The following is a 56,959-nucleotide window of genomic DNA, read 5'->3' on the forward strand; positions in this document are numbered from 1 at the left end:
CGGACTGGCTAGTCCAGGAAAGCGGCACGCTGCGGCTAGGCGGCCCGCGTGTGCCGGTGAAGAACACGCATGGAACGGGCTGCACGCTGTCGTCAGCGATTGCAGCCCTGATGCCGCAACGCGACGATCTGGCGAGCGCGGTCGCGGGGGCCAAGGAGTATTTGACCGGCGCATTGCAGGCGAGCGATCGGCTCGACGTCGGCAACGGCGTCGGACCCGTGCATCATTTCTATCGATGGTGGTAACGCGGCAGCGCTACTGCCTTGCGTAGGCCTGAGCCTGCTCAGGCCACTCGTCGGGTACGACGAAGCCACGCGAGCGTTCAACCAGGTTGCCCGCCGCGTCTTCTGCCAATGCGGCGATCATGGTTGGGCCGGTTGGCTGGGCGCTTCGTGCGGTGAGCGCTAGCGGATCGATCAATGCCCTGCTGGCGGTCTGCTCCGCGTCTTGACCATAACGCCGGGGCGCCAGCCATTCGAGCCGCGGCAAGACGCGCCAATGCTGCGCATGCGCCGCCGCGAAGTCCGGCCACTCACTCCGTGTCACCCACCAGCCGCGGCCATGCACGGGGTCGAGTTCGACCGCATCTGCCGGCGTCTCGCCATGCCGATAAAACAACCATCCTTTGACGAACAATTGCGGCGTCCACGGTCCCGGATAACCCGTCGATGCAAAATCTTCGCGCGCGCTCAAGGGCAATTGATGATTGAGCAGATGGGCGAGCTTCAGGTCGAAGCGGTCCTTGAGGTTCGGGCCGACATAGTTCGATAACTGGGGTGACGTGAGCGGTGATGCGGACGATGGTAGCGGCGCGGTCGAGCAGCCCCCTGACTGCGATGCGGTTCGCGCGTTGACATCGCCGGCATGCAGATAGCATTTCACCGCAAGTTCCCAGTGAAGCCGCGCACCCTCTTGCGCGTGTAGCAGGAAATCGCATTCACCCTGCGTGACCCCCGCGCGCCGCAGCGGCACGCCCGCCGCGATCAGCCGAGCCGTCGGGCCGTGTCGCAGGAACCAGCCGAGCAAGCGTTCGGCGTAGCGGCCGAGCCGTGTGATGCGCGTGACGGCGAGATCGTCATGCAGCGGGGCGGGCGCTGCATCGAGCGCGCACAGCCAGTCGACGATGTCGTGTAGCTGCCGCGAGGTCGCGAATGGAGTGGCGAGTTCGCCCACCGGCGGTTGCGGACGCAACAAATCGGCGCTCAACAGCAGCCAGGCGAGATCGCGAACCGCGCAGTCGCGCAGCCTGTCGAGCAATGTGGAAAGTGCGGCGTGCGCGCTTCCGGCATCGGCCGGGACGGAATCTCCGCTCCCAACAGCCGCCCCGATAGAGTGAGCGCCGGCGACGTTCTTGCGCACCGCCGGCTCATCCGCGCTCACTGTTCTGCCGCGTTCGACGCTGCGCCACCGGCCGCACGCCACGTATCGCGCGCGAGACACAAATCGGCCCACGCTTTGGCCTTGTCCGGCAGGCTACGCAGCAGATAGGCCGGGTGATAGGTGACGATCACCGGCACACCCTCGTACTCGTGGACGCGGCCGCGCAACGACGAAATGCTCGCGTCGGTCTTGAGCAGGCTTTGCGCGGCGAAGCGACCGAGCGCTACGATCAGCTTCGGCTTTACAAGCCCCACCTGGCGTTGCAGATAGGGTTCGCAACGCGCGACTTCATCAGGTTCCGGATTGCGGTTGCCGGGCGGCCGGCACTTGATGACGTTCGCGATATATACGTCCGCGTCGCGCGCCAGCGTGAGTGAGCGCAGCATGTTGTCCAGCAGCTTGCCGGCCTGGCCGACGAACGGCTCGCCCACGCGGTCTTCGTTCTCGCCGGGCGCTTCGCCGATCAGCATCCAGTCGGCGTTCCGATCGCCCACGCCGAAAACCGTCCTGGTGCGCTTCTCGCACAGCCGGCAGCGCTCGCAGGTTGAGACCCGCTCGCTCAAAGCGTCCCAATCGAGCGTGTGGATCGCGGGAGGTTGGGGCGTGTCGCCGAGCGCGTGCATCGGCGCGCCAGCGTCGCCCGGCGGATGAAGAGGGAGATCGTCGAACCAGGCGAAGTCGTCGGCGGGCGGAGCGTCGAACGAGGAGGACTCTGGCAAGTGCGGCTCGGCGCTTGCCGGATTGCGGCTTTCGGCGGCACGTGGCGCGCGCTGCTGCGTCGGCTCCGCGCCATTTGCCGATTGATCTGCGCGGCGGGCGGACTGTTCAGCACGCGCAGCCGGCTCTGCCTGCTGCGAATCATCGCGCGGCGCTCCCGGCTGGGACCGCTGTTTATCGAGACCTGGCGCATCGTTCCCGATCCGCGTTTGCGTCGGCACGACGTCGTCGGCTTGTCGCGACGGCTCTGCGGTGCGCATAGCCGGCGCGGGCGACGTCTGCGGCGTCAATCCGACCGAAGAAGGCTCGCGCGCATCGAGCCGCGTGAGGTCGCTTGCACGGTGCGGGCGCGGCGCGTCGGCGCCCTGCTCCGCGCCGGATTCGTCAGCCGCTTCCTGGGTCGCGGCCATCCCGCGACGTACCCAGCGCGGCACGAGCCCGAACTCTTCCAGTACTGATTCATGCAGCGCCATCCGCGCCCTCCCTGACAAACGATAGACGCATCACGATGGCGTCCTCCCGGCCGCGATGCCGCGCCGGATAATAGTTTTTGCGCCGGCCGATCGACGCGAAGCCGAAACGCTCATAGAGCCGGATGGCGCGATGATTCGACGGCCTCACCTCCAGCAGCAGACCATCCAGTTTTTCGGCGCGGGTAATGCGCACGGCTTCCCGCAGAAGCGCGAGTCCTGCACCCGCCCCTTGAGCGGCGGGCGTCACGCACAGATTCAGCAGATGCATTTCGTCGACGACCGGCATCAGCACGCAATAGCCGATCAGCGTACCCGTAACATGCCGCAGACAAACGCCGAAATAGCCGTTGCGCAGGGAGTCGCCGAAATTGACGCGGCTCCAGGGGAATTCATAGGCGAGCTTTTCAATGGCGGCCACTTCGTCGAGGTCGCCCTCGGTCATGGGCGACATGTAGCGGTCCGCCAGCAGCACGCCGCTCATTGCCGTCCCTCGCGAGGCTCGGCGCGATGAGCGAGCGCCGCGGCCTGCTCCGCCTTGGCGGCCTTTTCCGCGATGCGCTCGGCCGTGGTTTGCGCGACCTTGTTGCGGATGTACTCGGGCGCGGCCTGATCGGCCGGGACCGTGCGGCCCGCGTGGAACGCGCGCAATGCGGCGTACGCGAGCGGCAGCGCATGCGGCAATGCTTCCTGGTCGACGGTTCGGGCGGCTGCGAGCGCCGGCAGCCGCGCGCCGAAGGCCGCGGCGGCGTTGCCCGCGAGCGTGAACGGTTCGTCGGGTAACACGAGCCGCTCGGGCGTATCGAGCGATGCGCGTTGAACGGTGCGCCATTCGCCGTCAACGTCGTCCCACGCGTAGTCGGCCCAATAGATTTCGTCCATGCGGGCGTCGAGCGCCGCCAGCACGCGCGTAGCGGCCGGATCGCGGCGCCGCGCACTCTCCGCGCAGACCAGCAGCGTGCTGACCGGCACGACCGGCAGATCGAGGCCGAACGAGAGCCCCTGCGCAGCGCCCGTCGCGGTGCGAAGACCGGTGAACGAGCCGGGACCTGAACCGAACGCAATCGCGTTGCAGTCGGCCAGTGTCAGACCGGCTTCGTCGAAAAGTTCGCGGATTGCGGGCAGCAGGCGGGTGCTGGACACGGCGCCCGTCTGCTCGTGACGGACCCACACGCGCGACTCGGCGCGCGCGTGGCCCGCTGCACCGGCGTCGTCGGCGGCGGCGGACAGAAGCGCTACCGAGCAGAATTCGGTGGAAGTATCGAGGGCAAGAAGCACTGTTTGAGTCATGGACCGTATTGTAATCGGCACCGCGCGCGCGGATGCGGTTTGGTCTCGGCTGCAACGCGCGTCGTCGCCACGAGGTCCACGCTAGCGTAGGCACTGATACAAAACGGGCGCCCACTCCCTGCTCGTAGGCGGCTTGCGTTTGGAATAAGCCCTCGGCCACGTCGTGGCATGCAATTGCTATGATCGTCGGCCACCTAACCACCCCGCCGGAGAGCACGACGATGACGGACCTCGACACGCAATTCACCCAAGCCCAGGAAGACGTCAAACAACTGCCGGAGCGTCCGGGCAACCTCACACTGTTGCGCCTTTACGCCCTCTACAAGCAAGCCAGCGAAGGCGACGTTCAGGGCGACAAGCCGGGCTTCACAGACATCGTCGGCAAATACAAGTACGACGCGTGGGCAGCGCTCAAGGGCACTGCGCAGGACGCCGCCAAGCAGCAGTACGTGGAACTGGTCGAATCGCTGAAGAGCGGCGCGTCCGCATAATGAGCCAGTGACGCCTAGCCGCTCGCAGCGGAGCGTCGCGCGATCTCAAGCGCGAAAGTGGCGCCTGGAAATGTCTTAACAGTGGCGCAGTGCAACAAATACCTATACAATGTCGCCTGCGCTTCACTGCTTTGCCCGGTTTTTCATTTATCGGCCTTTGCGGCGCAGCGCCTCGTAGCGTTTAGCTCCAATCCAGTTTAGAACCTGTCCCCTCCTGCCTAGCCCCCTACGGGCGATCATGTCCCAGGCTGGCGGCAAGCCAATGTTGGCCTGTCGCATCCGATACAGCTTCTAACGAAAAACTCGCCTTTATTGTTGCGAGTTGCCCCCGTTTTTCGATTTGCTCGCTGCTTCTTTGCTCGCTGAATCCGACGACTTGGGTATGCCGATTGGCGCCGACGTTTTAATTCCCTGTGTTTCAAGGATTCTCATGACTTCGAGCAATACCCCCAGCAGCCCGTTGAACGCCATCGCCGACCAAGCCCTCGGTCTCGCCGACGCACCCGTGCAAGCCGCAGCCGTTGCTGCCGCGCCGGCCGTCGCCGCTGAAGCCGCCGCGCCCGCCGGTCCGACGTTCGCGTCGCTCGGCCTGTCCGCGGATGTCGTCTCCGCGCTGACCGCCGCTGGCTACCAGAACCCGACGCCGGTTCAGCAACGTGCGGTTCCGGCTGGCATCGCCGGCCGCGACCTGCTGGTTTCGAGCCCGACCGGTTCGGGCAAGACCGCCGCCTTCATGCTGCCGGCCATCGAACGTTTCTCGCAGTTGCAGAAGGCGCAAGCCAGCCAGCCGCGCGAACCGCGTCCGGCCGACGGCGCACGCACGCGCCGCCCGCAACCGGTTGCCCGTCCGACCATGCTGGTTCTGACGCCGACCCGCGAACTCGCGATGCAGGTCACCACCGCCGCTGCTACATACGGCAAGCATCTGAAGCGTCTGCGCACCGTCAGCATTCTGGGCGGCGTCGCTTATGGCCAGCAGTTGATGCTGCTTGCAAAGAACCCGGAAGTCCTGGTTGCCACGCCGGGCCGTCTGATCGATCACCTGGAACGCGGCCGTATCGACCTGTCGCAATTGCAGATTCTCGTGCTCGACGAAGCTGACCGCATGCTCGACATGGGCTTCATCGAAGACATCGAGACGATCGTCGCGGCTACGCCGGCCACGCGTCAGACCATGCTTTTCTCGGCCACGCTCGACGGCAAGATCGGTTCGCTGACGGGCCGCCTGTTGAAGGATCCGGAGCGTATCGAGATCGTCCAGCGCCTCGAACAGCGCACCAACATCGCGCAAACCGTTCATTACGTCGACGACCGCGATCACAAGGACCGTCTGCTCGACCATCTGCTGCGCGACGCGGGCCTCGACCAGGCTATCGTCTTCACGGCGACCAAGATGGACGCGGACCAACTGGCCGGCCGTCTTGCTGACGCTGGTTTCGAATCGGCGGCACTGCACGGCGATCTGCCGCAAGGCGCGCGTAATCGCACGATTAAGGCACTGCGCGAGCGTCGCGTTCGCGTGCTGGTGGCAACGGACGTCGCCGCCCGCGGTATCGACATTCCGGGCATCACGCACGTGTTCAACTACGACCTGCCGAAGTTCGCTGAAGACTACGTGCACCGTATCGGCCGCACTGGCCGTGCCGGCCGCTCGGGTATCGCAGTGAGCCTCGTGCATCACGCCGAACAGGGCGCACTGAAACGCATCGAGCGCTTCGTCCGCACTCCGCTGCCGGTCAACGTCGTCACTGGCTTCGAGCCGCGCAAGTCGGCTCCGTCGGGTAACGGCCGTCCCGGCTTTGGCGGCCGTGGCCGTCCGGGCGGCGGCAATGGCGGCGGACGCCGCTTTGGCAGCGGCTCGGGCAAGCCGGCCGGTAATGGCAGCAGCTCGCGCAGCGGCACCGGCGGCGGTTGGGCCGGCAAGTCGGCTGGCGGCGGTTCACGTGACGGCGGCTTCGGCGGCGGTTCGCGTGAAGGCTTCGGCGGCTCGCGTGACGGCGGCTACGGCGCACGCCGCAGCGACGGCCCGCGTACCGCGCGTCGCGGCAGCTAAAGCGCGCTAGCGCTCACGACCAGCAAGCGGTTGGCTGCTTCAATGCGGCAGCCGCGCCTGACTGGCAGTGGCTCGATCTAATGAGTTGTACAGACCCCGCAGCCTTGCGCTGTCATCGGGTCAACAGAAAACCGGTGCTCATGCACCGGTTTTTTTTCGCCCGTGCTTTCATCTCTTCCCATATTTCACGATGTGCAAAAATTTTTTGCGTCGTAAAAAATCGTGCTGCAAAGCACAACACGGCAATTGCAAGATGGGAAAAATTGTTTCTTAATGCGGAATAGAATATGTATGTCTTTGATTTTTAAGCGCAAAAAATATCGGAAAATCGCTCGCGGGCCGCTGTTGTGTCTCCATGGATTTGCCTAGACTCTTATATAAGAGTTCGGGAAACGGAACGCCTCCAAGGCGGGCCGCTTCGACGAAAACAGATCTGATCATCCAATCTCAGGCAACCAAGGAGAACATCATGACGACGCGCGAAGAACAAGCCCGCCAACTTCAACAGCAATGGGAAACCGATCCGCGCTGGAAAGGCGTCAAGCGCAGCTACACCGCCGAGGACGTGATCCGTCTGCGCGGCTCGGTGCAGGTCGAGCACACGCTCGCCAAGCGCGGCGCGGAAAAGCTCTGGCATAGCGTGAATACGGAGCCGTTCGTCAATTCCCTCGGCGCGCTGACCGGCAACCAGGCAATGCAACAAGTCAAGGCGGGTCTGAAAGCCATCTACCTGTCGGGCTGGCAGGTCGCGGGCGATGCCAACGTGGCCGGCGAAATGTACCCGGATCAGTCGCTTTACCCGGCGAACTCCGTGCCGCTCGTCGTCAAGCGCATCAACAACACGCTGACGCGTGCCGATCAGATCCAGTGGTCGGAAGGCAAGAACCCGGGCGACGAAGGCTACATCGACTACTTTGCGCCGATCGTCGCGGACGCCGAAGCCGGCTTCGGCGGCGTGCTGAACGCATTTGAACTGATGAAGGCGATGATCGAAGCCGGCGCGGCAGGTGTGCACTTCGAAGATCAGCTTGCGTCGGTCAAGAAGTGCGGTCACATGGGCGGCAAGGTGCTGGTGCCGACGCGCGAAAACGTCGCCAAGCTGACGGCTGCGCGTCTCGCCGCGGACGTGTCGGGCGTGCCGACCGTGCTGCTCGCTCGCACTGACGCGGAAGCAGCGGACCTGATTACGTCCGACGTCGACGAGAACGACAAGCCGTTTTTGACCGGCGAGCGCACTGTGGAAGGTTTCTACCGCACGAAGCCGGGCCTCGAACAGGCGATTTCGCGCGGCCTCGCTTACGCTCCCTACGCGGACATGATCTGGTGCGAGACGGGCAAGCCGGATCTCGAGTTCGCGAAGAAATTCGCCGACGCCATCCACAAGGAGTACCCGGATCAACTCCTGTCGTACAACTGCTCGCCTTCGTTCAACTGGAAGAAGAACCTGGACGACGCGACCATCGCCAAGTTCCAGCGCGAACTGGGCGCGATGGGCTACAAGTTCCAGTTCATCACGCTGGCTGGCTTCCACGCGCTGAACTACTCGATGTTCAACCTCGCGCACGGCTATGCCCGCAATCAGATGACGGCGTTCGTCGAGATGCAGCAGGCTGAATTCGCGGCAGCGGAGAAGGGCTTCACCGCCGTCAAGCATCAGCGCGAAGTGGGCACCGGCTACTTCGACGCGGTCACGCAAACCGTCGAGCGCGAAGCATCGACGACCGCGTTGCACGGCTCGACAGAAGACGAACAGTTCTTCGACAAGAAAGTCGCGTAACGGCCTCGCGGCCCGATCGCGAAACGTACGGCAGACAGACGGCGGAGCAACCGCGAAGCGGATTTGCCGGGGATTTGCCGTCGACAGGGAGGAGTCTCGCCATCGCCGCATCGGCCTATCAACGCTGGGCGATGGCGGGTTCTCGCAGGGCGGGGGCTAGACAGAAAGCCAGCATAACGAATTGTGCGGCAAATGGAACGACGCGCCGGCTGACTGCCGGCGCATTTTCCGCTGCGGGCTGCGGGCTGCGGGCTGCGGGCTACGGGCTACTAAACTAATCCGGTAACGTCCCCGAAGTTCAGCGGTACACCAGCACCGGGATTTTGGTATGCGTGAGCACCCGCTGCGTTTCACTGCCGATCAGCAGGCTGCCCAGACCGCGACGCCCGTGTGAGGCCATGAAGATAACGTCGCATGCGCCCCGCTCCGCCGCTTCGATGATGCCGAGATACGGCGCCGGATGCACGCTGGTGCGCCTGTCGACGACTACCCCGACACGGCTCGCGGCAAGTTCCACTTCGCGCAGATGTTGCTGCGCTTCGCGTTCGCTGCGTTCGAGAAACTCGGACGGCGGTTCGACGGCGATGTCGGAGAACGGCGCATACGGATATTGCGGCAGACATGCATAGGCCGTGATGCGCGCGCCGACCGCTTGCGCAAGGTCGATTGCGCCGGCCATTGCCTTGCGCGAGAGATCTGAACCATCGGTCGGAACGAGAATGTGCTTGAACATGTGCCCTCCGTATCCGTGTCCCGCTGCCCTCTCGCCTTCGTTCGGCGCGGCATTGCCACACTTTTTCAGGCTCGTGAACGGCCCATGCGTCAGCGCCGGCCGATGCTTTGCGTGCTGGCCTCAAAAGAATTGTAGGTCGTGGATACCTGCCACAAACCGTTATTGAGGGTCTGTCCGAGTATGGAAAACCCGTTGCGCGGCGTCAGCCCCAGTACTCCGGAAGGCCATACGTATGCTTGAGAAAATCCAGGAAAAGCCGCACTCGCAACGGCAAATGGCGGCGCTGAGGAAACACCGCATGAATGCCGATGGGCGGCGCGGCGAACTCGTCGAGCACGCTCACGAGGCGCCCCGCCGCGATGTCCGCGCCGACTTCCCACCACGATCGCCATGCGAGGCCGTGACCTTCGAGACACCACTCGTGCAGCACGGCGCCGTCCGAGCATTCCATCGTGCCGGACACCTTGATCGATACGACCTTATCGGCCTGCTGGAACATCCAGCCACGCTGCTGGTTGGCGCTTGCACCGAGCGCGAGACAGTTGTGCTGAGCAAGATCCGCAAGGCTATGCGGCGCGCCGCGCCGGCTCAGATACGAAGGCGATGCCACGCACACACGCCGGTTTTCGCCGAGTTTGAGCGACACGAGCGAAGAATCGGGCAATTCGCCGAGTCGCACCGCGCAATCGAAACCTTCGTTGACCAGATCGACGAGCCGGTCCGACAGATCGAGCGTGATCGAAACATCCGGATGCGCGACCGTGAACGCCGGCACCAGTGGGGCGACGTGACGGCGCCCGAAACCGGCCGGTGCGGAGAGCCGCAAGTGGCCGCTCGCCTTCACGCCGCCCGCCGACACGCTTGCCTCGGCGTTCTGCATGTCGTGAATGATGCGCTGACAATCTTCGAGAAACGCCGAGCCTTCGAAGGTCAGCGTGATCTTGCGTGTCGTGCGCACCAGCAATTTGACGCCAAGGCGTTCTTCGAGCGCGTCGATTCGGCGTCCGATGATCGCGGGCGCCACGCCTTCCGCAAGCGCCGCGGCAGACAGGCTGCCTTTCGCGGCGACAGTGACGAAGGTCTCGATCTGCTTGAATCGGTCCATGGAAGGGCGCCGCTAGCGCGGCGAAGTTGGCCGGAGCGCGAAGATTAGGTGCAAGAAAGTAAAAGATCAAGTGATCTTTGCCCTCTTTTTTAGCGCACTGCAGCGCTAATACAATCCGTCCTGACCTCTGACAGGAGCGCACGGCAATGTCGGCCACAACGACACTCTTCCCCAAAGCAGTGATTTTCGACGCCTACGGCACACTTTTCGACGTGCACTCGGTGATCGCTGCCGCGGAGCAGTTGTTCCCCGGACACGGCGACGCCCTCTCGCAGTTGTGGCGTCAGAAACAGATCGAATACACGCAGTTGCGCACGCTGGCCGATGCCGGCGGCGACGCCGCGCACTACCGACCGTTCTGGGACATCACGCTCGACGCCCTGCGCTTCTCTGCGAAAAAACTTCAACTTACGCTCGGCCGTTCCGCCGAAAAGCGTCTGATGGATGAGTACGCATGCCTGTCCGCCTTTCCCGACGCGGTGCCAGCGCTGCGTTTGCTGCGGGATTCGGCGTCTGTGTCTACGTCTGGGGTTGCCTCCGGGCTGCCGCCGGCATCAGCATCCCGAGCCTCACGCAGGCCGTCCTCTGCGGCTGGCACGTCAGGCGGTTCGCGCCCCGGCCTCGCGATTCTGTCGAACGGTAACCCTCAAATGCTGGACGTCGCGGTGAAGAGCGCGGGCATGACCGGTCTGTTCGACCATGTGCTTTCCGTCGATGCCGTACGCGCATACAAACCCTCGCCCGCCGCCTATGCGCTCGGCCCTCGAGCCTTCGACGTGCTTCCGCGAGAGATCGTCTTCGTGTCGTCGAATGGCTGGGACATTGCCGGCGCAACGTGGTTCGGCTTCACGACGTTCTGGCTCAATCGACAGAACGCTCCGCTCGAAGAACTGGGCGTGACGCCGCACGGCACGGGCGCGGGCATGAGCGATCTGTTGGCTTTTCTGAAAACCGTCACAACTGCAGGACGCGCCCACACCACAGCGAGCCGCATACGCCACAGCCCCGGCGCATGACGCCTCCCCTTTGGCAACTCATCGAATCAACTAATCAACCGAACCAACTACCGCTGCATTTCAACTTTGCATTTTGCAATCTGACCGACCAAGGAGAAAACATGGCGAATCCGCTGTCATCGTTGTCGCTGCCGCAGGGCATGGAAATCACCGCTGAAATCAAGCCTGGCTATGAAGCAATCCTCACGCGCGAAGCGCTCGAACTTGTCGCCGCACTGCATCGCACGTTCGAGCCGCGTCGTCAGCAGTTGTTGCAGGCGCGGACGGAACGCACGAAGCGGCTCGACGCCGGCGAGCGTCCCGACTTTCTCGCCGCGACGAAGAGCGTGCGCGACGGCGACTGGACCATTGCGCCGCTGCCCGAAGACCTGCAATGGCGCCGCGTGGAGATCACCGGCCCGGTCGAGCGCAAGATGATCATCAACGCGCTGAACTCGGGCGCGGATTCGTACATGACCGATTTCGAGGATTCGAATGCGCCCAGCTGGGACAACCAGATCACCGGCCATGTGAACCTGAAAGATGCAGTGCGCCGCACCATCTCGCTCGACCAGAACGGCAAGAGCTATAAGTTGAACGACAAGGTTGCCACGCTGATCGTGCGTCCGCGCGGCTGGCATCTCGAGGAAAAGCACGTGAAGGTGGACGGCAAGCGCGTGTCGGGCGGCATCTTCGATTTCGCGCTGTTCATGGTGCACAACGCAAAGGAACTGGTCGCGCGCGGCTCGGGCCCGTACTTCTATTTGCCGAAGATGGAAAGCCATCTCGAAGCGCGCCTGTGGAACGACATTTTCGTCGCGGCGCAGGAAGCGGTCGGCGTGCCGCGCGGCACGATTCGCGCGACGGTGCTGATCGAAACCATTCTTGCCGCGTTCGAGATGGACGAAATTCTGTACGAGCTGCGTGAACATAGCTCGGGGCTGAACGCCGGCCGCTGGGACTACATCTTCTCGGCGATCAAGAAGTTCAAGTCCGACCGCGACTTCTGTCTCGCCGACCGCTCGCAGATCACGATGACCGCGCCGTTCATGCGCGCGTACGCGCTGTTGCTGCTGAAGACGTGCCATCGCCGCAACGCGCCGGCCATTGGCGGCATGAGCGCGCTGATTCCGATCAAGAACGACGCGGCCGCGAACGACAAGGCAATGGCCGGCGTGCGCTCGGACAAGGCGCGCGATGCCGGCGACGGCTATGACGGCGGCTGGGTTGCCCACCCGGGCCTCGTGCCGATCGCAATGGAAGAATTCGTCAAGGTGCTCGGCGACAAGCCGAACCAGATCGGCAAACAACGCGACGACGTGCTCGTCACTGCCACGGACCTGATGGACTTCCGTCCGGAAGCGCCGGTCACCGAAGCCGGTCTGCGCAACAACATCAACGTCGGCATTCACTACTTGGGCTCGTGGCTCGCGGGCAACGGCTGCGTGCCGATCCACAACCTGATGGAAGATGCCGCTACCGCCGAAATCTCGCGCTCGCAGGTGTGGCAGTGGATTCGCTCGCCGAAGGGCACGCTCGACGATGGCCGCAAGGTAACGGCCGAGCTGGTGCGCGAACTCGCCGTGCAAGAACTCGACAAGGTGAAGCAGGCCGTCGGCGGCGATACGAAACCGTACGAACGCGCGGCTCAAATCTTCGAAGAGATGTCGACGTCCGAGCAGTTCACCGACTTTCTGACGCTGCCGCTTTACGAAGAAATCTGAGCGCGAACGCTTGTCGGGTGGTAACGACGAGTGCGTACAACGATTGATCGAGCGAACGGCCCGACAGGCGCATGCCTGGCGGGCCGTTTCTTATGCGGGGGAGCGCATACGGGCACATAAGCGCGGACGGGCGCATACGAGCGCGCTGCGGGCGTGTCAGCGCGTGGCGCGATACTCGACCCAATCGCCGGACTTGATTTCCGGCAGCCCCTTCACCGCCTGAGGCGCGACCGGGTAGAAGCGACAGTTCACGACGTTGCCGTCCACTTTCACCATTACTTCACGGGCCAGAAAGCGATCTTCGACGCCGGGATACACCGCTTCGATCTCGTCGAGCACGGCGACGAGTTCATCGTCAATTTCGTAGACATCGCCGGTTACGTCCACGCCCTGTTCGTCGACAACGAGTCCCGGGTACGAACCGAAGTCGAACAGATGGCCGCGAACCGTGGCCGTGCCGAGCAGATTCGGCTCGGCTATTTCGTTGCGAGCCGCGGCTTCGCGGATGTCGTTCACTTCGCCCGCCCGCAGCGTGCCATATACAAAGACGGTTTGCATCGTGGTTGGTGCTCCTCGAATAGGTCGTCGGTCAATCGGGACATTATGCAACGTCCCAATCCATGCACGCTCTACAATGAGAATCCGCTCATGTTGGGCCTTGTACCCGCAGCGTTTTGTTCCGTGGATCGACTTTTGCCATGACTCCGTACGCCGGCTCGGACCGGTCCAGCTTCGTCAGCTTGACCGACACTCCGCCAGAGTTTCAGCCGAACGACACGCATCCCATTCGCGTGCGCTCGCGACCCATGCCGATGGGTTCTCACTTCGCGCGTCATACGCATGCCTGGGCGCAGGTTGCGTATGCATCGCGCGGCGTGCTGCGGGTGGCGACAACAGGCACGACGTGGATGGTGCCGCCCTCTCGCGCGATCTGGGTCCCGCCGCATGTCACGCATGAAGTGGTGGCCGTCGAAGACGCGTTCCTGCGCACGTTGTACATCACCGAAAGCACGGTGCCTGCTGGGCTCGACGCCCCACGCGTGGTCGAAGTCTCGAACCTGCTGCGCGAAGTGATCGCCGCGCTGGACACGCCTGGCATCTCGCCCGCGCGCGAGCAGTTGCTCGGCGCGCTTGCGATAGATGAGCTAACCCGTTCGGAGCCACTGCCGCTATCGGTGCCAATGCCGAACGAAAAGCGGCTGCGCGCGCTATGCGAGGCGGTAATCGCGGATCCGACGCCGGGCGAATCACTCGAACAGTGGGCGGCGAGCGTAGGAGCGAGTACGCGAACGATCGCGCGTCTCTTTCGTCAGGAGCTTGGCGTGAGTTTCTCTCAGTGGCGGCAACAGGCGATTCTTGCGCGAGCGATTCCCCTGCTGAGTCAGGGGCGGCCACTGTCGCATGTCGCGCAGGAGTTGGGCTATCAGAGCCAGAGCGCCTTTTCCGCGATGTTCCGGCGTGCGTTTGGCGAAAGCCCACGCGCGTTTATCGAGCGGGGCTCGGAGCATCGACTGGATAACGGAGGAGACCGTGACGATGCGCAGCTGAACCACGTGGACGGTCCCGTGGCACCGAACCGCGCGGACGCGGCGAGCGGCGCGGATCGCTAAACCGCCGACTGGCGGCTCAAACTCGCCGAGCGAGATGACGGATCGCGCCAAGCTGGGCAAGCCGCGGGCCGGCCAACTTGTAGCCTTTACGCTGATAGAGCCGCGCCGCGGGATTGTCGACGAACACACGCAATTGCAGTTCGCGCAGGCCGCGCTCGCGCGCCCATTGGTGGGCCATATCCAGCAGATAGGTGCCCGCGCCGAGCCGCCTGTATCCCTCGGCAATCTGCACGTCGCGGATATGAAGCGAATCGCCTTCCTGCGTGATGCGCAGCACGCCAATCGGCTTGCCCTCCATTTCGAGGATGAAATTCTCCGACTCGCGCCAACTGCCCAGAAACAGATCGCCGCGCCAGACGAGATGATGGCGCTGATAATAGCCGCCCATGTTGCTATGAGTCAGCGCCTCGGCGAACTCGAAATCATCCATGCTGGCTTTACGCAGATGGAACGATGACGGAGCTTCGGTTGGATCGAACATGGCGGCACGGCGAAGAGAAGTCGGATTAACGGTAAAACAGGCCGCGCGCGCTGGCAATGGCTGTTTGTCCCGAGCATATCCAGGCGGGACCGTCAGCGGAAACAAAAAAGCCCACTTCTTACGAAGTGGGCTTTTTTAATCTGGCGGAGCGGACGGGACTCGAACCCGCGACCCCCGGCGTGACAGGCCGGTATTCTAACCAACTGAACTACCGCTCCAGATTTTGACACCAGGCAAACAAGCTGCGCTCGTTCACCGGCAGCACCGTTCAACTTCCAACCGAACGACGCCGATTTTTTGGCGTCCCCTAGGGGATTCGAACCCCTGTACTCACCGTGAAAGGGTGATGTCCTAGGCCTCTAGACGAAGGGGACAACGTACTGCTTACACCTTTAATGAAAAAGCCCGTTCAAGTGTTTATGAACGGGCTTTGTCTGGCGGAGTGGACGGGACTCGAACCCGCGACCCCCGGCGTGACAGGCCGGTATTCTAACCGACTGAACTACCACTCCAGTCTTCACACCCTGGCTTGCGAGCGTCGGTTATTTCTCTGCAAGCTGCGCTGCTTTACTGCAAATCCGGGATTAACCCGAACACTAAAGCGACGCTGATGTTTGGCGTCCCCTAGGGGATTCGAACCCCTGTACTCACCGTGAAAGGGTGATGTCCTAGGCCTCTAGACGAAGGGGACATAATCTTTTCAGACATGTCTTTTACTCGCCGCTGATTCGGACTAACTAGCGCAACGCTAACTGCTAGATAGTTGTTCCGTCAACTGCGAAGACCGCCATTTTAACTACGATACTGCTGCTTGTGAAGTCTTTTTTGCTACAGGTTCCATGCTTCGGAACGACTTCGCTCTGCTCTTCTGCTCTGATGGTGGAGGTAAGCGGGATCGAACCGCTGACCTCTTGCATGCCATGCAAGCGCTCTCCCAGCTGAGCTATACCCCCTTGCAGAACAGAAACGAGATTCTAGAGGCCAATCTGCGCTTTGTAAATACCCTTTGAGCAATTGCATGCGACTTTTTTCCGAAGTCGCATGCAAACAAACTCAATGCATCCACGAATGCACTCAGGACCACTTGTTGGCCAATCCACGCCTCATGCCAACGCCTTTTCGATACGACCGACGACCACGTCGCGACCGAACAGCATCAGCACCATGTCAATGGACGGTGTATGCGTCGTGCCGGCCACTAGCAGTCGGACCGGCATTGCCAGTTGGGGCATCTTCAGCTTGTGCGTGCCGAGCGTCGTTTTGAGCGCAGCGGCGATCGCCTCCTTGGTCCACTCCACCGTCTTCAGCGCAGCGGCAAGGTCGCCGAGCGCCGGGCGCACCGCGTCAGTCACATGCTGCGCTAATGCCTCGGCGTCGGGAGCGGGCGTGCGATAGAACATCGCCGCGTTCTCCGCGATCTCCTTGACCGTCGACGCGCGGTCCTTCAGCAAGCCCACGACTGCCGTCAGATCGGCGCCTTGAGCGATGGTGGCCTCGTCGATACCCAGTTCCGCAAGGAACGGCCGCGCGAGTCCCGCGAGGCGGACGTTATCCGCTTCCTTGATGTAATGGGCGTTCAGCCAGTTCAGCTTGTCGTGGTCGTATTGCGCCGGGGACTTGCCCAGATGCTCGAGATCGAACCATTCGACGAACTGCTCGCGCGAGAAAATTTCCGCGTCGCCATGCGACCAGCCAAGGCGCGCCAGATAATTGACCACCGCCTCCGGCAGATAGCCGGCGTCGCGGTAACCCATCACGCTCATCGCACCGTGGCGCTTGCTCATCTTCTCGCCCTGCTCGTTGAGCACGGTCGGCAAGTGCGCGTATACCGGCGTTTCGCCGCCGAGCGCCCGCAGAATGTTGATCTGCCGCGGCGTGTTATTCACGTGGTCGTCGCCGCGAATCACATGCGTAATGCGCATGTCCAGATCGTCGACCACCACGCAGAAGTTATAGGTCGGCGTGCCGTCCGGCCGCGCGATGACGAGGTCGTCCAGTTCCTCGTTCGATATCTCGATGCGCCCTTTTACCGCATCGTCCCAAGCCACCACGCCAGTGAGCGGATTGCGGAAGCGCAGCACCGGCTGCACGCCAGCCGGCGGCTCAGGCAACACCTTGCCCGGCTCGGGGCGCCATGTGCCGTCGTAGCGCGGCTTTTCGCCGGCTTCGCGCTGACGCTCGCGCAACGCGTCGAGCTCTTCGGTCGACATGTAGCACGGGTAGACGAGCCCCGCGTCCTGCATCTGCTTCAGCACTTCGCGATAACGATCCATGCGCTGCATCTGGTAGAACGGGCCTTCGTCGAAATCGAGGCCGAGCCATTCCATGCCTTCGAGAATCGCGTCCACGGATTCGGTCGTGGAACGCTCCACGTCGGTGTCCTCGATCCGCAGCACGAAGGTTCCTTTCATCTTGCGCGCGAACGCCCACGGGTACAGCGCGGAGCGAATGTTGCCGAGGTGAATGAAGCCGGTGGGACTCGGTGCGAAACGGGTACGAACGGAGGTGGTCATTAGCGGTTACTCGAAGACTGGCGCCGACGCAGGACAAGCATCGCCCGTAAAGCGCGGCAGCGAACCGCGCCCATACGGCACGACGGCTGCCGTGCATGGACACGAAGGAATTGAAGCGAATGTCGAATTATACCTTTCGCGAGCGCGTGGCCTGCCCTCGTCCGGACGGGCTGTTGATGGCCACGGGCAGTGGCAGTGCAACGTTTCATTACCGGCCGCCGCGCGCGCGCCGCTTTGATTTATGATGTGCGCGCGCGAAAGCGGAGACGCCGCGATCCGCGCATTGAACCGCTATTTGCATTTGCCCTGACCCTTGCCTGAGCTCGGCGAGAAGTGGCCGCTCGCGCCGTACGCACCCGACGCGCCCCACGCGCCGTTGCTGGAGAACTCGTTGAAACCTTCGTCGCCTCGTTACGGCCGCCGCAATTTTTCGCTCGCGGCCGCCTCCGCGGTACTCGCCGCCTGTACCACCGCGGGCAGCAAAATCGACGGCGTGTCGTCGTCGAGCCCGGCCACGGCCACGCCTACCACGAACATGCCACCGCTCGACAAGCCGCAACGGCCCATTCGGGTCGCCCTTGCGCTAGGCGGCGGCGCTGCGCGCGGCTTCGCGCATATCGGCGTGATCAAGGCGCTGGAAGCGCGCAATGTCCAAGTCGATCTGGTGGCCGGCACGAGCGCCGGGTCGGTGGTCGGCGCGCTCTACGCGTCAGGCATGAACGGGTTCGCGCTCAACAAACTGGCGCTGAACATGGACGAAGCCTCCATTAGCGACTGGGCCATGCCGTTTCGCACGCGCGGTTTTCTGCAAGGCATCGCGCTGCAGAATTATCTGAACACAACGCTCAACAATCGCCCGATCGAGAAGATGGCGAAGCCGCTCGGCGTAGTCGCGACCGACCTGAAAACCGGCCAGCCGATCCTCTTTCAGCGCGGCAATACCGGCGTCGCAGTGCGGGCGTCGTGCAGCGTGCCGTCGATTTTCGAGCCGGTCAAAATCGGCGGGCATGAGTATGTGGACGGCGGCTTGGTGAGCCCGGTGCCGGCGTCGTTCGCACGCAAGATGGGCGCGGACTTCGTGATCGCCGTGGATATCTCGCAGCGCCCCGAAAGCGGCCTGACGGCCAGTTCGTTCGACGTGCTCATGCAAACCTTCACGATCATGGGCCAGACCATCAAGGCATATGAGCTCGATAAATACGCCGACATCGTCATCCGGCCGAATCTCGCGGCCATGAGCGGCAGCGACTTCTCGCAGCGCAATGCCGCAATTCTGGCCGGTGAGGAAGCCGTCTCGAAGATCATGCCGGAGTTGCAACGCAAGCTGGCCGCGAGCCGCGCGCAGGCCTAGGGTTACTCACGCGCAGCACGCTCAGGAATCAGACCCGCCAAAACACAAAAGCCTGCTTCAAACGAAGCAGGCTTTTTGTTGTTGCCTGAAGCGCCGGCGCAGCTAAATCAGTTGTTGCCGCCAAGCGTAGCATTCACACGTTTGCGCAGATCTTCGCCCTCCTGGTACGACGTCTCGATCCGGCGAGCACCGGTGAAACGCTTTTCCCAGTAGCCGCTATCCATGTCGTCCACGCGGATGGTGCTGCCCGTAGAGGGCGAATGCACGAACTTGTTGTCGCCGATATAGATGCCGACATGGGAGAACGTGCGGCGCATGGTGTTGAAAAACACCAGATCGCCCGGCTTCAGGTCGCTCACGCGGACCTTCTCGCCCACACGGCTCATTTCCTCGGCGCGGCGCGGCAGCGCCATGCCCAGCGTGTCCTGGAAGACGTAACGCACGAAACCGCTGCAATCCAGGCCGGAGTCAGGCGTATTGCCGCCCCAGCGGTAGCGAACGCCGATCATGTTCAGCGCGCCGACAACGACGTCGCCGGCCTTGCCGGCCATGCCAGAAAGGAACGATCGTGCGCCGCCGTCAGTGTTGCTGCTGAGCGTTTGCGAATTGGAGGAGGACGAGGAATTCGCCGGGTTGCTCGGCGAAAATGAGGCATTCTGATTGAAACTGCTGACTTCGTCGGCGAAAGCGCCGGGAGCTGCTGCGATCAAGACGCCAATGAACATCCCGGCGACGGCGCGCGTGCAAGCCTGGGTCAAATTTCTGTGCTGCATTGGTCGGTATTTTTTGCTAAAGAATCAGTGGGATACGGAAAAAAGTTTGGTCGATACTAGCCAGTAAGTATTCACGTGTCAAAACAAATAGAAAAATACAATCGAGACCCGCACCCAATTGGTGAAAGGGTGAAAAATCAGCGGTCCAATGCTGCTTTCAGGAGCTTTCGAGTGTAGGGGTGCTCAGGCGTCGCAAAGATTCTCTCAACCTCTCCACTTTCCACGATAGAACCGTTTTGCATCACCGCCACGCGGTGCGCCATCGCCCCGATCACCGCCAGATCGTGGCTGATGAAAACGAAGCCCAAGTTGTATTTCTGCTGCAACCCGGCGAGCAGTTTGAGCACTTGCTGCTGGATCGAAACGTCAAGTGCGCTAGTCGGTTCATCGAGAATCAGAATCTGCGGTTCGACCACGAGCGCCCGCGCAATGGCGATGCGCTGGCGCTGCCCGCCGGAAAACTCGTGCGGATAGCGCAGCAGCGCAGTCCGGTCCATTCCGACCTCGCGCAGCACGGCAACCACTCTGTCGCGCCGCGCTTGCGGCGTCATTTGCGGCCGGTGCAGCGCGAGCCCTTCGCCGACGATCCGCTCGATCGTCTGACGAGGCGAAAGCGAGCTGAACGGGTCCTGAAACACAACCTGCATGTTCGAGCGCAACGCGGTCTGCTCCGCGCCGCGGTAGGTGGAGAGCGCCCTGCCCTGAAACTCGATCTCGCCGTGCGCGGTCCGCTGCAACCCGAGTAACGCCATGGCGAGCGTCGACTTGCCCGAACCCGATTCCCCAACGATGCCAAGTGTCTCACCCTGACGCACCGAGACGCTCGCGTTTGCGACCGCCCGGAACCGCCCGGCCCGGAACCAGCCCGCAAATCCCGGCAGCTTCGTTCTGAAATCGACGGAAACGTCGCGGGCCTGCAGCAGCACCGGCGAAATAGGCAGCACCGGCACGACCGTGCGCTGCGGCCGGCTTTCCAGCAGCCGTTGTGTGTAAGGATGTTGCGGCGACTCGAACACCTGCTCGACCGGCCCGCTTTCGACAAGCACGCCCTTTTCCATCACCGCGATGCGCTGAGCGAAATGGCGCACGAGGTTCAGGTCGTGCGTGATCAACAGCACCGCCATGCCGCGCTTTTGCGCTTCGTCGCGTTGCAGTTCAAGGAGCAGTTCGACGATTTGCGCGCGAATCGTCACGTCGAGCGCGGTAGTCGGTTCGTCCGCGAGCAGCAGACGCGGACGGCACGCCAGCGCCATCGCGATCATCGCCCGCTGCCGCTGTCCGCCCGAAAGTTGGTGCGGGTAGCTGTTCACGCGCTTGCCCGGCTCGGGAATGCCCGTGCGGCCCAGCAGCGCGACCGCACGCTTGCGTGCTTCCGCCGGCGACACGCCGTCGTGCACGACGATCGTTTCCGCGATCTGGTCGCCGACCGTGTAGAGCGGATTGAGCGCGGTCATCGGCTCCTGAAAGATCATCGCGATGTCCGAGCCGCGCATGCCGCGCATCTCGCGCTCGCTTTTGGCAAGCAGATCCTCGCCGTCGAACCGGATCGAGCCGCTTACCTGCGCGTCGCTCAGCAGACGCAAGATCGACAGCGCGGTCACGCTTTTTCCCGAGCCCGATTCGCCGACGAGCGCGACGCGCTCGCCGCGCTGGATCGCCAGCGTGACGTCGTTCACAGCCACCGTATCGCCGAAACTCACATGCAGATGATCGAGTTCCAGCAGCGGCGCGGCATTCGCCACTTCGGCGCGGTCGTGCCCCTGCCCCTTGGGCTGTCCTGGCGCTTGCCGTTGAGCGGTCACTGATTGCCTCCAGCGCGCATTGCATCGGAGATGCGGGTATCGAGCGCATTACGCAGCGCGTCGCCCATGAAGGTAAGCAATAACAGCATCGCGACCAGCACGCCGAAAGTGGACAACGAGATCCACCACGCGTCGAGATTCGCCTTGCCCTGCGCGAGCAGTTCGCCGAGGCTCGGTGTCGGCGAAGGCACGCCGAGGCCGAGAAAGTCGAGACTGGTTAGCGCGAGAATCGCGCCGCTCATGCGAAACGGAAGGAACGTGATCACGGGCGTGAGGCTGTTGGGCAAAAGGTGCCGCCACATGATCTGCCAGTTCGACAGGCCCATCGCCCTCGCCGCGCGCACATAATCCTGCTGCCGATTACGTAAGAATTCCGCCCGCACGTAATCGGACAAGCCGATCCAGCCGAACAGGGACAGCAGCACGATCAGCAGAATGAATCCCGGTTCGAAGATCGACGAAAAAATGATCAGCAGATAGAGTTCCGGCAACGCGCTCCAGATTTCGATCAGACGTTGCCCGACAATATCGGTACGTCCTCCGAAATATCCTTGCACGGCGCCGGCAGCAATGCCGAGTATCGTTCCGATGAAAGTGAGCACGAGACCGAACTCCACGGAAACGCGGAAGCCGTACAGCAGTCGAGCGAAAACATCGCGGCCGCGGTCGTCGGTGCCGAGCCAGTTTTCACGGGAAGGCGGCGCCGGGTTCGGCGCCTTCGAGAAATAGTTCAGCGTGTCGTAGTAATAATGGTTCGGCGGATACACGGCGAAGTTGCCCGGTGCGTCGAAACGCTGCTTGATGTAGGGATCGAGGTAGTCAGCAGGCGTTGGGAAATCGCCGCCGAACGTACTCTCCGCGTAGGTCCTGAAGAGCGGGAAATAAAGGTGGCCGTCGTAGCGCACCACGAGCGGCTTGTCATTCGACCAGAGCGGGCCCGCAAGGCTCGCGGCAAAGGCCACCACAAAGATGATGAGGCTCCAGTAACCCAGACGCTGCTGGCGGAACCGTCGCCATACACGGCGCGCGGGCGAAGGCGAGACGAATGCACGCGCGGGTTCGACGCGCGCCGCTGCATCGGCTGAAAGGCGGGCTCGATTCATCAGCGCTCCAGTTGTTCGAATTGGATGCGGGGATCGACCCACACATAGCAGAGATCCGACACCAGCTTCGTCGCGAGACCGATCAACGTGAACAGGTACAGCGTGCCGAGCACGACCGGGTAATCGCGCCGCACGACCGATTCATACGACAGCAAGCCGAGACCGTCGAGCGAAAAAAGCGTTTCTATCAGCAGGCTGCCGGTGAAAAAAGCGCCGATGAACGCAGCCGGAAAGCCGACGATCAGCGGCAGCATGGCGTTGCGAAACACATGTTTCCACAGCACGCGTTTTTCGGAGAGACCCTTGGCCCGCGCGGTCAGCACGTACTGCTTGCGAATCTCGTCGAGAAACGCATTTTTCGTGAGCATCGTGATTACCGCAAAACTGCCGACTACCGAAGCCGTGATCGGCAACGCGATATGCCATAAATAGTCGAGGATCTTGCCCACGACGCTCAGTTGCGCCCAGTTATCCGACGTGAGATTGCGCAACGGAAAAAGCTGCAGGAATGTGCCGCCGCCGAACAGCACGAGCAGCAACACGCCGAGCACAAAGCCCGGAATCGCGTAACCGATCAGCACCACGAGGCTCGTCGCGATGTCGAAGCGCGAGCCGTTGCGCACCGCTTTCGCGATGCCGAGCGGCACTGAAATCAGATACGTGAGAAAGAAGGTCCATAAGCCGATGCTGATGGACACCGGCAGCTTCGATACGATCAGCGACCACACGCTCTGATGGCGGAAATAGCTCTGCCCAAGGTCGAACGTCGAGAAACGCTTGAGCATCAACACATAGCGCTCGAGCGGCGGTTTGTCGAAACCGTATAAGGCTTTCAGTTGCGCGACCTGCTGCGCGTCGACACCGTTATGCGCGCGCAAACCGAACGGCACAGCGCCCTCCGCGCCCTTGCGCAGTTCGTGCTGCATCTGTTCAACAGGGCCGCCGGGCACGAACTGGATCACGACGAACGTGAGCGTCAGCACGCCGACCAGCGTCGGGATCATCAGCAGCAGGCGTTTGAGGATGTAGCTCCACATGGCGGGTGTTTCCGTTGCGAGGGCGAGGTGTGAATAGCGATAGCCGGAACCGAATGACCAGATTGACCGACTGCGTTACTGCGGTGGTACCTGCGTTGCTACTTGCGGTTGCGCGAACCACCACGTCGACGTAATCCAGCCTTCGGCTCCATAGTACAGGGGCAGCGTGGACGGCCACGCAAGCCCGCGCTTGAACGCCACGCGATGCGTCGCGCTGTACCAGTGCGGCACGACGTAGTAGCCATGCATCAGAACGCGATCGAGCGCATGCGTCGCGTCGAGCAGTTGCTCGCGCGTCTGCGCCTGCACGAGGGCGCGCAGGATTGCGTCGACCGCGGGCGACTTCAGTCCGATCATGTTGTCAGAGCCGTTCGTGTCCGCCGCCTTGCTGCCGAAACGTTCGATCTGCTCGGAGCCAGGCACCTGTACGTCGGGCATGCGGATCGTCGTCGTGTCGAAGTCGAATGCATCCAGCCGCTTCTGGTACACGGCATAATCGGCGACGCGAAATGTTGCGGTAATGCCGAGCTTTTTCAGGTTTCGAATGAACGTCGCGACGATCGGCTCCATTTGCGCGGCCGATCCCGAGTCGTCGAGTATCTCGAACTCGAACGGCTCGCCCTTTGCGTTGCGCAGCGCACCATCGCGATACGTCCATCCCGCCTGCTGCAACAATGCGCGTGCTTGCAACAGATTCGCACGAAGAGAGCCAGGCGGGTCGGTGTCGGGCTGCTTCGGCGGCGGCCCGAAAACCGCCGGATCGAGCTTCGCGCGCCACGGTTCGAGCAACGCGAGTTCACCCGGCGACGGCAGGCCCTTGGCCTGCAGATCGGTGTTGGCAAAGAAACTGTCGATACGTGTGTACTGATTGAAGAACAACTGCCGGTTCAGCCATTGGAAGTCGAGTGCAAGATCGAGCGCCTTGCGCACGCGCACGTCCTTGAACAACGGTCGCCGCGTGTTCAACATGAAGCCCTGCATGCCCGTGCCGTTGTGCTGCGCGAACACCTTCTTGATCAGCTCGCCGCTGTCGAACTTCTTGCCGACGTCACGCCGCACCCAGTTTCGCGCGACATATTCGACGAGTGCATCGTATTCGCCGGCCTTGAACGCCTCCAGCCGCGCGACGTTATCGGAATACAGCTTGTAGACGATGCGATCGAAGTTATAAGTGCCCGCGCGCACCGGCAGTGCCGCGCCCCAATACTCCGGGTTGCGCCGGTATGTAATCGTGCGTCCGTTGTCGTAGCGCTCGATCAGATACGGGCCGCTCGTGACCGGCTTTTCGAACGCCAACTGATCGAACGGGATATGGCTGCCGTCCGGCCTCATTCCCCACTTGCGCGAGAACACCGGCATGCCGCCGGCGAGTAACGGCAACTCGCGATTGCGGTGCTGAAACTCGAACCGCACGGTGTGCGGATCGACGACCACCGCGCGGACGATCTGGCCGAAGATCGACATGAATTGCGGCGCGGCCTGCGGGCTTTTCAGTGTGTCGAGCGAATACTTGACGTCGTCCGCGGTGACCGGGTCGCCGTTCGCAAACCGTGCGCGCGGATTGATATGGAACGTGGTCGACAAGCCGTCCGGCGCGACCTTGATATCGTCGGCGAGCAGTCCATACGCGGAAGCCACTTCGTCGCTGCTGCCGGTCGTCAGACTCTCGAACAGCAGGTCGACACCGGGCGCGGTGTTCCCGCGCAAAGTGAACGGATTGAATTTGTCGAAGCTGGTGAGGCGGCTCGGATTGGCCAGCACGAGTGTGCCGCCCTTCGGCGCATTCGGATTGACGTAGTCGAAATGTTTGAAGTCGGCTGGATACTTCGGCTCGCCGTACTGCGCGATCGCATACACCGCGTGCGCCTGTGGCGCTGCGAACCAGCCGGCAGCGGCCAGCGCGCCGCACAGAATCGCGACACGGGCCCTGCGCGATGAACGGGACACGAGCGCGGGACCGACACACGAGGGCCTGAAAATCGTGCATTCATATGCACGAGGCGATGAAACCCGTCGCGAGCCAGTTGTCATAAGCGCCTTGGTGATCAGTGGGCAGTTGCGTTGTCACGGAATTCTACCCAATAAACCCGCGCTAACCGTCGCCGCGACTGTCACCTGGAGCGGCGGACGCGCGATTCGCAAATATGCCGCGATTTACTTCGCGATGCTCTCTTCCCGCACAAGCAGGCGTTTTCTCACGGAGTCGTCTGACGCGCAGTGTTGTGCGCTTACGGCAACTCCGCAGATCCGGTCGAGCGATGCGCGAGAGCATGAAAAAGCCGCCCATCGGGGCGGCTTCTTTCGTTACTACTGTTCGTGCAGCGTTCAATGCCAGCCGCGACGATGATCGTAGTGATCGCGGCCGTAGTCGTAACGGCCGGGGGGATGATGACGATACCAGTCGTCGCGCGCCCAGTAACGACGGCCGTCCCAGTAGCGGTCCCCGTGCCAGCCGATCACGACAGCCGGAGCGCCGTAATACACGGGCGCGGGCTGATACACGACTGGCGGCGGCGGGGGCGGCGGCGGCGCATACACAGGCGCCGGCGCGACATAAACCGGCGCGGGAATGCCGATGTTGACCCCGATGTTGACCCCGCCGGCCATGGCGGCACTCGACGCGCCCAACGCGATAACCCCGATCACAAGTGGAACAAAACGAGCGGACTTCATGGATTACCCTTGGAAGAATGTGTTGTTGGCGGAAATATAACGCAAGCTCGCCAGCGGCGTATTTCAACTTTGTAATAACTGATGCATAACATCGCAGCCACGGCACGACGTTACGTGTAGTTACATTCGAGACGCTTCCGAGCCGACAAAGGTCGAAATGTCGGAAGCACAGCGCGCGCTCTGACCGTTGCGGCTTGCCGCCTCCTCTGCCGCACCAACGCGATAACCCGGCTGCGCGGCCAGAAATACATAGCAGAAAAACTTGGTTTGAAGCGAGAGGCCGTCTTACTAGACTGCACATCGTCTTGTAATAACAAGTTGAGCAATGTCGCAAACGACCCTCGTGCCGGTGCCTGCCGATTCTCCAGCCTTATCGGCCGCGCCTCGTCCGCTTTACGCGCAGATCAAGGATGTCCTGCGCGAACGCATTCTCGACGGCAGCTATGCGCCGCATTCGCAGATGCCGTCGGAACACGAACTGTGCCGCCTGTTCGACGTGAGCCGCATTACCGTGCGCCAGGCACTCGGCGATCTGCACAAGGAAGGCTGGCTGTTCAAGGTGCATGGCAAGGGCACGTTCGTCTCGAAGCCCAAGGCGTATCAGAACGTCGCTTCGCTGCAGGGCTTTGCGGAAGCCATGTCGTCGATGGGCCATGAAATCGTCAACCAGTTGCGCAGTTGCAGAACCGTCGAAGCCGGGCGCCACATTGCCGCGCGCCTGAACATTGCGGAGGGCGCGCCTGTCACCGAGATCCATCGTGTCCGGCTACTCAATCGCGAGCCGGTATCGCTCGAACTGACCTGGGTTCCGCTGACGCTCGGCAAGCGCCTCGCGAACGCGGACCTTACGACACGCGACATATTTTCGATCCTCGAAAACGACTGCGGTGTGCCGCTAGGTCATGCCGATGTGTCCATCGACGCAATACTTGCCCACGACGACATCGTCGATGCATTGCGCGTCGAAGAAGGCAGCCCGGTGTTGCGTATCGAGCGTCTCACGCATGACGCGTCGGGTCGGCCGGTCGATTTCGAATACCTGTACTTCCGCGGCGACGCCTTTCAGTACCGGCTGCGTATCGACCGCGCAAAAGACCTGAAAAAAGGCCCGAAAAAGAGCAGCAAAAACGCAATGGAGGCGCAATGAACACACATGTACTCGACTATGACGTCGTGGTGGTCGGCGGTGGAACGGCGGGCCCGATGGCCGCGATCAAGGCGAAGGAGCGCGATCCGTCGCTAAAGGTATTGCTGCTCGAGAAAGCCAACGTGAAGCGCAGCGGCGCGATCTCGATGGGCATGGACGGTCTGAACAACGCCGTGATTCCCGGCCATGCGACGCCCGAACAGTACACACGCGAGATCACGATTGCAAACGACGGCATCGTGGATCAGGAAGCCGTGTACTCATACGCGCGCCATAGTTTCACGACGATTGAGGAACTGGACCGCTGGGGCGTCAAGTTCGAAAAGGACGGCAATGGCGACTATGCGGTTAAGAAGGTGCATCACATGGGTTCGTACGTGCTGCCGATGCCCGAGGGTCACGACATCAAGAAAGTGCTGTACAGGCAGCTTAAACGCGCACGCGTGGCGATCACCAACCGCATTGTCGCCACGCGGCTATTGACCGACTCGCAAGGGCGCGTTTGCGGCGTGCTGGGGTTCGATTGCCGCTCGGCCGACTTCTACGTGGTGCGTGCAAAAGCCGTGATCCTGTGTTGCGGTGCCGCGGGAAGGCTCGGGTTGCCCGCATCGGGCTATCTGATGGGCACATACGAAAACCCGACCAATGCCGGCGACGGCTACGCCATGGCCTATCACGCGGGCGCCGCACTGGCGAACCTCGAATGCTTCCAGATCAACCCGCTCATCAAAGACTATAACGGCCCCGCTTGCGCATATGTGACCGGCCCACTCGGTGGGTTCACCGCAAATGGCAAGGGCGAACGCTTCATCGAATGCGATTACTGGAGCGGCCAGATGATGTGGGAGTTCTATCAGGAACTGCAAAGCGGCAACGGGCCTGTGTTTCTCAAACTCGACCATCTCGCGGAAGAAACGATCCAGACGATCGAACAGATTCTGCACACGAACGAGCGTCCGAGCCGCGGCCGCTTTCACGAAGGACGAGGCACCGATTACCGCACGCAGATGATCGAGATGCACATTTCGGAAATCGGCTTTTGCAGCGGACACAGTGCTTCCGGCGTGTACGTCAATGCGCGCGCGGAGACCACCGTGCCGGGCCTCTATGCCGCTGGCGACATGGCCGCAGTGCCGCACAACTACATGCTCGGCGCGTTTACCTACGGATGGTTCGCGGGTCACAACGCGGCAGAATACGTATCGGGCCGCGAACACGGCGCCGTCGACCAAGAACAGATCGACGCCGAACGCACGCGCATTTATGCGCCGCTCAAGCGCGAGAACGGTATTGCGCCAGCGCAGGTCGAGTACAAGTTGCGCCGCATGGTCAACGATTACCTGCAACCGCCGAAGGTGACACGCAAGATGGAAATCGGCCTGCAACGCTTTGCAGAAATCACTGAGGATATCGAATCGATATCGGCCACGCATCCGCACGAACTGATGCGTGCGGCAGAAGTTCGCGCCATACGCGATTGCGCGGAAATGGCCGCACGTGCGTCGCTTTTTCGAACCGAGAGCCGCTGGGGTCTTTACCACCATCGCGTGGATTATCCACAGCGCGACGACGAGCAATGGTTCTGCCATACGCATCTGCGCAAGGACGCCAATGGCCGCATGACGAGCGAAAAGCGTGCGGTCGAGCCGTATATTGTCGCGCTCGACGAAAACGAACGCGATGCCTATCGCAGCCTGCGCATCGGCGAGCCCGCGCTCGACCCCGCAACCGCCTGACGGAGTAATCCGATGTCTTTTACGCCACACGATATTTTCCAGCGCAGTTCAGCCCCCGTCACGATCGATGAAAGCAAGTGCATTGCTGAAAAAGGCTGCACGGTATGCGTCGATGTTTGCCCGCTCGATCTGCTTGCAATCGACATGAAAAAAGGCAAGGCGTATATGCAGTTTGACGAGTGCTGGTACTGCATGCCTTGCGAACAGGATTGTCCGACGGGCGCTGTGAAAGTGTCCATTCCGTATCTTCTGCGTTGAGCGATGCGCGAAGTTCCTCCTCTTCATTCACGTCCATTCATGCCCCACGCGACCAGCCCAACCGACCCGAACCATCCGGGCGATCCGCTGAATACTATCGCCGGAGAAGCAGTCGCCCTGCTGTCACGGCTCGCCGACAACGATGCCGTCGTGCGCCGCATTGCGCTGATCGAACTCGCCGATCTCGAGGATGCCTGCGTGATAGCGCCCATCGTCGCGGCATTACGGCGCGACACCTCGCCCGAGGTGCGCGCCGAGGCGGCCCGTTTGCTCGCTTCATGGGAGCGCGACGACGTGGTGAGCGCTCTGTGCAACGCATTGCTCGATCGTGACACACAGGTTCGCGCGAGCGCCGCACAGAGCCTGTCGGAACTCAAGCAGCCGTCCTCTGGCGCGATACTGCTCGACTGGTTGAAGCAACCCGACCCATTCGTGCGATCGGCGTTGTTGCGCGCGCTGCGCGAACTCCGCGTGACGGACGCGCTCGCACCCGCGCTGCAGGCACTCACCGACGCGGACGCCGACGTGCGCGCCGAAGCCGTCGGCGTGTTGGGATGGTTGAAGAATTCGATTGCGCTTAACCCGTTGGCATCCGTTGCGACCGGCGACGCCGATGCATCGATCCGGCGCGCTGCGACAGCGGCGCTCGGCTTCGCGCCGCCGGCCCACGCCGAGACAACCGCAGCGCTCCTCACCGCCCTGCACGACGACGCCTGGCAGGTGCGCGAAGTAGCTGCCACGACGCTCGGCAAACTGCGCGTCGCCGAATCGCGCAACGCGCTGATCGAAGCGCTCGACGACACCTACTGGCAAGTACGTTTGCGAGCACTGCGCGCGTTGGGTCAGATCGGCGACGCCGCCAGCGCAACGCACGTCGCCGCCCTGCTCTCTCATCCGGTTAGCAATGTGCGGAAGGAAGCCGCGCTTGCGCTCGGCGAAATCGGCGAAATCAGCGATGCGCAGATGCTCACAGCTCTCGAAGCTGCAGGAACCGACGCGGACCCGGAAGTACGCAAGGCAGTGCGGATCGCGCTGACCCAGATCGCCGGGCGCCGGTGATGAACGCGCCCGAGCTGGTGGCGATCGACGCGGCTAGCGCACGCCTATCCATGCGCTGGCCGGACGGTGCGGTCTGCGAGTTGCCGTTTGCGTTGCTGCGCTCGGCATGTATGTGTGCACAGTGTCGCAAGCGCAAGCTCGATGGAGAGACGCCGTTATCGTCACCCTACGTGAAGCTGCTCGACGCGCGGCCGTCGGGTTACGGTCTGCAACTGGTGTTCGACGACGGACATGAGCGCGGAATCTTCCCGTGGATTTATCTGGAGCGGCTCGCAAGGGATCAGCAGAACGCGGCGGATCATCAGCAATCGAGAACGCTATAGCGGGAGCCGCCCGGTTAAATGAGAATCCTCCCATTTTTGCGACGCACTCGCGCACAGATACTCGTCGATCAGACAGGCGCACCGGCGCACATAACGATGAGACAGGCAATGAAAGTGTTTTTGTTGAGCGACCTCGTCGCTCACGAACTGGTGTCCATGCAGATCGACGAGAAGTGGCTCTCATTTGCGCATTTCACAGAGTCGGCGCAGCTTTGGGTCTCGCGTCATGCACCTGAACTTGAGCTTTCGGAAGCGTTCCTTCAGGAGATCGAACTTGAGGTTCTGCAGATTGCAACCCAACTCTCCGACAACCCGATGGCTCAGGAAGACTACTTGCAATCACCACGCCGATTCGACGATCTTCTGACAGCCAACTACACGCATCCTCTGGGCGAACAAGCGCTGTCCGCAACGCTTGCGGCGTGTCGCGAAAAGGGTTCCTGCGGTGCTATATGCGCAGCACTGAATGACCGCGCGCCGCGCAAGGCGCCGCTTTCCGTGACCACGCGGCTGCGCAGGCCTTGACTTGTCGGCAAGCTGTTCCGTGCCGCAGGCGGTGTACCGATGCAGTGCCTAATCTCCGGTTCAAACTTGATCTCAGTGACCATCACATATTGATTTCGTAAGCGTGATGCGTTTCCTGAAGGCGAGTCGCGTCCATGTCACTCCGCTATTGCGGTTTGTCTGTTGGATCGGCGGCGTTGCAACACAAAGCACAGCTTGCAAACCCGCAACGCGTGCAAGCTCGATCGTTTCTTCTGGCGCCACGTCGAACATGCGTCGCCCGCGCGGAACGGGCCCATGGCGCAGCGACATGATCGACACGCCATCGTCTCGCAGAAGAGAACTTGCGTTCGGCATAGCACGGCACCGCTGTTCGTAATCGAGATGCATCCATACCGCGGTCAGCATTACCGCCTCGAAAGCTTCGTTCATCGAAGTAATAATGCGCAGATCGGGAAGACTGTCGTCAATCCATTCGATGCGCGATGACCGGTGCAAATTGATGGCTGCAGTCCGCAGTTCGCTGACCGGTTCGACGGCTACCACCGTGTGCCCCATCGCCGCTAGCGCAGCCGCATCCGTTCCGATCCCCGCACCAATGTCGAGGACGCGCGACGGAGCGTCCGGCAACACATGTACAACCTGAGAGTGGTGGTCGGCGAATGAGATGCTCTGCCATCGCCGGATAAGGCTCTCCGCTTCTTGCGCATAGCCTTCGGTGCCACTGACCTTAACGAGCATTGACAGTGCCTCGTTTCGACGGGTTTGCCGGATCGTCCGCCTTGCCTTTCAAGCTGGCTCCAAGCAGGCGCATCTAGCGAAAAGCAGCTTCTAGGTGCCGTGTTCGCGCGGTTGTACGACGCGGGGCCGGGAACGTGCCACGAGCGGCCGGGCGTTACACCGGCTGCTATGTCCGCGCCACTGTGTCGGGCGATTTCTCCGACCATACGCTGGCGAGTGATGCGGACCTTCACACCTGCAAAGCAGGCACCCGTGGGTGCTTATTTTGCGCCGTTCTCGCTGACGCGGCATGGGCGAGGTTGCGAAACGTTGGCACAACGCATACGGGTGCATTTCGCACGTTGAGCCCTCCCCTTGTGCGACCGACAAAACAAAAACCCCGTAAGTCTTCCGACTTACGGGGTTTCGCCACCATCACTGGCGGAGACGGAGGGATTCGAACCCTCGATCCAGGTTTTGGCCCAGATGCTCCCTTAGCAGGGGAGTGCCTTCGACCTCTCGGCCACGTCTCCCAAACTTTCGGTCGCGCAGGGAGTCAGCGCGACGAAGCCAAGATAATAGCGGGCCGAACAGCCAAGGTCAATGTCTGACGAACGCTTTTTGTGCCAATCTCGTCATTGAATTGCCATTTTGTTCGCGCAGCCGCACAAACAGACATCAACGAGCGCAGTGCTTCTGTACGCCCCGGCGTTTGCGACGAATTACGCCTGATCCAGTTCGAACGCCTTATGCAGCGCGCGCACCGCGAGCTCCATGTACTTCTCGTCGATCAGCACCGAAATCTTGATTTCGGACGTGGAGATCATCTGGATATTGATGCCCTCTTCCGACAGCGTGCGGAACATCGTGCTCGCGATGCCCACGTGCGAACGCATGCCCACGCCCACCACCGAGACCTTCGACACCTTCGGATCGCCCAGCACCTGCTCGGCCTGAACGTGGCCCTTCACCTGGTTCGTGAGAATGTCCATGGCGCGCTGATAATCGCCGCGGCCCACCGTGAACGTGAAAGCCGTTTTGCCTTCGACGCTCTGGTTCTGGATGATCATGTCGACGTCGATGTTCGCGTCCGCCACCGGGCCGAGAATCTGATACGCAATGCCCGGCTTGTCGGGCACACCCATCACGGCGATGCGAGCTTCGTCGCGCTGAAACGCGATACCCGAGATGACTGCTTTTTCCATGGTCTCGTCTTCTTCAAAAGTAATCAGGGTGCCCGACTTCATTTCAGCGTCGAGCGGGATGAGCGGATCGGTCAGGCTCGACAGCACGCGCGTCTTGACCTGATATTTGCCGGCGAATTCCACCGAGCGGATCTGCAACACCTTGGAACCCAGGCTTGCCATTTCCAGCATTTCTTCGAACGTCACGCGGTCGAGGCGGCGTGCCTCTTCGACCACGCGCGGGTCGGTGGTGTACACGCCGTCGACGTCCGTATAAATCAGGCACTCGTCCGCCTTCAACGCAGCAGCGACCGCGACCGCCGAGGTATCGGAACCGCCGCGGCCGAGCGTGGTGATATTGCCGTCAGGATCGATACCCTGGAAGCCCGTGATCACCACCACCTTGCCCGCGTCGAGATCGCGCAGAACGCGTTCGCCGTCGATCTCGCTGATGCGCGCTTTGGTGAACGCACTGTCTGTCCTGACCGGCACTTGCCAGCCGGCGTAGCTGACCGCGTCGACGCCGGCTTCCTGCAACGCGATGGCGAGCAGACCCGAACTGACCTGCTCGCCCGTGGCGGCGATCATGTCGAGTTCGCGCGGGCTGGGCTGGGTCGTGATCTCTTTCGCGAGGCCGAGCAGACGGTTCGTTTCGCCGGACATTGCCGACGGCACGACTACCATCTTGTGACCGGCCTTATGCCATTTCGCGACGCGCTTGGCGACGTTCTTGATGCGCTCGACCGAGCCCATCGAAGTGCCGCCGTATTTATGTACGATGAGTGCCATTGTCGTTCTGAACTGGAGGAGAAACCGCGCTGGCGCGCTCGCGACGACCGCACAAAAGCACAGGGGCGCAACGTCTCGTGAACGGCGGCAAAGTGTGTGGCGGCGTAGATGCAGCGCGCGTGCAGCACGCGCGGATTTGCCCGTGATTGATCGCTAATGGCTTACCGGAAAATTCGGATCACGATCGGAAAACCGACAAAAGCGACGGCAAAAGCGGGTCGGGCAAACAAGTTAACGTACCCGATCGTACGCAAAAAGACAAGCCGCGCAGCCCGCGGCGACGCTTGCAACGCCGCCGGCAAACGCTTGCAGCGCGCACCTCAGCACCTTTTTTCGTCGCCTCGTTCGAACCGGTACTCGCGCCCTATTTGAAGACTCAACGGTGGTGACCGTGCGACCGACCGGCCGGTCAGGCGATCAGCAGATCCTCGCGCCAGACGATCGTTATGCAGGCCTCGTCGGGCGGCATTTTTGCCGGCAACGCCGCGCGATTGACGCCGAGCAACGGCACGAACAGCAGTTCATCGCCGATATACAGCAGCGGCACTTCGCGCTTCCATGCGGGAATGCCGCGTTCCTGGAACAGGTTCTTCAGCGTCCGACTCGGCGCGCCGGGCGCATCGCTCGTGCGCAGGCGTTCGCCGCCGCTGCGCGCACGCGCGCTGAGCAACTCACGCTGTAAGACACTAATGGGAATCGCATCGGATAAAGCAGTGCTAGTCGACGGAGCCGCCTCTACCGCTTCAAACACGAACGTGCCGCGCCATTGCGGCAAACGCCACGTCGCTTCGCCGTGCCAGGCAAGTTCGCTGACCTCGCGTTCGACGATCGCCGACTCGTCGGCGGGGTCGCTGCTATCGCCGGCTTCCCAGTACACGAGTCCCCGATAGCTGCGCAACGCGTGCCCTGCGTGGTCGATACGCAAGCGGTGTCCATCGCCGCCCGCGCCTACTTCACGCAGTTGACGCAGCGCGTCGCCAAGACGCGCGCTCGATGCGGCGACGAAGCCCTGCGAGCGCATCCAGTAGCGCATCAGGTTGAGCGCGCGGTCGTCGTCGAGCGCGATGAGTGCGTCGTGAGAGAGCGCCCGGCCGTCGTCGCGCGAGACGATGTCGAGGTCGATACGCGCCAGTTCGTCCAGCAAGCGTTGCGCCGCCGCGGCGTGCGACGCGGTGCGGGCGAGCGCATCGCGGAAACCGGGAAAGTGCACGGCCAACGCAGGCGTGACGTGGTGGCGCAGCGCGTTGCGTGCATAGCGCGTGTCCGCGTTCGATTCGTCGTCGATCCAGCGCAGATGGCGCACGCTCGCGTATTGTTCGAGTTGCGCACGCAGCAGATGAAGCAAGGGCCGCACGCGCACCGCCGCTGCACCCGAAGGCGAAGACTCCCGCGCCATGGCCGCGAGACCTGCGAGGCCAGCGCCGCGCAGCAGTTGCAGCAGCACGGTTTCGGCCTGATCGTCCGCATGCTGCGCGAGCCATAGCGAATGAACGCCATGCTCTGCGCAAAGCGCGTCAAGCGCGCGATAGCGGGCCTCGCGCGCGGCGGCCTCCACGCTGACACCTGCATCGCGCGACACCTCGACGCGCCGCACCGCGAACTCGACGCCGCGTTCCAGCGCAAACGCATCACAATGCGCGAGCCACGCATCGGCGTTCGCGCTCAAGCCGTGATGCACATGAAGCGCCACGCAACGCGACGCGCCCGCAACACGCACGGCTGCATCGAGCAGCACGCTCGAATCGACGCCGCCGCTGAACGCGACCGCAATCCGGGCGTGAGAAGGCAAAGCGGCAAGCGCGGCGCTGATCGCCTCGAGAACGAGGCGATCAGCGGGCGATTCGGCTGGAGGAGTCACGTCGTTCGGCGCAGTATTAACGCGTCATGCGCCGATGGACAAAGGGAGAACGCACGGGCTTAGGCGCCCGGCGTCGTCTCCTTGAACTTGCCGTATGACATCAGGCGTTCGAAACGGCGTTGACGCAGGTCATTGATGCTCATGCCCTGGAACTGGCGCAGCGAATCGGCAAGCGCGCGGCGCAGCATGGCAGCCATGCCCTTCGGATCGCGATGCGCGCCGCCGAGCGGCTCGTTGACGATCTTGTCGATCAGGCCGAGCGCTTTCAGACGATGCGCGGTGAGGCCGAGCGCTTCCGCTGCTTCCGGCGCTTTCGCCGCGCTCTTCCACAGAATCGACGCGCAGCCTTCCGGCGAGATCACCGAATAGGTCGAAAATTGCAGCATCAGCACGCTGTCGCCGACCGCGATGGCCAGTGCGCCGCCCGAACCGCCTTCGCCGATGATGGTTGCGATCAGCGGCGTTTTCAGTTCTGCCATCACATACAGGTTGCGGCCGATGGCTTCCGACTGCCCGCGCTCTTCGGCACCGATGCCGGGATAAGCGCCCGGCGTATCGATGAACGTGAAAATCGGCAGGCTGAATTTTTCGGCGAGACGCATGAGACGCTCGGCCTTGCGATAGCCTTCAGGACGCGGCATGCCGAAGTTGCGCAGCGCGCGCTCTTTCGTGTCGCGACCCTTCTGATGACCGATCACCATGCAGGCCTGACCGTTGAAACGCGCGAGGCCGCCCACGATCGACAGGTCGTCCGCATAGTGGCGGTCGCCGTGCAGTTCGTGGAAATCGGTGAAGAGCTCATTCACATAGTCGAATGTGTACGGGCGCTGCGGATGCCGGGCGATTTGCGAAACCTGCCACGGCGTGAGGTTCGCGTACAGATCTTTGGTGAGCTGCTGGCTTTTCTTGGACAGCCGCTCGATCTCTTCCGAAATATCGACGGCCGAATCGTCCTGCACGAAGCGCAATTCTTCGATCTTTGCTTCGAGTTCAGCGATCGGCTGTTCGAAATCCAGAAAGGTGGTCTTCATTGGTTTTAATCCTTGGACTTACCGGCAGCGCGTATTCTAACCGCGCTCGCCGATGTCTAAACCACTTCGCAACTATCAAAATCCAACAATTGATAGCTGCAAAGCGGCATCGCTTCGATTGTTTCAGTAGGCGACCGGCAATGGGTCAAGACTACGCCACATGTACCAGGTGGCGACGGTGCGCCACGGCTCCCAGTTCGCTGCGACCTCGCGCGCTTCGCTGCGCGTGACGGGCTCGCCGCTAAAATAATTGACGCTGATCGCGCGAATCAGACCGAGGTCGTCGAGCGGCAGCACGTCCGGACGCGACAGGTTGAAGATCAGGAACATCTCCGCAGTCCAGCGGCCGATGCCGCGAATTTGCGTGAGTTCGGCGATCACCGCCTCGTCTTCCATCGACCTCCACTTGCCGACGTGCAGCGCACCGGAAACGAAGTGCTGCGCGAGATCGAGCACGTACTCCGCCTTGCGTCTCGACAAGCCGCAGGCGGTCAGCTTTTCCTGTCCCAGCTTGATGAACTGCTGCGGCACGAGCTTCGGACACGCGGCCGCGACTTTCGCCCAAACGGCCTGTGCGGACGCCACCGAAATCTGCTGACCGACGACCGAGCGCGCGAGCGTGACAAACGGGTCGCCCCGACTCAGAAGATGCACCGGACCGAACTTCGGAATCAGCTTCTTCAGAATACGATCGCGCTTGACGAGATCGGCGCACGCCTTGTCCCAGTAGTCGGGACGCGTCACTTCGGGCGCGAGGCCGCCGATCTGCACCGGCACCGCGACTTCGCTTGCGCTCGCCGCTTCGCCGCCCGCCGCGGACGACGCACGCGTCTTGCGCACGATCTCGCCTGCCTCGCCCTCTTGCGCCTTCGCGACGCGCGCGATTTCCTGCACGTCGCCTGCAAGTTCCGCGGGCAATGCGCCGTTGCTGCTGCCGCTATCCGAGCGCGACGTTCTGCCCGACGATGCTTTCCCGCGTTTCGCAACCGGCGCGTGCACGGACGTGCCGTTGAGCGCACGTTTGACCGCGGTCTTTTTCGACGCGCCGGCCGCGGTTTTCGCCGCCGCCCCCGCGCCTTTCGACGATGCCTCTTTCACCGCGCCGCTCGCCGTGCGAGCCGACGTTCGAGTCGACTTCGGTGCGGCTGCTGCGTTTGTTTGAGACGTGGCTCGTTTAGCCGGCGTCTTCGTGGCCGTTGCCATCCTGCCTCCTGCCTGGCGAGTCGTTCAGAGGGAAGTACGAGGTGCGCTCACACGCGCCGCCACTCGGTCAACCCGCCGGGTTTGTCTTCAAGTGCAACGCCGGCCTCGAGCAATTCGGCCCGGATCCGGTCTGCTGCCGCATAGTCTTTCGCCTGCTTGGCGGCCACGCGCTCGGCGATCTTCGCTTCGATCGCGGCGGGTTCCAGCGCGCCCTGTACCGCGGCGCCCGCTGCCTGCTGCAGGTATGCACGCGGCTCGCGCCCGAGCAACCCGAGCACCGCGCCGAGCGAGCGCAATTGACGGGCCAGCGCGGGGTCGCGCGTGCGATTTACTTCAGTTGCCAACTCGAACAACACCGACACTGCAACCGGCGTGTTGAAGTCGTCATTCATTGCTGCCTGGAAACGTTGGGCATGCATTTCGTTCCAGTCGAGCGCGGCGCCGTCCGGCGTGACGTCCTTCAGCGCGGTGTACAAACGGCCGAGGGCGTTGCGGGCGTCGTCGATATGCACGTCGCTGTAATTCAACGGCGAACGGTAATGCGCGCGTGCGATGAAAAAACGCACGACCTCGGCATCGTACTGCGCCAATACTTCGCGAATCGTAAAGAAATTATTCAACGACTTCGACATCTTCTCATTGTCGATCTGCACGTAGCCGTTGTGCATCCAGTAGTTCACGAAGGTTTGACCGGTAGCAGCTTCGCTCTGCGCGATTTCGTTTTCGTGGTGCGGAAACTGCAAGTCCTGCCCGCCGCCATGAATGTCGAAGCGCTCGCCAAGCAACGTGCAACCCATAGCCGAGCATTCGATATGCCAACCGGGACGGCCACGGCCATACTTCGAATCCCATCCGGTGTCGGCGGGCTCGCCGGCCTTCGACTGCTTCCACAACACGAAGTCGAGCGGGTCTTCTTTCGCGTCGTTTGCGGCAACGCGCTCGCCCGCGCGCAAATCTTCCAGCGACTTGCCGGAAAGCTTGCCGTAGCCCGCAAACTTGCGCACCGCGTAATTCACGTCGCCGTCGCTCGCCTGATACGCGTAGCCGTTCGCTTCGAGCTTCTCGATCATGCCCAGCATCTGAGGAATGAAGTCGGTGGCGCGTGGCTCGATGTCGGGCCGCGCGATGCCGAGCGCGTCCGCGTCTTCATGCAATGCATGGATGAAGCGATCGGTGAGCGACTTGATCGTCTCGCCGTTTTCGACGGCGCGGCGGATGATCTTGTCGTCGATGTCCGTGATATTGCGCACGTACGTTACCTGGTAGCCGAGCGTGCGCAACCACCGCTGCACGATGTCGAATACGACCATCACGCGCGCATGACCGACGTGACAATAGTCGTACACGGTCATCCCGCAGACGTACATCCGCACGACGCCTGCTTGCAGGGGCACGAAAGTTTGCTTGTCACGCGCGAGCGTGTTGTAGATGCGCAGTGATTCCATAGAGAACGGTGCGTGGGCCGAAAGAAATCCGCAATGTGTTTCGTGCGTGCCGTCCAGCAAACACAGGACGGTCGGGACGAACTGTTGCCTGACTATTACCTGACTCCAAGCCGGGCTGTTGCTTGACTGTTGCTTGACTATTTACCCGACTGAGTCTGGCTATGTCCGGCTGTCGCCCGACTGTTGAAACACGCACAGCAGCAAACCGGTGCACCTGGTGCGGCGGTCAGACTGCTATCAAGGCGGAGACGACCACGAGTGGCGAAAAGACAGCCGGCGGTTCGACGGAACGCGCAGACCTTTTGTTAGAATGGCTCGGAGTATAACATCCAGACCCGAGCCTATGAAACCTTCCAGCGGCCGCGCGCGCAGCGCTGCGACCCTTGCCGCGACGGCCTTCGAGAGCCCCGTGGGCAGCGCCCGCCGCGGCATTGCGCGTGACGTTGCACGCCGCCTCGCACGCGCCGTCACGCTGCGCTTTACCGTGGCTGTCGCCCTCGGCATTGTGCCGGGCGCCGCCGCGTTCGCGCAGAAAACGCCGACCGTATCGCAAGGTCCCGCAGTGCGCGACAACACGCCGGAAATCGACGCGTCCATCGCACAGAAAGACTGGCAAGCCTCGCTGACGCAGCTCGACGCGCGCATCGCCTCTAACCCGCGCGACGCGCAGGCCAAGTTCAAGCGCGCCACGGTGCTCGCGCATCTGAATCGCGACGAGGAAGCGATCACCGCCTTCACCGAGCTCACGCAGTTGTATCCCGAGTTGCCCGAGCCGTATAACAATCTCGCCGCGCTGTACGCAAAGCACGGCCGTTATGTGGAAGCACGCGCGGCGCTCGAAACCGCGACCAAGGTGAACCCTGGCTACGGCCTCGCTTATGAGAACCTGGGCGACCTCTACCTGCGCATGGCCAACGAAGCGTACCGGCGCGCGCAGAGTCTCGGAAAGGCAAGCGCCACGACCACGCAGCGCCTCGCCGACATTCAGAAGATCGTGTCGCCGCCCAAAACGGGCAAGTCGACTAAACGAGCCGCTGCAGTGCAGGAGAACTACACGGAACGGGCCACCGCGAACATGACGCAAACGCCGAGCTTCCAGTACGGCGGCGCAAACGGCTCGCTCGCCATGCCGCCTTACATGGCCCCCTCGCAATAAAGCCGCCACGCTCGCGGTCATACGTTTTTTCCAACCCTGAGGATCTTCATGAAATGGTTGATGTTGGCGCTCGGCAGCGCCGCCCTGATCGCAAACGCACCGGCGTCTGCGCAGTCCGGTTCGCAAGCCGCGCATCCGTCCGTCCTCCTCAAGACGTCGGAAGGCGATATTCGCGTCGAGTTGTATCCTGAGAAAGCGCCCAAGACAGTCGCCAACTTTCTCGACTATGTGAAGTCCGGTCAGTACAGCGGTACGATCTTTCATCGTGTCATTCGCGGCTTCATGATTCAGGGCGGCGGTTATACGCAAAGCTTCGCTGAAAAGCCCACGCGCGCGCCGATTCCGCTTGAAAGCCGCAACGGTCTGAAGAACATGGCAGGCACACTGGCAATGGCGCGCACCAGCGATCCGAATTCGGCAACTGCGCAGTTCTTCATCAACACGGTGGACAACGCCGGCCTCGACTACCCGAATCCGGATGGCAACGGCTACGCAGTGTTCGGCAAGGTCACGAGCGGCATGGAGGTCGTGAAGAAGATCGAAGGCACGCCGACCACTACGCGCGGCCCAATGGGCGACGTACCCCAGAAGCCGGTGGTGATCGAGTCGGCTAGCGTCGTCAGCAGCAAGTAGCAGTACAACGACAGCACAACAGCACCAACGGAACACGGTGCGCTCACGCAAGCGTCAGATCACGCCCCGGCGCGGCCCGCAGTCGAATGCATGAAGCGCGCGCAAACGCATGAATGCACACGGCGGCTCACCGCGCCTCTTTCACCCACCCTGTTCATCAAAGGATTCCATCATGGTTGAACTGCATACGAACCACGGCGTCATCAAACTGGAACTGGACGCCGAGAAAGCGCCGAAGTCGGTTGAGAACTTCCTCAACTACGTGAAGGCCGGCCACTATGACAACACGGTGTTCCACCGCGTGATCGACGGCTTCATGATTCAGGGCGGCGGCTTCGAACCGGGCATGAAGCAGAAGCCGACGGCCGAGCCGATCAACAACGAGGCGAACAACGGCCTGAAGAACGTGAACGGCTCCGTCGCGATGGCTCGCACCAACGACCCGCATTCGGCAACCGCGCAATTCTTCATCAACGTGAACGACAACGACTTCCTGAACCACTCGTCGCCCACACCGCAAGGCTGGGGCTATGCTGTGTTCGGCAAGGTGGTCGAAGGCATGGACATCGTCGAGAAGATCAAGAAGGTCAAGACGGGTTCGAAGGGTTTTCATCAGGACGTGCCGGTTGACGACGTCGTGATCGAAAAGGCCGTGATCGTCGACTGATTGCCGGTCGCAGGCGCGCTCACACTACAAAGACCAGACTCAGGCACCTTCAATGCTGCAAGAAACGCCGCTGCGAAGCGTCGCCGCGGGCGTGCCTGGCGAGGGCAAACGCCCGCACGCCGCACGCCCGTTTTTGTTTCTCTCCGACATTCATTTGAGCGAGGCGATTCCGCGCACGGTCGCCGCGTTCGAACACTTCATTCGGGTCACAGCCGACCAGGCGGATTCCGTTTTCATTCTCGGCGATCTGTTCGAATACTGGATCGGCGACGACATGCTCGTCGAGCCGTTCGTCGCGCGCATGGCCGCTCTTTTGCACACGCTGACCGAGCGTGGTATCGCGCTTTACATCATGCATGGCAATCGCGATTTTCTGCTCGGCAAGCGCTTCATGAGAGCGGCCGGCGCAATCTGGCTACCCGATCCGTTCGTGATCACCGCGTTCGGCACGCGCATCGCGCTCGCGCACGGCGATCGCCTGTGCACCGCCGATCGCGGGTATCAGATCTTCCGTGGCTTCGCGCGCAATCGTCTCGCGCAGATGCTGTTTCTCGCGTCGCCGTTTTCGTGGCGTCAGGCGCTCGCGGAAAACATGCGGTCGAAAAGCGAGCATGGCCGCTCGCGGCCTGTCTCGCTGAAATACGACGTAACGCCGAAAGGCGTCGCGTCGTTATTCAAATGGTCGAAAGCGGCAACGATGATTCACGGGCACACGCACCGCCCTGCTCGTCATCGCGATCCCGGCGGAATACGCTGGGTACTGCCGGACTGGGATCTGGATCATGGCGAACGGCGCGGCGGCTACCTGCGTATCGACGCCGAAGGAATTCGCGCGTTGCCGCTCGATTGAGTGCGATAGAGTGAAGCCGCCGCGCGTTGCGCACACCGGTACGTCAACGGCGATAGGTCACCGGTTCGGATCAACGCCCCACCACTGCTCCATCCAGCTTGCCGGCGATTGCAGCGGACAGGCGCCGCAAATCTAGCAGTGCTGCGTCGGCGCCTTGCAGTCCTTCGAGACTGGTGCCGAGATGCTCGAGCGCCATCACGATTTCGTCGATGCGTTTCGCTTGCGTGGCCGCATGATCGATGAGCCCATGAATGGCGAGCGACACCGGATCGTCGGCATTTGGCGTGATCCCGTATGCGCAGAAGCCGCTACGCTCGACAGCGAGCTTGCCGCTCTCGCGAGTTGTGTCGCTAGCGGAGGCGGGTTCATTCGTTGCAGCATCGAGAGCCGCGCTCGCGCCGCGGTTTCTAGCCGCATTCACAGCCGCATTATCAGCCCCATTGGCAACCCCGTTGCCCCCCGCATTAGCAGCCGCCCTTGAGACGACCGAAGCCGCAGCGGCCGCGGCAGCAGTTGAAGCCGCCGCCGGCACGATGACTCTCGCCGGATTGCCCACAGCGGTGCCGCCAGCCGGCACGGGCTTGGTCACCACTGCATTCGATCCGATCTTCGCGTCCGCGCCGATCGTAAAACCGCCGAGAATCTTCGCGCCCGCACCTACGATCACGCCGCGCTCGAGCGTCGGATGCCGTTTCGCGCCGCGCGTGAGCGACGTGCCGCCGAGCGTCACGCCCTGATATATCGTGCAATCGTCGCCGATCTGTGCGGTCTCGCCGATCACCACGCCCATGCCGTGATCGATGAACACACGACGCCCGACCGTCGCCCCCGGATGAATTTCGATGCCCGTCATGAAGCGCGCCATCTGCGAGACGAAACGCGCGAGCCAGCGGCGCCGCGCCTGCCAGCATGCATGCGCGAGCCTGTGGAACACCAACGCGTGCAAGCCCGGATAACACGTGAGCACTTCCCAGGCACTGCGGGCAGCGGGATCGCGCTCGCGGATCGTGGCAATGTCTTCGCGAAGTCTCGTGAACATGGCAGGGAGTGTGTTGTGTGGGATAGAGACCGCATGCGCGAACCGCGTTGCGCGTGCAGGAGCGCCGCATAGCAGCGCGGCAGCTTTGCTTAGAACGTCTGGAGGATTGTAGGACGGTTCCCGAAAACCTGCCGGAAGTCCATGTAGCGCAAAAGGTCGTCGTGTTAGTCGAGCGCCGCCAAGCTGCCGCTCGTACAAATAGCGCGCCGCGCTACTGCGAGCCACCGTCCTTGTGGCCTGTCTTCAGAAGGATGTGTTTGGCGATGCCGCGCACGATATTGACTTCCTCCCGCTCCAGGCCCGAGCGCGCGAAAAGCCGCCGCAAGCGCGACATCAGCTTCTTCGGATTCGCGGGGTCGAGGAATTCGAGCGCGACGAGCGCGCTTTCGAGGTGCGCAAACATGCTTTCAATTTCATTGCTGGCAGCACGCGTGCCTGCAGGCTCGGCGGATGCGGCTGACGTTTGCGGCGCACGCATGGCAGGCGCGGTTGTGTCGGAGCCGCTCGTCAGATAGATCATGCGCAGCTCGTACGCCAACACCTGCACCGCTTGTGCAAGGTTGAGCGAACTGTAGGCCGGATTGGCGGGGATGTGGGCAAGCGCGCTGCATCGCTCGACGTCTTCATTCGATAAGCCAGTGCGCTCGTTGCCGAACACGAGCGCGATCTCGCCGTGCAACGCCTCGTCGCGCGCGAGACTTGCGGCTGCGCGGGGCGTCCATTGTGGAGGACCGTATTCGCGCTGCCGCGCGGTCAGCGCGATCGACCAATGCACGCCCGAGAGTGCATCGGCAAGCGTCGGCACGACATGGGCCGACGCGAGCACGTCGTCGGCGCCACTTGCCATTGCGATGGCTTCCGGATCGCTCTGCACATTCGGCACACGTGGCGAGACCAGCACGAGCCGCGAAAAACCCATGGTCTTGAGCGCCCGCGCGGCGGCGCCGACGTTGCCCGGATGGCTCGGCTCGACAAGCACGAAGCGCGTGGAGGTGAAGCCGCCGCGCAAGTCGGCCACGGCGGGATCGGAGGAATGGTGGGTGTGGTCCACGGTGAAATTCTGCTAGCGAAAGAACGCGTATGGTAGCGCCAACGCAGAGATCCGCCGAAATACCTGCGATGTTGCACGCGATAGCACGCGATGGCACGCACCGCGTTGCCCGTCATATGGCACGTCGCATCGCTTGTCACGTCCCAAAGCGCGCGCCCATTGAAATGCGCATGACGGCCCTGCCCGCCTCGAACGCTGCCGCGACCTGCGGACTAAGGTAAAATAACGCGATTCGCGTCCGGCATGGTCAGTGCATGCAATGAGCAAAACCGGGCGCTTCGTTCTTATTCAATTCGTCTCCGTTGGCGGAATGCGTACCGGTCACGTGCCGGGCGAGCATTCCGTGCTGTTTCTGCGCCTCATCGAGGGCGCCAATTAGTGTGCGCGTAGCGCCATTCACCGGCAAGCAGCCGTGCTGCCCCGGCACAAGGATCAATCCATGCATCCCATGCTCAATATCGCTGTCAAGGCCGCGCGCCGCGCAGCTCAAATCATTAACCGCGCGTCGCTCGATCTCGATCTGATTCAGGTCAGCAAGAAACAGCACAACGATTTCGTCACGGAGATCGACAAAGCGTCTGAAGCTGCGATCATCGACACGCTGAAGACCGCCTATCCCGATCACGCGATCCTCGCCGAAGAATCCGGCAAGTCGGACAACGAGTCCGAGTACCAGTGGATCATCGATCCGCTCGACGGCACTACCAACTTCATTCACGGCTTTCCGTACTACTGCGTGTCGATCGCGCTGGCTCACAAGGGCATCGTGACGCAGGCCGTTGTCTACGATCCGACCCGCAACGACCTCTTCACAGCTTCGCGTGGCCGCGGCGCGTTCCTGAACGACCGCCGCATTCGCGTCGCCAAGCGTGACCGGCTGGCTGACGGCCTGATCGGCACCGGCTTTCCGTTCCGCGAAACCGACGGCCTCGAAGCGTATGGCCGCCAGTTCGCGGAAATGACGCAAGCGTGCGCGGGCCTGCGCCGTCCCGGCGCCGCCGCGCTCGATCTCGCAAACGTCGCTGCGGGCCGCATGGACGGCTTCTTCGAGCAAGGCCTGAACCCGTGGGACGTCGCCGCGGGCAGCCTGCTGATTACCGAAGCAGGCGGTCTGGTGGGCAATTACACCGGCGACTCCGAGTTCCTGCACGTTGGCGAAATTGTCGCCGGTAATCCAAAGATCTACGCGCAGATGGTGCCGATCCTGTCGCGCTACAGCCGCACGCGCCAGCAAGCGGCTTAACGGCGCGCAACGGGGCTCGGTCGTAGTCAGTCTTCCGGCACACAGAGGGCTGCAACGGGCTCGCCCGGTGTTTTGAATCCCGCGGCAACACGGGGAGCGAATCGAGCGAGTCAGAAATCGTAGCGGGCAGAATCACGACAAGCGGCTTCGGCCGCTTTTTCGTTGGCGCGCCTGCATCGCGCGAGCGTTCGTGCTACAAAGCGGGAAGCCGCGCCGGCGCACCTCTCTCGCCGGCTGCATTTCGCGTTCCACGCTGCGCCCGCATGCGCGCCTCGTATGCGCCTTTCTCTGCGCCTAAGGCTAGCGCGCAGCTTCCCATCCGCTTCATGAAAAAAGGCTTCTACACAATTATCGCGGCGCAGTTCATTTCGTCGCTGGCGGACAATGCCCTGCTGATCGCCGCCATCGCATTGTTGTCGGTGATCCGTTCGGCCGCGTGGGTCACGCCGTTGCTGCAGATTTTTTTCACCGTCTCGTACGTGCTGCTCGCGCCCTTCGTCGGCGCGTTTGCAGACTCCATGCAAAAGCGCCACGTGATGTTCATCTCGAACGCGCTGAAGGCGAGCGGCTGTCTGATGATGATCGTAGGCGTGCATCCGATGATCGCCTATGGCGTGGTCGGCTTCGGCGCGGCCGCCTATTCTCCCGCGAAGTACGGCATTCTCACCGAGTTGTTGCCGGCCGAGAAACTCGTCAAGGCAAACGCATGGCTCGAATCGGCGACCGTGCTGTCGACGATCGTCGGCACGATGGTGGGCGGTGCGCTCATCAGCACATTTGCCGATAAATTCGTTGCACACGTTCATCTGCCGCTGATCCGCTCATCGGCCGATCTTGCGATGTTCGCCGTGATGCTCACCTACGCGATCGCCGCGGGCATCAACGTGTTCATTCCCGACACCGGCGCACGTTATCCGAACCGCCTGTCAGAACCGACGAAGCTCGTTGGCGACTTCTATCATTGCTTCAACGTGCTGTGGGCCGACAAACTGGCACAGATCGCGTTATGGGTGACGACGCTCATGTGGGGCGGAGCCGTGACCCTGCAATTGCTCGTGCTGAAATGGGCCAATGTGAACCTCGGCCTGTCGCTCTCGAAGGCGGCCGTCATGCAGGGCGTCACCGGTCTGGGCATTGCCGTCGGTGCGACAGCGGCGGCCGCGCTGATTCCGCTGCGCCGTTCGCTCACGGTGCTGCCGGTCGGCATCGTCACCGGCGCGGTGGCGATTGCAATGGCGTTCTACAACAAGAACCTGTTCCCCGCGGACGCGGGCGTCCACATCGGCTCGTATGTCGCACCGGCCTATATCCTTCTCGCCTATCCGCTGATGATCCTGCTCGGCGCGCTGTCCGGCTTTTTTATCGTGCCGATGAACGCAATTCTTCAGCATCGCGGCGCGACGCTGCTGTCCGCCGGCCATTCGATCGCGGTGCAGAACTTCAACCAGAATCTGGCCGTGCTGCTGATGCTCGGCGCGTACGCGCTGCTGCTCACCGCCAGGATGCCTGCACAATGGATCATCGTCGTGTTCGGCGCGTTCATCACGTTCATGATGTGGCTCGCGAAACGGCGCAGCGCGGCGAACGAACGCACTGCCGATATGCGCGCGCTGCTCGAAGAGTGACGTCTGCACGAGTGGGGAGTTATTCGTGCACGTCGCGGGCGTATGCGCGAGTTCGCCGTGCTGGGGTGTGCTTGGGCGTGCTTGTGTGTGCCTGCGATTGCCCGGAATATGCTTGCCTGTGCTTGCGGCCCGAGCAATCCGCGTGACAGCGTGGGTTGGCCATCCGGCCAGGGTCCGCTGGCCGCGCCGGCGGGTTAAACTCACGCCCTGAACAGCTAACGCAAAAAGATACCGAGGATGGGCACTCAAACCGCAGCGGCCAGCGACGTCGCACAACACACGCCAATGATGCAGCAGTACCTGCGCATCAAGGCGGAGCATCCGGGCACGCTGGTGTTCTACCGGATGGGCGACTTCTACGAACTCTTTTTCGAAGACGCGGAAAAAGCCGCACGTCTGCTCGATCTCACGCTCACGCAGCGCGGCGCGTCGGCGGGCAATCCGATCAAGATGGCGGGCGTGCCGCATCACGCGGTCGAACAGTATCTGGCGAAGCTGGTAAAGCTCGGCGAATCCGTCGCTATTTGTGAGCAGATCGGCGACCCGGCCACGTCTAAAGGTCCAGTCGAGCGCAAGGTGGTGCGCGTCGTCACGCCGGGTACGCTAACGGACGCCGCGCTGCTGTCGGACAAAAGCGATGTCCTTCTGCTCGCCATGTGCGTCGCCCACAACCGTCGCGGCGTCGCGACGGGCGTCGGCCTCGCGTGGCTGAATCTCGCGAGCGGCGCGTTGCGGCTCGCGGAAGTCGCACCTGATCAGGTAGCCGCGGCGCTCGAACGGATCGGCCCTGCGGAAATTCTGGTTGCCGACACCGCTGCGGATTCCGCGAGCTGGACACCGCCCACCGGCGCGCGCGCACTGACTCGCGTGCCGGCGTGGCATTTCGATGTCGCCTCAGGCACGCAACGTCTGTGCGATCAACTCGAAGTAGCGGGCCTCGACGGTTTTGGCGCGCATTCACTCACTTGCGCATGCGGCGCGGCCGGCGCGTTGCTGCTGTACGCGGCGGCCACGCAAGGTCAGCAACTGCGGCACGTGCGCAGCCTGAAGGTCGAATACGAATCCGAATATATCGGCCTCGACCCTGCCACGCGGCGCAACCTGGAAATTACGCAGACGCTGCGCGGCACCGAGTCGCCCACGCTGTGCTCATTGCTCGACACGTGCTGCACGACCATGGGCAGCCGCTTGCTGCGGCACTGGCTGCATCATCCGCCGCGCGACCCGCTCGTCGCGCAGTCGCGTCAGCAGGCTATCGGCGCGTTGCTCGAGGCGCCCGCGGGTGCGGACGTCGACTCGCTGCGCAGCGCACTGCGACATATCTCCGACATCGAGCGAATCACCGGCCGTCTTGCGCTGCTTTCCGCGCGGCCCCGCGATCTGTCGAGCTTGCGCGATACCTTCGCCGCGCTGCCCGAGCTTCGCGCGAAGGTGGCGGCTGTTTCATCGAATGCGGATTCGCTCGCCCGCATCGACGTGTCGCTCGAACCGCCGCAAGCTTGCGTCGAGTTGCTCACGCGCGCTATTGCACAGGAGCCGGCCGCCATGGTGCGGGACGGCGGTGTCATTGCGCGGGGATACGATGCGGAGCTCGACGAGCTCAGGGATATTTCGGAGAACTGCGGGCAGTTTCTGATCGATCTTGAAACGCGTGAACGCGCGCGCACTGGCATCGGCAATCTGCGCGTCGAGTACAACAAAGTGCACGGCTTTTACATCGAGGTCACGCGCGGCCAGACCGACAAGGTGCCGGACGACTATCGCCGCCGTCAGACGCTAAAGAACGCCGAGCGCTACATCACGCCGGAACTGAAAACGTTCGAAGACAAGGCGCTGTCCGCGCAGGAACGGGCGCTCGCCCGCGAGCGTTCGCTTTACGACGCGCTGTTGCAGACGCTGCTGCCGTTCATTCCGGATTGCCAGCGCGTTGCCTCGGCACTCGCGGAGCTCGACCTGCTGACCGCCTTTGCCGAACGTGCCCGCGCCCTCGACTGGGTTGCGCCGAGCTTCTCGCCGAACGCAGGCATCGAAATCGAACAGGGCCGTCACCCGGTTGTCGAAGCGCAGGTCGAGCAATTCATCGCGAACGACTGCACGCTTACGCCGGAGCGCAAGCTGCTGCTGATCACCGGCCCCAACATGGGCGGTAAATCGACCTTCATGCGGCAGACGGCGCTGATCGCGCTGCTTGCGTACGTGGGCAGCTACGTGCCCGCGCGGCGCGCCGCGTTCGGCCCAATCGACCGCATTTTCACGCGCATCGGCGCCGCGGACGATCTCGCCGGCGGACGTTCGACCTTCATGGTGGAAATGACTGAAGCCGCCGCGATCCTGAACGACGCGACGCCGCAAAGCCTCGTGTTGATGGATGAGATCGGCCGCGGCACGTCTACCTTCGACGGTCTCGCGCTCGCATGGGCGATCGCGCGGCATCTGCTTTCGCACAACAGCTGCCACACGCTTTTCGCGACACATTATTTCGAGCTGACGCAGTTGCCCGCCGAATTTCCGCAAGCGGCCAACGTGCACCTGTCGGCGGTCGAGCATGGACACGGCATCGTGTTCCTGCACGCCGTCAACGAAGGTCCGGCGAACCAGAGCTACGGCTTGCAGGTCGCGCAGCTCGCCGGCGTGCCGAACGCGGTGGTTCGCGCGGCGCGCAAGCATCTCGCGCACCTGGAACAGCAGTCGGCGGCCCAGCCCACTCCGCAACTCGACCTGTTCGCCGCACCGCCCCCAATGTTGCTCGAAGATGCGGACGACGAACGTGCTGGCAGTGAAGCGCCTTCGCGATCGCCCGCAATGACAGCGCTCGTTGAGCGTCTCCGCGACATCGATCCGAACGATCTGCGGCCACGAGAAGCGCTCGATCTGCTGTATGAACTGCACGAGCTGGCCGCAGCGCCGGATGCCGATCACTGACGCACGCCGCTGTCTTGCGCAACGTCTGCGCCGACTCGGCGCGGCATTGGCCATGGCCTTCACGCGAGCGCGCGGCCGGCGGTTCGTCGCCGCTTGCGCGTCTGTCTTTGCTGTCTTGTTGCCCGCATCGGCGGCGCATGCGGCAGCGCCCAGCTACAGTTTCGCGGTCATCGCGAACACCATGCAAAGTCCCGCCGACGAAGCTCCGACCCAGCGGTTGATCGATGCAATCGGCCGGGAGCGCGGCCTGTCGTTCATCGTGTACGACGGCAATCTGAAAGGCCCGAAGGAAGCCTGCCGGGATGCGCTGTATGAACGCCGGCACGCAGTGCTGGAAACGTCGCGGCCCGCGCTGTTCTTCATTCCGGGTCAGCACGACTGGATCGATTGCGCGAGCGCGCAGGCAGGCGGTTTCGATCCGGTCGAACGGCTCGACCAGCTTCGCCAGACGCTCTTTAGCGACGCGAATTCGATGGGTCAGAACCCGATTGCGTTGACGCGCGAGAGCGAGGTGTCGCGCTTTCGTCCGTATCGGGAAAACGTGCGCTGGCAAGCAGGAGACACCGTGTTCGTCGGGCTGAATGTGCCGAGTCCGAACAATCATTATCTGACCGCCGGCGGACGCAACGGGGAGTTCGAGGACCGGGTAATCGCCAATGCATTCTGGCTCGAGCATGCCGGCGAATTTGCGAAGCGACGCGACGCGCGCGCGATCGTCGTGTTCATTCAGGGCGATCCCGATCCCGAGCGCTATGAACGGCCCGAGCGTTTCGCCTGGCTACGCTTCGGGCACAATCCGCGCCGCGACGGATTTCTGGAGTTCAAGCGCAGCCTCGTCAAGCTCGCGCAGATCTTTCCCGGCCCGGTGCTCGTCATCCACTCCGACGACGAACGCGCAAGCGCGGGCTTCATGATCGATCAGCCACTACGCAACGACAAGGGGAACCTGGTGGCGAACCTCACGCGTGTCGCGCTTGCGCCGCATGATCGCCTTAACCAGTGGATTCAGATAGAAGCAGACTTGGGAAGAAAGCCGCCGTTTCGCGTGACAGTGCGCGACGTACCGCGGCAAATGCCGATGCCCACGGCGCAGCCTCCGTTGCTGCGGGACGAGCCCGCCGCCTCGATGCCGGCCGTGCCGTCGCTTGGACCGGCCTCGGACTTGCCGCCGCTATTCCAGACGCCCGGCCAGCCGCAACCGGACTTTCAGCAACTCGACCAGTTGCCGCGCATTCCAGCCGACCAGGGCGGCGGCGGATACGGACCCGCTACGTCGGTTCCGCCTGCGCAAACGGTCCCGTCCGCGCAGCCACGCATGCCGGGAACTCCGGGGGTGCCGGGTTCTTCAGGCACTCCCGGCACGCCCGCAAGCTCAGTGCAGCGTGGGCCCTGACTTGCCGCCTTCGTCGTCTGCCTCGTCGTCTTCGTCGAGAACTTCGAGGCCGTCGGCGCCATGCGCGTGTTCATGCTGGATTTCGTCTTCGGTCGCGGGACGCACGTCTTTGACCGTCAACGCAAAACGCAGCGCCATGCCGGCTAGCGGATGGTTGCCGTCGAGCACGACTTTGTCTTCCGCGACGTCGGTCACGACATAGACGAGCGAATCGAGGTCTTCGTCGCCCTCTTCCGGCGTGCCTTCGAACTGCATGCCGACCTCGAGCGGTTCCGGAAAGCGATTACGCGGCTCGATCTTCACGAGGTCCGGATCGTACTCACCGAATGCATCTTGCGGCTCGAGCTGGATCTGGGTCTCGAAGCCGGCCTCGTGGCCGTCGAGCTCTTCCTCGATCTTGGGGAACGTGCCATCATAGCCGCCGTGCAGATAGACCATCGGCTCGTCGCTCTCTTCAATCAGATTGCCCTGCGCATCCGAGAGCTTGTAGGCGACCGACACGACGGTGTTCTTTGCGATTTTCATTCGATTCTCCAGAATACAACTCACATTATACGATGCCCAAGCGGCCCACTGACCACCCGGCCGAAGCAGCTTCGGCACGCAATTCGTCATCGGCTAAAAAGCCGGCTACCGCGATTCTTCCGCCTTCGCCCGACACACCCACGCCGTTGCTCGGCAACCTCACGCCGTCGCAATTCATGCGCCGGTACTGGCAGAAAAAGCCCCTGTTGATCCGCCAGGCGATTCCCGATGTCGAGTCGCCGCTCTCGCGCGACGAGTTCTTCGAACTGGCGGACCAGGATGAAGTCGAAGCGCGCCTCATCACGCACTTTCGCAATAGGTGGCAGCTTGAACATGGACCCTTCGCGCCGGACGAACTGCCGTCGCTGAAGCAGCGCGCGTGGACACTGCTCGTGCAGGGCGTCGATCTTTACGACGATCGCGCGCGAGCCCTGCTGGACCGCTTCCGCTTCGTTCCCGATGCGCGTCTGGACGATCTCATGATTTCTTATGCGACCGACGGCGGCGGCGTCGGCCCGCACTTCGATTCCTACGATGTGTTTCTTTTGCAAGTAAAAGGCAAGCGGCGCTGGCGCATCAGTTCGCAGAAAGATCTGACGCTGCAAGCAGGACTGCCGTTGAAAGTTTTACAGAACTTCGAAGCGGAACAGGAGTGGGTGCTCGAGCCGGGAGACATGCTGTATTTGCCGCCGCACATTGCGCACGACGGCGTCGCCGAGGGCGAGTGCATGACGTGCTCGATCGGCTTTCGCGCGCCGTCAGCCGGTGAACTGACGGCCCAGTTCCTCTACCATCTGGCCGAGCGCGGCGAAGAAAAGGCGCAGCCGGAAGCGCTTTACCGCGACCCGCAGCAGCCCGCCGTAGACCGGCCGGCGGAACTGCCCGCCGCGCTGGTCGAACGCGTTGGCGCAATCCTTGCTGGCATCAAATGGAATGAGCAGGACATTGCGTCGTTCCTTGGTGCGTACCTCAGCGAACCCAAGCCGAGTGTCGTCTTCGATCCGCCGCAAAGGCCGCTCAACGGAGCACGTTTCATTAGCCAGGCGTCGCGCTTAGGTGTGCGACTCGACCGCAAGACGAATATGTTGTACAACCGCCGTTTTTTCTTCGTAAATGGAGAGAAAATGTGGATCGACGGCGCGAAAAAATGGTTATTTGATCTCGCCGATCACCGGTGTCTGAGTGCGAAACGCTTTGTAACACTCTCACACGATTCGTCGGTGACAGCACGGCTACACGAGTGGTATTGTGCGGGCTGGATACGGATAGGCGAGCTTGCCTAGCCTCGCGTGTCTGTTATACACAGTACATTGAAATTTTGTATGAGAAAGACAACGTATTGACCCCGGATTTATGGATTGTCAGTACGAAAGTGCATATAATTTCCGCCCAAGCCGTAGGGAAGATTCCTGCTCGTCAAAAGAGCGTCTCCACCAGCGGCCCAGGTCGGTGTTGGAGCACATTACCGGTATTATTTTGCGCTGTTGCTTACCTTTAACCATAAAAGGACGTGATCATGAAGAAATCCCTCCTCGTAGCATCCCTGTTGGCAGCTGTGGCACTGGCTGCATGCAACAAGAGCAACGACCAAGCCGCTGCCCCGGCTAGCGACGCAGCTGCCGCTTCGGCACCGGCTGCTGCTGCAGCTTCGGATTCGGCTGCTGCTGCTTCGGGTGCGGCTGCTGCTGCGAGCGACGCTGCTGCTTCGGCTACGACCGCTGCTTCGGACGCAGGCGCTGCTGCTTCGGCTGCTGCTCCGGCTTCGGGCGCAAGCCAGTAAGCTGTCGCGTAGGGTTCGCCTTAGGGCGAAAACTGCATCGGGAAATCGTCTCGGTTTCCCGAGCAGTAAAACAAAACGCCACGGGCTCACGTCCGTGGCGTTTTGTCATTCAAGCGCCGATTTAGCTAAGGCATCAGCGCGATCGAAGCCGGTTATCGCAACGAGATTCGGCTTTGAAGCGCAGCTATTGAAGCGCGGCTATTGAGCGGCCTGCCCGCTCTCCTCGAAAAACTCGCGCACCACCTCGATTTCACGTGTGCGCTTGAACGGCGGCAAGCTCTGCCAGATTCGGCGTCCATAAGGTTTTTCGACAAGACGCGTGTCGCAGATCATCAGGACGCCACGGTCCGTTTCCGCGCGGATCAGTCGGCCGGCGCCCTGCTTCAGCGTAATAACAGCCTGCGGCAGTTGATGAACCGCAAACGGGCTCAGACCTTTCTTCGTCAGCGCATCGAGACGCGCTGACAAAACCGGATCGTCAGGCGGCGCAAATGGCAGCTTGTCGATGACGACGAGCGACAGCGCGTCGCCGCGCACGTCGACGCCTTCCCAGAAGCTCTGACTGCCCACCAGAATCGCGTTGCCATAAGCGCGGAACCGGTCGAGTAATTCCGTGCGGCTTGCATCGCCCTGCACGAGCAGCGGATAGTTCCAGCCGCGCGCTTCGATCACATCTCGCAGCTTGGCGGAGATTCGGTCCACGGCGCGCAGCGTCGTACACAACATGAATACGCCTCCACCAGACGCCTCGATCGCGGGTAAGGCTGCGTCGAACACAGCGTCGGTGAATGTGGGCGACGACGGTTGAGGCAAATTGCGCGGCACATACAGAAGCCCTTGCGACGGATAGTCGAACGGGCTCGGCAACGTCATAGAACGCTTGGCGTTAAGTCCCATTTGTGCGGCATAGTGCGCGAAATCGCCGCGCACCGACAACGTGGCCGACGTGAAGATCCACGCACGCGGCACACCTGCGCGCTGCTTGGCGAAGATCGGCGCGACCGAGAGCGGCGTCTCGTGCAACTGCACGGTATGCGCGAACACTTCGATCCAGCGCACCTTCTCGTTGGGATCGGCACGCTCGCTCCTGCCTTCCGCGGAGCCGCTCTGAGCCGCATCGACCGCCTGACGCTCGAGCTCGGTAGGCGGCGTCGTCCAGCCGGCAAGCACGCCCTGCAACTCGCGAGCGCGGCGCAGACAGGCGCCGATCGACTCCGCGCGTTCGGCTTGCGTTGCGAGCGCGGAAGTCAGCGCGTCGAGTTCGGTTTCGAGCGCTTCGAGGGCAGCAAACAACGGATGATCGTCCGGCAACTGACCGATCGACAAACGCACAGAGTCTTCCTTGAACGCGAGCCGCACGTCACGCGCGGCGCGTTCCAGTGCGGAGCCGAGCTTGACCCAGTCGACCGCGTCACGTGCATGACCCAAACCCTCGGCGACGCAATCGCGTGCGAGTTCCAGAAACTGCGCGGTGGAAAGCGTCTCGCCGAAAAACAGCGTGGCGGTTTCGGGAAGCTGGTGCGCTTCGTCGAAGATGACCGTGTTGGCCGTGGGCAGCAGCTCCGCCATGCCGGTATCGCGCAACATGATGTCGGCGAAAAAGAGGTGGTGGTTGACCACCACGATGTCGGCTTGCTGCGCTTCGCGGCGTGCCTGCATTACGAAGCAGTCCTTGTAATGCGGACATTCCTGACCGAGGCAGTTATCGCGCGTGGACGTGACCATAGACCACACCGCCGCGGTTTCCGGCACGCTCGCGAGTTCGGCCTTGTCGCCCGTGCGCGTGATCTTTGCGAACCGGACGATGTCCTGCAAATACGACGTTTCCTGTCGCGACGGCAAACGGCCGTTATCCGCCGTGCGCTGCAGGTAGTAGTGACACAGATAGTTCGCGCGGCCCTTGAGCATGGCGACCGACACCGGCACTGCAAGCGCGTCGCGCACGGTCGGAATATCGCGCTGAAAAAGCTGGTCCTGCAGGTGCTTGGTGCCCGTCGACACGATCACCTTGCCGCCCCACAACATGGCCGGCACAAGATACGCATAGGTCTTGCCGGTACCGGTGCCCGCCTCGACGATCAGCGTGTTCTCGCCGCCGTCCAAGGCCTGCGCTTCGTCGGCTTCTACCGTTTCGGCTGCGGTCTCGGCGGCGCCGGTTTGCAGGCGCCGCGCCGGACGCTTTTGCGCCTCGAACATGGCGGGCTCGGGCATCGCGCGGCCCGACGCTTCCATCGCGGCCGCGACGGCGCGCGACATCTCGATCTGCGACGCGCGCGAGCGATAGCCGTCGATCTGCCTGGCCAATAAACCGTTATCGGCGAAGATCTCGTTGAGCTCCGCGGCGCGGCGTGGATTGAGCGAAGCGCTCAACGCGGGCGCAGCGGGACGCGGCGCGGGTGTGCAGGTTTGTGATGCCTCGTCGGCGGCCGTCGCGCGGCGGGAAGTTTCAAGCGGTGAATTCAAGGCAAGCGTTTCCTGCAAAATCCGGCTCGCGCGGCGCGCGCCCGGCGCCTGCCAGGCCGCGAACTCAGGCGCGTACGTCCGGTTCGAGCTGCAATTGCAGCAAGATGATGGTGTCCTTGACCTTGAGTTTGCGCTTTTTCAGGCGCTGCAACTCGAAGTCGTCGATGCCGGGCTCATCCGACATTCGGCCGATCAAACGGTCGAGCCCACTGTGCTCCGATTCCAGTTGCAGAATCCGGTCGCGAAGTGTGTCCGCGTTGATGACGTGATGTTGATC

At 62.4% G+C, this 56,959-nt stretch carries 52 protein-coding genes and 6 tRNA genes (2 of these 58 running past the window's edge); 26 read left to right on the forward strand and 32 right to left on the reverse strand.

Annotated features, from left to right (window positions below; translation table 11 throughout):
• Positions 1-245, forward strand: the 3' portion of a protein-coding gene (thiD, locus tag BCA01S_RS01095) for a bifunctional hydroxymethylpyrimidine kinase/phosphomethylpyrimidine kinase (RefSeq protein ID WP_027775350.1). Its footprint begins 565 nt before the window's first position; the window shows 245 of its 810 coding nt (coding positions 566-810); the start codon falls outside the window, past its left edge; it ends in the stop codon at positions 243-245.
• 10 nt (positions 246-255) lie between these two features.
• Here the strand turns inward: thiD and BCA01S_RS01100 are convergent, their stop codons facing one another.
• The 4 genes from BCA01S_RS01100 to tsaB form a co-directional block, all read right to left on the reverse strand.
• A complete protein-coding gene (locus BCA01S_RS01100) occupies positions 256-1,257 on the reverse strand; it encodes a DUF1853 family protein (RefSeq protein WP_027775351.1) in 1,002 nt (333 codons plus the stop codon).
• A 119-nt stretch (positions 1,258-1,376) separates the two neighbouring features.
• Positions 1,377-2,570 carry a uracil-DNA glycosylase gene (locus BCA01S_RS01105; protein WP_027775352.1) on the reverse strand — a complete coding sequence of 398 codons (1,194 nt, stop codon included), beginning with the start codon at positions 2,568-2,570 and terminating at the stop codon, positions 1,377-1,379.
• A complete protein-coding gene (gene rimI / locus BCA01S_RS01110) occupies positions 2,557-3,051 on the reverse strand; it encodes a ribosomal protein S18-alanine N-acetyltransferase (RefSeq protein WP_027775353.1) in 495 nt (164 codons plus the stop codon). Before rimI ends, BCA01S_RS01105 begins: the two co-directional genes overlap by 14 nt.
• Positions 3,048-3,857, reverse strand: a complete 810-nt coding sequence (tsaB, locus tag BCA01S_RS01115) for a tRNA (adenosine(37)-N6)-threonylcarbamoyltransferase complex dimerization subunit type 1 TsaB (RefSeq protein ID WP_027775354.1) — start codon at positions 3,855-3,857, stop codon at positions 3,048-3,050. Before tsaB ends, rimI begins: the two co-directional genes overlap by 4 nt.
• A gap of 221 nt (positions 3,858-4,078) precedes the next feature.
• Between tsaB and BCA01S_RS01120 the strand changes: the two genes are divergently transcribed.
• The 3 genes from BCA01S_RS01120 to aceA all read left to right on the forward strand — a co-directional run bounded on the left by BCA01S_RS01120 (position 4,079) and on the right by aceA (position 8,178).
• Positions 4,079-4,348 (forward strand): acyl-CoA-binding protein, encoded by a 270-nt coding sequence (locus BCA01S_RS01120; protein WP_027775355.1) that lies wholly within the window; start codon positions 4,079-4,081, stop codon positions 4,346-4,348.
• A gap of 430 nt (positions 4,349-4,778) precedes the next feature.
• Positions 4,779-6,401, forward strand: coding sequence for a DEAD/DEAH box helicase (locus BCA01S_RS01125; RefSeq protein WP_027775356.1), 1,623 nt, complete (start codon positions 4,779-4,781; stop codon positions 6,399-6,401).
• Between the two features lie 469 nt (positions 6,402-6,870).
• Positions 6,871-8,178, forward strand: coding sequence for an isocitrate lyase (gene aceA / locus BCA01S_RS01130; RefSeq protein WP_027775357.1), 1,308 nt, complete (start codon positions 6,871-6,873; stop codon positions 8,176-8,178).
• Between the two features lie 298 nt (positions 8,179-8,476).
• Here the strand turns inward: aceA and BCA01S_RS01135 are convergent, their stop codons facing one another.
• Both BCA01S_RS01135 and BCA01S_RS01140 read right to left on the reverse strand, forming a co-directional pair.
• The gene (locus tag BCA01S_RS01135) at positions 8,477-8,911 is read right to left on the reverse strand and encodes a universal stress protein (RefSeq protein WP_027775358.1); all 435 of its coding nucleotides are present in this window, start codon (positions 8,909-8,911) and stop codon (positions 8,477-8,479) included.
• Between the two features lie 202 nt (positions 8,912-9,113).
• Positions 9,114-10,016, reverse strand: coding sequence for a LysR family transcriptional regulator (locus BCA01S_RS01140; protein ID WP_027775359.1), 903 nt, complete (start codon positions 10,014-10,016; stop codon positions 9,114-9,116).
• Between the two features lie 146 nt (positions 10,017-10,162).
• On the opposite strand from BCA01S_RS01140, the gene BCA01S_RS01145 reads away from it, so the two are divergent.
• Complete coding sequence (locus tag BCA01S_RS01145) at positions 10,163-11,032, forward strand: (S)-2-haloacid dehalogenase (protein WP_027775360.1); 870 nt, start codon at positions 10,163-10,165, stop codon at positions 11,030-11,032.
• A gap of 101 nt (positions 11,033-11,133) precedes the next feature.
• Positions 11,134-12,735, forward strand: a complete 1,602-nt coding sequence (gene aceB, locus BCA01S_RS01150) for a malate synthase A (RefSeq protein WP_027775361.1) — start codon at positions 11,134-11,136, stop codon at positions 12,733-12,735.
• Between the two features lie 156 nt (positions 12,736-12,891).
• On the opposite strand, the gene BCA01S_RS01155 is transcribed toward aceB, so the two are convergent.
• Complete coding sequence (locus BCA01S_RS01155) at positions 12,892-13,293, reverse strand: gamma-glutamylcyclotransferase family protein (RefSeq protein ID WP_027775362.1); 402 nt, start codon at positions 13,291-13,293, stop codon at positions 12,892-12,894.
• 140 nt (positions 13,294-13,433) lie between these two features.
• Between BCA01S_RS01155 and BCA01S_RS01160 the strand changes: the two genes are divergently transcribed.
• On the forward strand, positions 13,434-14,345 hold the full coding sequence (locus tag BCA01S_RS01160; protein WP_027775363.1) for an AraC family transcriptional regulator: 912 nt from the start codon (positions 13,434-13,436) through the stop codon (positions 14,343-14,345).
• 16 nt (positions 14,346-14,361) lie between these two features.
• On the opposite strand, the gene BCA01S_RS01165 is transcribed toward BCA01S_RS01160, so the two are convergent.
• From BCA01S_RS01165 to gltX, 7 genes are all read right to left on the reverse strand, one after another.
• Positions 14,362-14,826: a GNAT family N-acetyltransferase gene (locus BCA01S_RS01165; protein WP_027775364.1), complete on the reverse strand. Its 465-nt coding sequence runs from the start codon at positions 14,824-14,826 to the stop codon at positions 14,362-14,364.
• 141 nt (positions 14,827-14,967) lie between these two features.
• Positions 14,968-15,044, reverse strand: a tRNA-Asp gene (locus BCA01S_RS01170).
• An 80-nt stretch (positions 15,045-15,124) separates the two neighbouring features.
• Positions 15,125-15,200: transfer RNA gene (locus BCA01S_RS01175), tRNA-Glu, on the reverse strand.
• 61 nt (positions 15,201-15,261) lie between these two features.
• Positions 15,262-15,338: transfer RNA gene (locus tag BCA01S_RS01180), tRNA-Asp, on the reverse strand.
• 103 nt (positions 15,339-15,441) lie between these two features.
• Positions 15,442-15,517 (reverse strand) — tRNA-Glu (locus BCA01S_RS01185).
• 186 nt (positions 15,518-15,703) lie between these two features.
• A tRNA-Ala gene (locus BCA01S_RS01190) sits at positions 15,704-15,779 on the reverse strand.
• Between the two features lie 150 nt (positions 15,780-15,929).
• Positions 15,930-17,339: a glutamate--tRNA ligase gene (gene gltX / locus BCA01S_RS01195; protein ID WP_027775365.1), complete on the reverse strand. Its 1,410-nt coding sequence runs from the start codon at positions 17,337-17,339 to the stop codon at positions 15,930-15,932.
• A 95-nt stretch (positions 17,340-17,434) separates the two neighbouring features.
• Here gltX and BCA01S_RS37810 point away from each other — a divergent pair, with 95 nt between their 5' ends.
• Both BCA01S_RS37810 and BCA01S_RS01205 read left to right on the forward strand, forming a co-directional pair.
• Positions 17,435-17,584 (forward strand): hypothetical protein, encoded by a 150-nt coding sequence (locus BCA01S_RS37810; RefSeq protein WP_156955016.1) that lies wholly within the window; start codon positions 17,435-17,437, stop codon positions 17,582-17,584.
• Between the two features lie 146 nt (positions 17,585-17,730).
• Positions 17,731-18,690 (forward strand): patatin-like phospholipase family protein, encoded by a 960-nt coding sequence (locus BCA01S_RS01205; RefSeq protein WP_027775366.1) that lies wholly within the window; start codon positions 17,731-17,733, stop codon positions 18,688-18,690.
• A gap of 107 nt (positions 18,691-18,797) precedes the next feature.
• Here the strand turns inward: BCA01S_RS01205 and BCA01S_RS01210 are convergent, their stop codons facing one another.
• The gene (locus BCA01S_RS01210; protein WP_244145926.1) at positions 18,798-19,415 is read right to left on the reverse strand and encodes a C40 family peptidase; all 618 of its coding nucleotides are present in this window, start codon (positions 19,413-19,415) and stop codon (positions 18,798-18,800) included.
• Here BCA01S_RS01210 and BCA01S_RS38860 point away from each other — a divergent pair.
• Entirely contained in the window at positions 19,351-19,530 is a 180-nt protein-coding gene (locus tag BCA01S_RS38860) for a hypothetical protein (protein ID WP_244145928.1), read from the forward strand. The genes BCA01S_RS01210 and BCA01S_RS38860 overlap by 65 nt on opposite strands.
• 70 nt (positions 19,531-19,600) lie before the next feature.
• On the opposite strand, the gene BCA01S_RS01215 is transcribed toward BCA01S_RS38860, so the two are convergent.
• The 5 genes from BCA01S_RS01215 to BCA01S_RS01235 all read right to left on the reverse strand — a co-directional run bounded on the left by BCA01S_RS01215 (position 19,601) and on the right by BCA01S_RS01235 (position 26,078).
• Positions 19,601-21,205 (reverse strand): ABC transporter ATP-binding protein, encoded by a 1,605-nt coding sequence (locus BCA01S_RS01215; RefSeq protein ID WP_027775368.1) that lies wholly within the window; start codon positions 21,203-21,205, stop codon positions 19,601-19,603.
• Positions 21,206-21,261: 56 nt separating this feature from the next.
• The gene (locus BCA01S_RS01220; RefSeq protein WP_020065586.1) at positions 21,262-22,368 is read right to left on the reverse strand and encodes an ABC transporter permease; all 1,107 of its coding nucleotides are present in this window, start codon (positions 22,366-22,368) and stop codon (positions 21,262-21,264) included.
• Positions 22,368-23,405 (reverse strand): microcin C ABC transporter permease YejB, encoded by a 1,038-nt coding sequence (locus tag BCA01S_RS01225; protein WP_027775369.1) that lies wholly within the window; start codon positions 23,403-23,405, stop codon positions 22,368-22,370. The genes BCA01S_RS01220 and BCA01S_RS01225 overlap by 1 nt, the downstream gene beginning before the upstream one ends.
• A gap of 75 nt (positions 23,406-23,480) precedes the next feature.
• Positions 23,481-25,352, reverse strand: coding sequence for an extracellular solute-binding protein (locus BCA01S_RS01230; protein WP_027775370.1), 1,872 nt, complete (start codon positions 25,350-25,352; stop codon positions 23,481-23,483).
• A gap of 378 nt (positions 25,353-25,730) precedes the next feature.
• Positions 25,731-26,078, reverse strand: a complete 348-nt coding sequence (locus BCA01S_RS01235; RefSeq protein WP_027775371.1) for a hypothetical protein — start codon at positions 26,076-26,078, stop codon at positions 25,731-25,733.
• 325 nt (positions 26,079-26,403) lie between these two features.
• Here BCA01S_RS01235 and BCA01S_RS01240 point away from each other — a divergent pair, with 325 nt between their 5' ends.
• From BCA01S_RS01240 to BCA01S_RS01265, 6 genes are all read left to right on the forward strand, one after another.
• Positions 26,404-27,225 carry a GntR family transcriptional regulator gene (locus BCA01S_RS01240; protein WP_042317757.1) on the forward strand — a complete coding sequence of 274 codons (822 nt, stop codon included), beginning with the start codon at positions 26,404-26,406 and terminating at the stop codon, positions 27,223-27,225.
• Entirely contained in the window at positions 27,222-28,961 is a 1,740-nt protein-coding gene (locus BCA01S_RS01245) for a fumarate reductase/succinate dehydrogenase flavoprotein subunit (RefSeq protein ID WP_027775373.1), read from the forward strand. The genes BCA01S_RS01240 and BCA01S_RS01245 overlap by 4 nt, the downstream gene beginning before the upstream one ends.
• A 12-nt stretch (positions 28,962-28,973) precedes the next feature.
• Positions 28,974-29,219 (forward strand): 4Fe-4S dicluster domain-containing protein, encoded by a 246-nt coding sequence (locus BCA01S_RS01250; protein WP_020065580.1) that lies wholly within the window; start codon positions 28,974-28,976, stop codon positions 29,217-29,219.
• Between the two features lie 39 nt (positions 29,220-29,258).
• Complete coding sequence (locus BCA01S_RS01255) at positions 29,259-30,278, forward strand: HEAT repeat domain-containing protein (protein WP_052369395.1); 1,020 nt, start codon at positions 29,259-29,261, stop codon at positions 30,276-30,278.
• A complete protein-coding gene (locus tag BCA01S_RS01260) occupies positions 30,278-30,601 on the forward strand; it encodes a gamma-butyrobetaine hydroxylase-like domain-containing protein (RefSeq protein ID WP_027775375.1) in 324 nt (107 codons plus the stop codon). Before BCA01S_RS01255 ends, BCA01S_RS01260 begins: the two co-directional genes overlap by 1 nt.
• 156 nt (positions 30,602-30,757) lie before the next feature.
• Positions 30,758-31,126, forward strand: a complete 369-nt coding sequence (locus BCA01S_RS01265) for a hypothetical protein (protein ID WP_156955017.1) — start codon at positions 30,758-30,760, stop codon at positions 31,124-31,126.
• A 72-nt stretch (positions 31,127-31,198) separates the two neighbouring features.
• On the opposite strand, the gene BCA01S_RS01270 is transcribed toward BCA01S_RS01265, so the two are convergent.
• From BCA01S_RS01270 to cysS, 7 genes are all read right to left on the reverse strand, one after another.
• Positions 31,199-31,846, reverse strand: a complete 648-nt coding sequence (locus BCA01S_RS01270; RefSeq protein WP_027775377.1) for a class I SAM-dependent methyltransferase — start codon at positions 31,844-31,846, stop codon at positions 31,199-31,201.
• 418 nt (positions 31,847-32,264) lie between these two features.
• Positions 32,265-32,358, reverse strand: a tRNA-Ser gene (locus tag BCA01S_RS01275).
• Between the two features lie 189 nt (positions 32,359-32,547).
• Positions 32,548-33,798, reverse strand: coding sequence for an aspartate kinase (locus BCA01S_RS01280; RefSeq protein ID WP_020065575.1), 1,251 nt, complete (start codon positions 33,796-33,798; stop codon positions 32,548-32,550).
• Positions 33,799-34,207: 409 nt separating this feature from the next.
• Positions 34,208-35,656, reverse strand: a complete 1,449-nt coding sequence (gene tilS, locus BCA01S_RS01285; RefSeq protein WP_027775378.1) for a tRNA lysidine(34) synthetase TilS — start codon at positions 35,654-35,656, stop codon at positions 34,208-34,210.
• A gap of 59 nt (positions 35,657-35,715) precedes the next feature.
• Positions 35,716-36,687, reverse strand: a complete 972-nt coding sequence (locus BCA01S_RS01290) for an acetyl-CoA carboxylase carboxyltransferase subunit alpha (RefSeq protein WP_020065573.1) — start codon at positions 36,685-36,687, stop codon at positions 35,716-35,718.
• Positions 36,688-36,810: 123 nt separating this feature from the next.
• Positions 36,811-37,890 (reverse strand): DNA-3-methyladenine glycosylase family protein, encoded by a 1,080-nt coding sequence (locus BCA01S_RS01295; RefSeq protein WP_027775379.1) that lies wholly within the window; start codon positions 37,888-37,890, stop codon positions 36,811-36,813.
• Between the two features lie 47 nt (positions 37,891-37,937).
• Positions 37,938-39,335, reverse strand: coding sequence for a cysteine--tRNA ligase (gene cysS, locus BCA01S_RS01300; RefSeq protein ID WP_027775380.1), 1,398 nt, complete (start codon positions 39,333-39,335; stop codon positions 37,938-37,940).
• Between the two features lie 343 nt (positions 39,336-39,678).
• Here cysS and BCA01S_RS01305 point away from each other — a divergent pair, with 343 nt between their 5' ends.
• The 4 genes from BCA01S_RS01305 (at position 39,679) to BCA01S_RS01320 (ending at position 42,641) form a co-directional block, all read left to right on the forward strand.
• On the forward strand, positions 39,679-40,491 hold the full coding sequence (locus BCA01S_RS01305; RefSeq protein ID WP_027775381.1) for a tetratricopeptide repeat protein: 813 nt from the start codon (positions 39,679-39,681) through the stop codon (positions 40,489-40,491).
• Between the two features lie 48 nt (positions 40,492-40,539).
• Positions 40,540-41,124 (forward strand): peptidylprolyl isomerase, encoded by a 585-nt coding sequence (locus BCA01S_RS01310; RefSeq protein ID WP_027775382.1) that lies wholly within the window; start codon positions 40,540-40,542, stop codon positions 41,122-41,124.
• A gap of 172 nt (positions 41,125-41,296) precedes the next feature.
• Complete coding sequence (locus BCA01S_RS01315) at positions 41,297-41,791, forward strand: peptidylprolyl isomerase (RefSeq protein WP_020065568.1); 495 nt, start codon at positions 41,297-41,299, stop codon at positions 41,789-41,791.
• Between the two features lie 52 nt (positions 41,792-41,843).
• The gene (locus tag BCA01S_RS01320) at positions 41,844-42,641 is read left to right on the forward strand and encodes a UDP-2,3-diacylglucosamine diphosphatase (RefSeq protein WP_027775383.1); all 798 of its coding nucleotides are present in this window, start codon (positions 41,844-41,846) and stop codon (positions 42,639-42,641) included.
• 70 nt (positions 42,642-42,711) lie between these two features.
• Here BCA01S_RS01320 and cysE read toward each other — a convergent pair whose 3' ends face one another.
• Positions 42,712-43,680, reverse strand: a complete 969-nt coding sequence (gene cysE / locus BCA01S_RS01325) for a serine O-acetyltransferase (protein WP_027775384.1) — start codon at positions 43,678-43,680, stop codon at positions 42,712-42,714.
• A gap of 211 nt (positions 43,681-43,891) precedes the next feature.
• Positions 43,892-44,731 (reverse strand): RNA methyltransferase, encoded by an 840-nt coding sequence (locus BCA01S_RS01330; protein WP_027775385.1) that lies wholly within the window; start codon positions 44,729-44,731, stop codon positions 43,892-43,894.
• A 439-nt stretch (positions 44,732-45,170) separates the two neighbouring features.
• Between BCA01S_RS01330 and BCA01S_RS01340 the strand changes: the two genes are divergently transcribed.
• The 4 genes from BCA01S_RS01340 (at position 45,171) to BCA01S_RS01355 (ending at position 51,914) form a co-directional block, all read left to right on the forward strand.
• Positions 45,171-45,974 carry an inositol monophosphatase family protein gene (locus BCA01S_RS01340; protein ID WP_020065563.1) on the forward strand — a complete coding sequence of 268 codons (804 nt, stop codon included), beginning with the start codon at positions 45,171-45,173 and terminating at the stop codon, positions 45,972-45,974.
• 326 nt (positions 45,975-46,300) lie between these two features.
• Positions 46,301-47,599, forward strand: coding sequence for a lysophospholipid transporter LplT (gene lplT / locus BCA01S_RS01345; protein ID WP_027775386.1), 1,299 nt, complete (start codon positions 46,301-46,303; stop codon positions 47,597-47,599).
• Between the two features lie 237 nt (positions 47,600-47,836).
• Positions 47,837-50,521 carry a DNA mismatch repair protein MutS gene (gene mutS / locus BCA01S_RS01350; protein ID WP_027775387.1) on the forward strand — a complete coding sequence of 895 codons (2,685 nt, stop codon included), beginning with the start codon at positions 47,837-47,839 and terminating at the stop codon, positions 50,519-50,521.
• The gene (locus tag BCA01S_RS01355; protein WP_027775388.1) at positions 50,508-51,914 is read left to right on the forward strand and encodes a hypothetical protein; all 1,407 of its coding nucleotides are present in this window, start codon (positions 50,508-50,510) and stop codon (positions 51,912-51,914) included. Before mutS ends, BCA01S_RS01355 begins: the two co-directional genes overlap by 14 nt.
• Here BCA01S_RS01355 and BCA01S_RS01360 read toward each other — a convergent pair.
• Positions 51,894-52,439, reverse strand: coding sequence for an FKBP-type peptidyl-prolyl cis-trans isomerase (locus BCA01S_RS01360; RefSeq protein WP_020065559.1), 546 nt, complete (start codon positions 52,437-52,439; stop codon positions 51,894-51,896). The two genes, BCA01S_RS01355 and BCA01S_RS01360, sit on opposite strands and share 21 nt — an antisense overlap.
• A 32-nt stretch (positions 52,440-52,471) precedes the next feature.
• Between BCA01S_RS01360 and BCA01S_RS01365 the strand changes: the two genes are divergently transcribed.
• Both BCA01S_RS01365 and BCA01S_RS38390 read left to right on the forward strand, forming a co-directional pair.
• Entirely contained in the window at positions 52,472-53,722 is a 1,251-nt protein-coding gene (locus BCA01S_RS01365; RefSeq protein WP_027775389.1) for a cupin domain-containing protein, read from the forward strand.
• A 233-nt stretch (positions 53,723-53,955) separates the two neighbouring features.
• On the forward strand, positions 53,956-54,219 hold the full coding sequence (locus BCA01S_RS38390) for a hypothetical protein (RefSeq protein ID WP_084166713.1): 264 nt from the start codon (positions 53,956-53,958) through the stop codon (positions 54,217-54,219).
• A gap of 198 nt (positions 54,220-54,417) precedes the next feature.
• Here the strand turns inward: BCA01S_RS38390 and yoaA are convergent, their stop codons facing one another.
• Positions 54,418-56,682, reverse strand: coding sequence for a DNA repair helicase YoaA (gene yoaA / locus BCA01S_RS01370; protein ID WP_027775390.1), 2,265 nt, complete (start codon positions 56,680-56,682; stop codon positions 54,418-54,420).
• 64 nt (positions 56,683-56,746) lie between these two features.
• Positions 56,747-56,959: the 3' portion of a DUF465 domain-containing protein gene (locus BCA01S_RS01375; RefSeq protein WP_020065556.1), read on the reverse strand. 6 nt of this gene lie beyond the right edge of the window; the window shows 213 of its 219 coding nt (coding positions 7-219); its start codon lies off the right edge, out of view; it ends in the stop codon at positions 56,747-56,749.

The sequence above is a fragment of the Paraburkholderia caledonica NBRC 102488 genome (assembly GCF_000685095.1).
GTDB classification, from domain to species: domain Bacteria; phylum Pseudomonadota; class Gammaproteobacteria; order Burkholderiales; family Burkholderiaceae; genus Paraburkholderia; species Paraburkholderia caledonica.

Coding starts and splice junctions, on each gene's coding strand:
- BCA01S_RS01105 (WP_027775352.1), bottom strand. CDS start 2,570: ATGGCGCTGCATGAATCAGTACTGGAAGAGTTCGGGCTCGTGCCGCGC.
- rimI (WP_027775353.1), bottom strand. CDS start 3,051: ATGAGCGGCGTGCTGCTGGCGGACCGCTACATGTCGCCCATGACCGAG.
- tsaB (WP_027775354.1), bottom strand. CDS start 3,857: ATGACTCAAACAGTGCTTCTTGCCCTCGATACTTCCACCGAATTCTGC.
- BCA01S_RS01120 (WP_027775355.1), top strand. CDS start 4,079: ATGACGGACCTCGACACGCAATTCACCCAAGCCCAGGAAGACGTCAAA.
- BCA01S_RS01125 (WP_027775356.1), top strand. CDS start 4,779: ATGACTTCGAGCAATACCCCCAGCAGCCCGTTGAACGCCATCGCCGAC.
- aceA (WP_027775357.1), top strand. CDS start 6,871: ATGACGACGCGCGAAGAACAAGCCCGCCAACTTCAACAGCAATGGGAA.
- BCA01S_RS01135 (WP_027775358.1), bottom strand. CDS start 8,911: ATGTTCAAGCACATTCTCGTTCCGACCGATGGTTCAGATCTCTCGCGC.
- BCA01S_RS01140 (WP_027775359.1), bottom strand. CDS start 10,016: ATGGACCGATTCAAGCAGATCGAGACCTTCGTCACTGTCGCCGCGAAA.
- BCA01S_RS01145 (WP_027775360.1), top strand. CDS start 10,163: ATGTCGGCCACAACGACACTCTTCCCCAAAGCAGTGATTTTCGACGCC.
- aceB (WP_027775361.1), top strand. CDS start 11,134: ATGGCGAATCCGCTGTCATCGTTGTCGCTGCCGCAGGGCATGGAAATC.
- BCA01S_RS01155 (WP_027775362.1), bottom strand. CDS start 13,293: ATGCAAACCGTCTTTGTATATGGCACGCTGCGGGCGGGCGAAGTGAAC.
- BCA01S_RS01160 (WP_027775363.1), top strand. CDS start 13,434: ATGACTCCGTACGCCGGCTCGGACCGGTCCAGCTTCGTCAGCTTGACC.
- BCA01S_RS01165 (WP_027775364.1), bottom strand. CDS start 14,826: ATGTTCGATCCAACCGAAGCTCCGTCATCGTTCCATCTGCGTAAAGCC.
- gltX (WP_027775365.1), bottom strand. CDS start 17,339: ATGACCACCTCCGTTCGTACCCGTTTCGCACCGAGTCCCACCGGCTTC.
- BCA01S_RS37810 (WP_156955016.1), top strand. CDS start 17,435: ATGGACACGAAGGAATTGAAGCGAATGTCGAATTATACCTTTCGCGAG.
- BCA01S_RS01210 (WP_244145926.1), bottom strand. CDS start 19,415: ATGTTCATTGGCGTCTTGATCGCAGCAGCTCCCGGCGCTTTCGCCGAC.
- BCA01S_RS01220 (WP_020065586.1), bottom strand. CDS start 22,368: ATGAATCGAGCCCGCCTTTCAGCCGATGCAGCGGCGCGCGTCGAACCC.
- BCA01S_RS01225 (WP_027775369.1), bottom strand. CDS start 23,405: ATGTGGAGCTACATCCTCAAACGCCTGCTGCTGATGATCCCGACGCTG.
- BCA01S_RS01235 (WP_027775371.1), bottom strand. CDS start 26,078: ATGAAGTCCGCTCGTTTTGTTCCACTTGTGATCGGGGTTATCGCGTTG.
- BCA01S_RS01240 (WP_042317757.1), top strand. CDS start 26,404: ATGTCGCAAACGACCCTCGTGCCGGTGCCTGCCGATTCTCCAGCCTTA.
- BCA01S_RS01245 (WP_027775373.1), top strand. CDS start 27,222: ATGAACACACATGTACTCGACTATGACGTCGTGGTGGTCGGCGGTGGA.
- BCA01S_RS01250 (WP_020065580.1), top strand. CDS start 28,974: ATGTCTTTTACGCCACACGATATTTTCCAGCGCAGTTCAGCCCCCGTC.
- BCA01S_RS01255 (WP_052369395.1), top strand. CDS start 29,259: ATGCCCCACGCGACCAGCCCAACCGACCCGAACCATCCGGGCGATCCG.
- BCA01S_RS01260 (WP_027775375.1), top strand. CDS start 30,278: ATGAACGCGCCCGAGCTGGTGGCGATCGACGCGGCTAGCGCACGCCTA.
- BCA01S_RS01265 (WP_156955017.1), top strand. CDS start 30,758: ATGCAGATCGACGAGAAGTGGCTCTCATTTGCGCATTTCACAGAGTCG.
- BCA01S_RS01270 (WP_027775377.1), bottom strand. CDS start 31,846: ATGCTCGTTAAGGTCAGTGGCACCGAAGGCTATGCGCAAGAAGCGGAG.
- BCA01S_RS01280 (WP_020065575.1), bottom strand. CDS start 33,798: ATGGCACTCATCGTACATAAATACGGCGGCACTTCGATGGGCTCGGTC.
- BCA01S_RS01290 (WP_020065573.1), bottom strand. CDS start 36,687: ATGAAGACCACCTTTCTGGATTTCGAACAGCCGATCGCTGAACTCGAA.
- BCA01S_RS01295 (WP_027775379.1), bottom strand. CDS start 37,890: ATGGCAACGGCCACGAAGACGCCGGCTAAACGAGCCACGTCTCAAACA.
- cysS (WP_027775380.1), bottom strand. CDS start 39,335: ATGGAATCACTGCGCATCTACAACACGCTCGCGCGTGACAAGCAAACT.
- BCA01S_RS01305 (WP_027775381.1), top strand. CDS start 39,679: ATGAAACCTTCCAGCGGCCGCGCGCGCAGCGCTGCGACCCTTGCCGCG.
- BCA01S_RS01310 (WP_027775382.1), top strand. CDS start 40,540: ATGAAATGGTTGATGTTGGCGCTCGGCAGCGCCGCCCTGATCGCAAAC.
- BCA01S_RS01315 (WP_020065568.1), top strand. CDS start 41,297: ATGGTTGAACTGCATACGAACCACGGCGTCATCAAACTGGAACTGGAC.
- BCA01S_RS01320 (WP_027775383.1), top strand. CDS start 41,844: ATGCTGCAAGAAACGCCGCTGCGAAGCGTCGCCGCGGGCGTGCCTGGC.
- cysE (WP_027775384.1), bottom strand. CDS start 43,680: ATGTTCACGAGACTTCGCGAAGACATTGCCACGATCCGCGAGCGCGAT.
- BCA01S_RS01340 (WP_020065563.1), top strand. CDS start 45,171: ATGCATCCCATGCTCAATATCGCTGTCAAGGCCGCGCGCCGCGCAGCT.
- lplT (WP_027775386.1), top strand. CDS start 46,301: ATGAAAAAAGGCTTCTACACAATTATCGCGGCGCAGTTCATTTCGTCG.
- mutS (WP_027775387.1), top strand. CDS start 47,837: ATGGGCACTCAAACCGCAGCGGCCAGCGACGTCGCACAACACACGCCA.
- BCA01S_RS01355 (WP_027775388.1), top strand. CDS start 50,508: ATGCCGATCACTGACGCACGCCGCTGTCTTGCGCAACGTCTGCGCCGA.
- BCA01S_RS01360 (WP_020065559.1), bottom strand. CDS start 52,439: ATGAAAATCGCAAAGAACACCGTCGTGTCGGTCGCCTACAAGCTCTCG.
- BCA01S_RS01365 (WP_027775389.1), top strand. CDS start 52,472: ATGCCCAAGCGGCCCACTGACCACCCGGCCGAAGCAGCTTCGGCACGC.
- BCA01S_RS38390 (WP_084166713.1), top strand. CDS start 53,956: ATGAAGAAATCCCTCCTCGTAGCATCCCTGTTGGCAGCTGTGGCACTG.